The following is a 57,671-nucleotide window of genomic DNA, read 5'->3' as shown; positions in this document are numbered from 1 at the left end:
CCTTGTTTCAGTCAGCATTCTTGTGCAATCCTCAGAACTTTCCATTGAACAAGGATTCTACATTCTCCTAATTAACTTGTATGATTTACTGCTTTATTTCATTCCGATCCTTTGCCTGTTTCTCGGGGCCTTCTCGATATTTCAGGAAAAGGAACAGAAAACCTTTGTCATGCTGATATCAAAACAGGACAGCACAGGCAGCTTTTTATTGAAAAAAAGCATCGCCATCCAAAGCGTTTTACTTGGTGTTGTGCTCATCTGGTTCATGCTGTACTTAGCGCCGATAAAGTTCATGTTTTCGCTTGATTTCGGGAAATACCTCGTCTTTCTTACGGTTATTCTCAGCATGACGTTTATTTTTACGCAAATCGGTATTGCCATTGGCTCGTTCAGCCGCTCACGGATGCAAATTGTCGGCATTGCCATTTTCGTGTGGTTTTACTTTTTCTTTATGCATGATTTCATGCTCTTATCCTTTCTGCCTGATGTTACGTATGACAATGTTAAGCTCTTTTCCTTTGTCTTTTTTCTTAACCCGATTCAAACAGGGCGAATCTTTCTCGAAACTGGCTTAGAAGTGAATTCATTCGACCATATGTCAAAGCTCCTGCAGTCCTTTATGTGGACGAAGCCCGGAGTATTCATGCTCGCCAACTGGCTTCTATTATCATTGGTTTCATTCTTCACGGCACTTGGCTTAAACCGAAAGGAGGCAGCGGAATGATTGGCATTCAACAGCTGACACAAATGTATGGAACGAAGCTCGTCCTCGACCACGTTGATTTATTTATTGCGAAAAATGAAGTATGTGCCCTTATCGGCAGAAATGGTGCCGGGAAATCAACCTTAATCAACTGTCTTCTCGGGCTCCTTCCTGTTAAAAAGGGGAAAATCACGATCAATGACAAACTGGCGTCAGGTAAAAAAAGACCTCTCGGGGATATCGCTTATTTACCGGAGAAATTTGCTCTTTATCCCACGCTGACAGGAATGGAAAACATGATCTTTTTCGCCCAGGTTTCAGGAAAAAAGGCGGATGAGGAGAGAATTGCTCAGATCCTACAATCCGTAAGGCTGTGGGATGACCGCAACGCCCCTGTCAAAAGCTATTCAAAAGGAATGCTGCAGCGCCTTGGTCTGGCGATTACCCTTTATCAGGATGCACCGATTCTGATTTTGGATGAGCCGACCAGCGGTCTCGATCCAATGGGGAGAAGAGAAGTATTGGAAGTGCTGAGATCACTGCATGACAAAACGATTTTGCTATCTTCCCATCACATGGACGAAATTAAACAGATATGCTCCCATGTGGCTTTTTTAAATGAACATAAATTGGAGAAATATACGGTGGAAGACTTTATGAAACAGCAGAATTTAATGGAGGGAATACCGTCATGAAGAAATTATTCAGCATCAGCCTGATGGCACTGCTTATCCTCCTTGCCGGATGCGGCGGGAAGCCTGATTACGATGTAGAAATCAATCAGCCATTTGTTTATAAACAAGACCAGCCATCGACATTGGAAGTAGCCATTAAAGAAAATGGAAAAACAGCAACCGGTCTTAAGGTTCATGCCAAAATGGATATGCTTAATATGGACCACGGTACACAGGAAGTCGATTTAGAGGAAACAACAGACGGCTTTTACAGCGGCGACGTCGAGCTAAGTATGGCCGGAAAGTGGGAAATCGTCTTTACGATTGACAAAGACGGGAAGAAAGCAGAAGAAGTACTGGAATACGAAGTGAAGGAATCAAAAGGTGTCGCCACCGTTAATGGAGAGCTAATCACCCATGAGGATATTAAATTTTACCGCTTTATTAATAAACTTCATATCGCCATCGGCAAAGAGGAGAATAAGCAGAAATTACAAGGAAAGGAACTGGAGCAAGCAAATGCCTACCTCGATTCACAGGAAAAGCAGATTGAAAACCAGAATACCCTTCTGACCCAAATTATTCGTCTGCGGGCGATAGCCCTCCTCGGTGAAGAAAAAGGCTATAAAGCAGAGGAAGCTGAAGTGAAAGCAGAGATTGATAAGGTGCATGCCGATTATGAAAAATACGATGTTGCGAAGCAAATGATTTTAGAATACGGTGTCGAAGATTTCTGGACGAAACAGGAGCAGCAATACAAACTAATCGTCTTATCACAAAAAGTCCAGAACGATGTCATCAGCAAGGTAAAGAAGGAAAACCCTAACGTCAACGAACAGGAAATTCAATTCCTCGCCCAGAAACAATATGAGGAACTGCTTGTATCGCAGGTGAATTCGCTTGATATTAAAATATTATAGGTTGCAGAGCAGACCGAGCTTTTGTGGTGGAGACAAAACGACGGTCTGTTTTTTGTCTCTATTTATCAAGCCTTGGCATCACAGGCACTATCAACCCCTTTTAGTGACCGTCAGCTCCTTTTCCCTTACCTCACGGGCACTATCAACCCCTTTTAGTGAACGTCAGCTCTTTTTCCTTGCCTCACGGGCACTATCGACCCCTTTTAGTGACCGTCAACTCCTTTTCCCTTGCCTCACGGGCACTATCAACCCCTTTTAGTGACCGTCAACTCCTTTTCCCTTGCCTCACGGGCACTATCAACCCCTTTTAGTGACCGTCAGCTCCTTTTCCCTTGCCTCACGGGCACTATCAACCCCTTTAGTGACGGTCAGCCCCTTTTCCCCTGCCTCACGGGCACGAATTCGGTCCTTTCTTTCCCGTCAAACTCTTGGTTCTTCTCCAAAAATGAGTAAGTACTCACTTTTATCATTCCATTTTCTCCAACTACAGAGTATACTAAAGTGAGTAATCACTCACTATCAGCCAACATCCATTAGCACCCTCACTAACCAAAGGAGGTTTTTCACGATGACCACAGCGATTGAAGTCCAGCAGGTAAACATGACGTTAGGCAAAAAACAAGTGCTGTCAAACATCAATTTATCTGTTGAGCAAGGACAGATTTTCGGACTTATAGGTCCGTCTGGTTCCGGTAAAACTACCCTAATCAAATTGATTGTCGGCATGCACCGGCCGTCCCAAGGAGACATTACTGTCCTAAACACAAAGGTCCCAAACTTAAACATCCTTCAGCGCCTTGGGTATATGGCCCAATCCGATGCACTTTATCCTGAGTTGACAGGGAAAGAGAACCTTGCTTTCTTTGCTTCTCTCTTTGGTCTCAATAGGGAAAGCCAAAAGGAGCGGATCCATTACGCGGCAAGCCTCGTGGCATTAAACGACGATTTAGGAAAAAAAGTATCGGCTTATTCCGGCGGGATGAAACGACGCCTGTCACTCGCCATTGCTCTCTTGCAGGATCCCGAGATTCTCATCCTCGACGAGCCAACCGTCGGCATTGACCCGGAACTGCGGGTGTCGATTTGGGATGAACTTTACCGCTTAAAAAATAGCGGGAAAACGATTTTAGTCACCACCCATGTCATGGATGAAGCGGAAAAATGTGACGGTCTCGCGATGGTGCGTGACGGAAAGATCCTGACAACCGGATCACCGGCACAATTGAAAGAACAGTACGGTATGAACAGTCTTGAAGAAGTATTTTTATTAGCAGGGAGGGCAAAATCATGAGAATCCTATCCTTAGTCAAACGGATTGCTCAGCAAATGGTGCGTGACAAACGGACACTTGCGTTAATGATGGTCGCACCGCTGCTCATCCTAACATTAATGCATTTTCTTTTCACATTAGATTCCCCCGAACCGCGCATTGGTGTAATCGGAGCGGATGATGCGTTAACGCGGCAGCTCGAAGATGATATGAAGGTAAAGGAATACAGCGATGGAGCTGATATTAAGCAAACGATGATCGATGAGAAATTAGACGCGATGCTGCAAATCAACGGTAACGACATCGAATTCACCGTCTTAAACGATGACCCTTCCGCTGCCAAGGGGCTGCAGATTAAGGTAAAACAAGTAATTGCTGCACAAGCCTCTGCGAAACAGGCGGAAGTAATGAAAAACCTTCCAGTACCCGGAATAGAAACGCCGCAAGCGCCTGAAATCAAAACAGCTTATATATACGGTAACGAGGATACCACCTTTTTTGATATTCTCAGTCCAATACTAGTCGGATTCTTTGTCTTTTTCTTCGTTTTCCTGATTTCCGGTATTTCCCTGCTGCGGGAACGGACAACCGGCACCTTGGAACGGTTGCTGGCAACGCCGATTAAACGTCATGAGATTGTCTTCGGCTATCTCATAGGCTATGGCTTCTTTGCCGTCATTCAAACGTTCATTGTTGTCTTTTACGCGGTCAAAGTTCTAGACATTGTTCTCGTTGGTTCCGTTTGGAATGTGGTGCTGATTAATCTGCTGTTAGCCCTTGTGGCGCTGTCTCTCGGGATACTATTATCAGCCTTTGCCCATTCAGAGTTCCAGATGATGCAATTTATTCCTATTGCCATTATCCCGCAGGTGTTTTTCGCTGGAATCCTGCCGGTCGATAACATGGATCAATGGCTGCAAGTAATTGCGAAACTGATGCCGATGTACTATGGCGGCGATGCCCTTGCTGAGGTGATGTACAAAGGATCCGGTCTCGGGGATATTGCCTCACAGCTCTTTACCCTATTCGGATTTGCGCTGCTGTTTATTGTCTTAAATATTTTTGCTTTAAAAAAATACCGGAAAATATAACCTGGCATCAAGTCCAATCGCTACAACCTTTTTACAATAAACAGAGAAAGGAGTCCCTATGTCCCACAATCAAGAAACATCGCTGGAGCAGCTGTTTATGAATGATGATTCCTTAACTGAAAAACAGAAAAAAATTCTTGCGGCGGCTATTGAGTCCTTTTCCGAAAAGGGCTACGCTGCTACCTCGACCAACGCAATCGCGAAAAAGGCTGGTGTAGCCGAGGGAACGATTTTCCGCCATTACAAAACCAAGAAGGAATTATTATTATCGATTACAGCCCCAATGATGGCAAAAATGATCGCCCCGTTTGTCATTATGGACATCAATAAAGTTTTGGAACATGATTATGATCATTTAGAGGATTTCCTGCGTGCCATGGTGAAAAACCGCATGGAATTTATCAAGAAGAATGCGGCAATGGTCAAAATCCTGCTTCAGGAAATTCCGTTCCATCCAGATTTACGGGAGCAGTTCATTGAAAATATCGGAAAAAAAGTATTCGGGCGCTTTGTGGAATTGGTAAAGTATTACCAAGATAAGGGGGACATTATTGATATGGAGCCCTCCAGTGTCGTCAGGCTTATCGCCGCATCTTTAATCGGATATGTTGGCGCCCATCAGCTCATGTCGGGCAGCCCTGGATGGAATTCGGAAAAAGAACTCGAGAATAGCATTCACTACATTATGCACGGATTGAAAAAGGGCTGATGCATCTGCATCAGCCCTTTTTCATTCTTTTACCACTTATGCAAAACGTCCCTGACAGGACCGCTTTCTTTTTACCTTCATCACATCTATAATACCCTTTACGCGGGAGATAGCTAAATACTTAAATGCTGCTTCAATTGTTTCAAATCCTGTTTGATAGGTGCCAGGGTAATGGATGACAAAAAGTTAATCCACTTTTCCATCGCAAATCGATCCTGCTGTTTTCCGATTTCACCCTCAAGATGATCCAAGACTTCAAAGCTTTTCATGATTTTGCTGTTGCGAACAGGCATTGTCTCTAGCTTCACTCTGATTGAATTTAATAATTTTCCCACTGTCTCTTTTTCGTACATGTTCTTATTCATCATGGAATCTTCCCCCTTCTCAAAAACACAAATCACAACATCGCTGAACCTGCCCTAAAAACAGGTTCTTAGGATTTATTATACCTAAGTGTGATAAACATGTTCTAATCAAAAGACTCCATTTTTTGAAAAAAATTAAAGCGTTTTCTTCTCTTGTCACGATTCTATCACAATTAGCGTACTAGTATAAGGAATACCACTCCCCAGATGCACTGGCACCGATTACGGCTGATCATGGAAAGCGGGCACACATTCAGTTCTTTCACAGCTCCCGCAGATCCCTCTATTTTTCGCCGCGGCGCAGGATTTCTCCGCGAATTTGGTCCTTATATTTTTCTACGATCGAAAAATCTGTCGCAGCTGTATAAATGGATTCAAGCTCATCGTGAAGCGCCTTTGCTTCTGCTAAATAGCCAATTGCCTCAGCCATTTTTTCTTTATATTGTATCCTCACTGTCTCAATTTCCTCAGCAAATAATTCATCCGTTCCAGCCTCAATCAGAATTTCGTACATATCAAGGACTTCATCGTTATCACGGCTTGGAAAATATTCATGCGGAGCGGTGCTGTCGAAAATCGCCAAACCTAATTCCCGGATAATGACCATATCAAGGCTGTTTGGGTCAAAACCGCAATGATAAATCTCGAGGTCAAAGCCCCGTCTCTCTCCTTCGGCCGCAATCTTTTTCAGCATTGTTGATTTGCCGGAACCGGGACGTCCTTTAATGAAATAGCGCTTATGAACCCCTGTCAGATTTTGCACAAAGTCAACCGCCCCTTTGGAGGTAGCAGCACCAAGAAAGCGATGGCGGACATCTGACTGTTTGGTCAATTCCATTTTCTTAAAAAAGGTATCAATTACACTGTCTGTCAGCAGATTGGCCTTAACAAAGTCCATTTTTTCTATATAGATTTTTTCCCAATCATCATGCACTCTTAATGCCTCAGCAAATGTATCGTAGGCATGCCGGATCCCATTCGTGATTTCATCGGTTAAGCCGCTGATTTCATCCTTCCGCCGTGCCAGTTCCTCTGTATCCCAGGCCTCGCCAAGGTTGACATATTCCTCAACCGCTCCAGGCATTTTCGGTTCAATCACATGCGGGGCCGTGCCATCGACGATGCCCACATTTAAATTCGGGATAATGACGCCGTCTAAAGATTCCGGATCCAATGAACAATGAATAAATTGCACTCCATATCCTTGCGTCAGCCATTCTTCCCCAATTTCCTTCATCAATGTAGATTTTCCGCTTCCAGGTCCTCCTTTTAAAATAAAGATCCGCTCCAGCCCGGCAAGACTGGAATCAAATAAACTATAGAACCCGCGCGCAGTATTTCCGCCAGCAAAGTAGTGGATTCCTTCATCTGCCAAAAGTGACACTTCCCTTCCTGCTGTCTCTTTGTCAATTCTCTTTACAATATGCAGGAACCCGCAGTTAGGTGAATGCCTACACGGAGTCGGGGGAACGAAATCATCGAGTAATGGAAGATTTACATTTGCTATGGGGTTTGTTTTTGCTTTATCGGCGGGTTCTGCCCATATATCGACCACTTTGACCCATTTATCGGCGACTTTGGTCATTATATCGGCGACTTCCAGCCAGTTATCGATTTTTCGGCAAAACCCGGCATTTTTACATCCTTATTTGCGCAAAAAAAAGCCACAGGTCCACGCCTGCGGCAATTATTCCCCTTCTTTTATTACATCCGTTATCACTGCATTCGTTACCTCCTGCAGGTCTCCTGGGCTGACTTCCATTTGCATTCCGATTTTCCCGCCGCTGACAATCATTTTATCGAGCTCTTCGGCACTGTTATGTATGAAGGTTGGATACAGCTTCTTCATCCCGACAGGTGAACAGCCGCCGCGGATATAGCCGGTATGCTTTTGAATATCCTTTACAGCAATCATTTCTACCTTCTTTTCACCGGCAGCCTTCGCAGCCTTTTTCAAATCAAGCTCTTCCTGAACCGGAATAACAAAAACATAAATTTGCTTACTCGCTCCTTGTGCAACCAGCGTTTTGTATACGGCACGCGGATCCCGGCCAATTTTCTCCGCCACCGACACACCATCAATTTTCCCATCCTTGTTTTCATAGGTGAACATTTCATACGGTATTCTTTTTGCATCTAATATGCGCATGGCATTCGTTTTTCCTATCGCCATAAACCTTCTCCTCCCCGAAAAAAAAAACCCCCAACTCTAATTCCCCTGTAAACTCGTACCTCCGCAAGTGAAGCCAAGCTTCACGATCCTTATCAGCACCTGAAATCCCAAACTCTCTCTATCTCTTACTGAGGATATCTTTGTGAATCCAAATCGCCGCCTGCGAGCCTTCACCCATGGCAATCGTCACCTGTTCTGAATGAACTCCGATGTCGCCCGCAGCCCAGACCCCATGGACATTGGTCAACTTCGTCCGCGGATCAGCCAGAATATGTTTGTTTTCAAGCATTTCAACACCCAGCTGATGGGCCAGCTCAGACTTGACCTCATTGCCGCCAAAGGCGATAAAAGCCTGTGTACCTTTAATGGTCTCCCCGTTTTCCAAGACAAATCCCTGAAGCTGTGAGCCGGAAGCCAGGACCTCTTTAATTGGCACCGCATGGTATTCGACGTTCAGCTCCCGCAGCTTATCCATGTCCGATTCCTTAAGCGGCTCCTGTCCATGGTTAATATAGACAAGATCGCTTGTCCAATAGGAGAGGGTCTTTGCCATTCCTGAACCGGTCCGCCCTGAGCCGATAACAATCACTTTATTCCCCTTTACTTCATACCCATCACAGTCCGGGCAGACATAAACACTAATGCCAAGGCATGGATACAGATTGGGGAATGGAGGGATTCGATCCATAACCCCGGTAGCCAGCACCACCCGAGCGGCGGTATACGATTTTCCATCCGACGCCTCAATTTGAAATTCACCCTTTATTTTACGGGCTGATTCAGCCTTTTCCTGCAAAAAGTGCACCCCGACCTTCTCGGCCTGGTGTCTTCCAACTTCACGCAGATGAATCCCACTTACACCGTCAGGATAGCCTAAAATATTATGATAGCTCTGGCAAATAGCAGATCTTCCGTCGGCGGCATCAATCACCAGCACCTGATGCATATAGCGGCCCAATTGAATCGCACACTGCAATCCAGCAATGCCCCCGCCAATAATGATACAATCATAATTCACTTGCCTGTCCTCCTTTAAGGGCCTATTTCCTATAGCTTGCCCAAAAGGTGAGGGTGGGACGATATTATTTTAACGATTTTATTTTTTTCAAAAGCTGATTCAGCACCTCAGAGAATACAAGACCGATCGCTATTGCCCCGGAAATCAGCAGCACCTTTGCGGCCAGCTGTAAGGCCGAAATATAGTCATTGCTGACAAAATGACGCATCGCATCATAAGCAAGACCCCCGGGCACTAATGGAATAATCCCGGCGACGTTGAAGATAATAATCGGCGCTTTATACCATCTGGCAAAGAGACCGCTGATAATCGCGACCACAAAAGCCGCCATAAGTGAGGCGATAACTGAATCTACGCCCCGGTATTCAACGAGAAAGAAATAAAGCAGCCAGCCGACCATGCCATTAATCCCGCATTGAAACAAGGCCTTTTTTGGGGCATTAAAAAGCAGGCCAAAGCCCGCTGCTGCAATAAAGCTTGTGATAAGCTGGGCAATCATCAAAGCATCCCTCTCTTTATTTACAATTCGATCTTAATGAAAGGCTGTATTAAAGGTCAATGTTGATTTTTTGTCCCTTGTTGATTGGAGTGGAAGGCACGAAGACTCCCGCGGGAGAGAAGAGACAGACGAGACCCCGCAGACACGAAGTGTCGAGGAGGCTCGTCGGTCGCCCGCAGAACCGTGCGTGCCTGGAACGGAAATCAACAATCAAGTTAAACAGAGCCTAATGAAAAAAAATAAAAACAATGGCAATTCCCGTTCCAATGGAAAGCGAAGTTAATGTTGCTTCCGCCCCTTTCGACAATCCGGATATTAAATGACCGGAAATTAAATCACGGACGGCATTGGTAATCAAGAGACCGGGTACGAGCGGCATAACCGAGCCAATAATAATCTTATCCATCCCGCTTCCAATGCCGAAGCGGACAGCTAACATGGCGATGATCCCAATGACAAACGAAGCAGTAAACTCAGAAAAAAACCGGACCTTCACCAGATTATGGACATAGTTGTATACGGCTAACCCTGCACCCCCGGCAATCATAGCCGGAATAAAATCTCCGAAACTTCCTTTAAACATAATCAAAAAACAGCCGCTGACTAAGGCTGCAGCAATAATTTGAATCCATACCGGATACATCCAGCTTGACTTCTCCACTTCCCTTAACGCATCAAGTGCTTCCTCCACCGTCAATTCTCCGGCACTCATTTTCCGGGAAATACTGTTAACCGTTGTGATTTTCAGCAAATCTGTCGTCCGCTCTTCGACACGGACAAGCTTAGTCGGGATTTCGCCGTCGATGGAAAAGATGATACCGGTGGGCATGACAAAGCTATGCGCATCAAGAATACCGTAGGAAGCGGCAATCCTTTTCATCGTATCCTCAACACGGCTCGTTCCTGCCCCGCTTTTCAGCATCATTTCTCCGGCTAGAAGACAAACTTGAACCACCTTATATGTATAATTATTTTTTGGATTCACTATATTCACCAACTTTGCTAAGTGCTCATTTTCCGGACAGGGCTTACGTTTCAGAACGAAGAAGACAGGCACCTGTCCTACAGTCCTACTTTAACATCGAAAGAGGAAATTATAAATAGGAACAGCCTATTATAGAACAAATACTCCCGTTGTGAACACCTTCCGAAGCCGCGGCAGAAAGCGGCCTCATTATTCATCACCATTCATTTATTACAAGTCTCGTCTGCTCGATGATGGCGGCACGCTTAGCAGCAGGAAAAGATTGGCTCAGACATCAGGCGGCAAAATTAGCCGGCTGATTAAAAAAGCCGGCAGGAATAAGAAATATAATGGTAAATCGAGACATACTATTTGCAGGGGCGGACATGTAAGTCCGTCCCTATTTTATAAAGCGGCAGTTTTTTATCTTTAGGATAAAAATGGTAAGATGGAGATAGGATCTTTAAAGGAGTTGAAACAGATGAAGGATGAAATCATGAAGCGCTTTACTACATATGTAAAAATTGACACACAGTCGAATGAAGAAAGTAAAGACTGCCCTTCGACACCAGGGCAATGGACACTCCTGCATTTGCTCGTGGATGAACTGAAACAAATCGGTCTCGAGGAGGTAACGATTGATGAAAACGGCTATGTGATGGCCACCCTTCCGGCCAACACAGAAAAGGACGTACCAACCATCGGCTTTCTCGCCCATGTCGATACAGCGACCGATTTTACCGGGAAAAATGTTAATCCACAAATAGTCGAGAACTATGACGGAGGAGCAATTGTCTTAAATGAGGGGTTAAAGATTGTCCTTGCGCCTGAAAGCTTTCCTGAATTAGTCCATTATAAGGGGCATACCCTTGTGACAACAGACGGCACCACCTTACTGGGGGCCGATGATAAAGCGGGCGTAACAGAAATTATGACCGCGATGAACTACTTAGTACAACATCCTGAAATCAAGCACGGCAAAATCCGTGTCGGTTTTACCCCTGATGAGGAAATCGGGCGCGGACCGCATAAGTTTAATGTGGAAGCCTTCCATGCCTCCTATGCCTATACAGTTGACGGCGGGCCGCTTGGGGAGCTGGAATACGAAAGCTTCAATGCAGCTGCAGCGAAAATCACGATAAAAGGCACGAATGTCCATCCGGGTACGGCAAAGGATAAGATGGTCAATTCCATGAAAATCGCCATGGAATTCCATAACATGCTGCCGGAAAAAGAAGCACCCGAATATACGGAAGGCTATGAAGGCTTCTATCATCTGCTGGCGCTGAACGGGAATGTCGAAGAAACGGTTCTCAGCTACATCATCCGTGACTTTGAGCGGCAAAAGTTTGAAGACAGAAAAGGTAACGTACAGGCACTCATCTATGACCTGCAGCAAAAATACGGTGAGGAACGAGTCCTATTGGAAATGAAGGACCAGTATTACAATATGGGTGAAAAAATTAAGCCGGTAAAGCATATCGTCGACATTGCCTATGAGGCGATGAAAAACCTAAAGATTGAACCCATCATCAGGCCAATCCGCGGCGGTACAGACGGCTCGCAGCTCTCCTACATGGGTCTGCCGACGCCAAACATATTCACCGGCGGCGAAAACTACCACGGCCGCTTCGAATACGTCTCTGTCGACAACATGGTCAAAGCAGCAAACGTCATTATCGAAATCGCTAAACTCTTTGAACAAAAAGCCTAATTCGGTGCCTGGCACCAAAAATGGACAAATGTACCCCCCCAGTGGACACCAGCCAATTAAGAGACTGACCCTTCATCGGGCAGTCTCTTTTCTATTCACTATTGATAACAACATTACTATTTAAAAATAATATATCGTCTTCATGATGTTATCCGTTCAACTATAAAAGGCTATATATTATTTGAAAAAGGGGAAGTTTAACAAAAGTGAACGCTATTATCTTGAAATAAAAGTAATCCAATTTTGTCTAAAATGTGACGATATTCATCAAATTTTTTGAAAGGGTTTGCATTCCATGCGGCCTTTTAAAGAAAATAGATCTAATATGCTGGACAGCATATACAAATTAAGCCTTTCCCCAGCCCGCAAAAATCCACTTATTGGGGTTTTTGCGGAACTTATTTGGAAAATCGATCATATCTTGTGAAAAACTCCATTAAAAATAGATAGAACAGCTTTTGTGTTGGCAGCAGCTGCCGCTCTCTCGGAATAATCACGCCTACAGTACGGGTTACCTCCGGTTCTGTGAGCGGGATAATGACCGTTCCCCGCGGCAGGGTTTCATTGATTGTAATCTCAGGGATGATTGTGACACCAAGGCCGGCTGAAACCAATCCCTTTATCGCATCAATATCTTCGCCTTCAAAATCTACATGCGGCTCGAAATTCAGCTGTTTACAAGCCGTCATCGTTATCTCCCGGAGAATATAGCCTTCCGGGAAAAGGATAAACGAATCATCCTTTAATTGATTAAGGGAAATCTCCTTTTCCCCGGCAAGCGGATGGTTCACAGGCAGCATGGCCACGTGGTTTTCTGTAAAAAAGATACTGCCCTTGACCCTCTTATCCTTCATTGGTACAGGACCTAAGAGGGCCATATCGATTTCTCCCCTGGCAACTGCATCAATTAAATAGTAGTAAGCACCTTGCTTTAAATGAAATTTAACATTTGGATAGCGCTCGCGGAAGGCTGAAATGGCAGCAGGCATTGTCCGGGTTGCTAAACTGCTCGGGAATCCAACGCGAATCGTCCCCTTCTCCGGGTCCATATGCTCTTCAATTTCCCGCTGAGCATTATCAAATATCGTCATTGCATGTTCCATATGGGCGAGGAACATTCTCCCAATCGGCGTTAATTTAACATTCCGGCCCTCACGGATAAATAGATTGACCCCGAGTTCCTGTTCCAAATTATATATTTGGCGGCTGACGGCAGACTGCGCAACGTGCAAATGAAGGGCAGCCTCTGTCATATGCTCCCGTTTTGCTACTTCAATAAAATATTGTATTTGTCTAAGTTCCAATTTTTGCACCCTCTTATAATTCATCGCAAATTGATATAGTTCTCATCTATATTATATATTGTTTCGAATAGTAATAAATAATAAAATTGGTTCGAGAAGAAGATAAGTGGCAATATTTTTTTACAATAATCTTTTTACTTTTTCAGTAAACTATAAAAAACACCAATATATGAATGAAGGGATTGATTTTAATGTCAGTATTAGAGACAAAATCAGCAGGCGAACAATACGTAAAAAGTGTATATGAAACAGTAAAAAAACGTAATCCAAACGAACCAGAATTTCACCAAGCGGTTAAGGAAATTTTAGAATCTTTAACTCCTGTGTTTGACAAACACCCTCAATATATGGAAGAAGGCATTTTAGAGCGAATTGTAGAGCCTGAAAGACAACTTATGTTCCGTGTTCCATGGACAGATGATGCAGGTAGAGTGCATGTTAACCGTGGATTCCGTTTTGAATTCAACAGTGCCATCGGACCTTACAAAGGCGGCTTACGTTTCCACCCATCTGTAAATGCTAGTATCATCAAATTCTTAGGTTTTGAACAAATCTTCAAAAACTCTTTAACTGGACAGCCAATCGGCGGCGGTAAAGGCGGATCTGATTTTGATCCAAAAGGAAAATCTGACCGTGAAGTTATGCGTTTCTGCCAAAGCTTTATGACTGAGCTTGCTAAACATATCGGACCTGATACTGACGTTCCAGCAGGGGATATCGGTGTTGGCGGAAGAGAAATCGGCTATATGTTCGGACAATATAAAAGACTTCAAAACGCTTTCCACGCTGGCGTATTAACTGGTAAAGCAGTAGGCTACGGCGGAAGCTTAGCACGTACTGAGGCAACTGGTTATGGTACTGTTTACTTCGTACAAGAAATGCTGCAAGACAATGGCGATTCTTTCGAAGGCAAAACAGTGGTTGTTTCCGGTTCTGGTAACGTTGCGATTTATGCGATTCAAAAAGCAACTGAACTAGGCGCAAAAGTAGTAGCCTGCAGTGATTCTAACGGTTATATCTATGATAAGAACGGTATTGACCTTGATACTGTAAAACGCCTTAAAGAAGTAGAAAGAAAACGTATCAGCGATTATGTAAATGAACACCCAGAAGCAGATTACTTCGAAGGCTGTGAAAACATTTGGTTAATTCCTTGTGATATCGCATTACCATGTGCTACACAAAATGAAATCAACGAATCTTCAGCTAAAATCTTAGTAACAAACGGCGTTAAAGCGGTTGGTGAAGGTGCTAACATGCCTTCTACATTAGAAGCCATCAATGTATTCCTAGAAAACGGCGTTCTTTTCGGACCTGCTAAAGCAGCTAATGCTGGCGGTGTTGCTGTTTCTGCATTAGAAATGGCGCAAAACAGCGCAAGAATCTCTTGGTCATTCGAAGAAGTAGATGCTAAATTACATCAAATCATGGTTAACATCTACAAAAACAGCAAGCAAGCTTCTGAAGAATACGGCTGCCCTGGAAACCTTGTTGTAGGTTCTAACATTGCCGGATTCCTAAAAGTAGCTGACGCTATGATCGCTCAAGGTTTAGTTTAATCAAAATTTAAGGGTATGGGGTTTGATCCCATACCCTTATTGCATATTTTACCCTTAAAAAGGAGCAGCCGCCACATGTTTTATTTGTCGGACTGCTCCTTCTTGTTTTTAGCGGGCGCTAATAGTTTTTATTCATCGCGGCAAGAAAATCCCCAAGAATGTCATCCGGGTCTATTTCCCCGGCAATATCATCCTCATCTTTAGCCATGGACGCTTCTATTTTCGTATTCTCCAGACTTAATGCATTTAGATCATCATCGATATCATCCATATCACTTAAATCGTAGACAAGCGGTTCATCGCTCACCTCAACTTCTTCATGATAAACGGCTGCTTCGACCGCTCCATTGCCAAAGGAAGATGGCTCCCCTTGATACAACGCTTCGTCAAGATTTAACGAGGGGCTGTTAAGAGAGGTCAGAAACGAAGCAGCACGGACAGGATCCGAAATTAAATGGTATAGAATACTGCCAATCAATGCCTCTGAATGCTCAAATTTAAGCCAGTCCCGTTGTGCCTTCGTTAATTTATGCGGCAGGGGAATACGAATCATTTCCCGTTCCTGAGCGATTGTCTGACTGACACCTTCTAGTACGAATTCCGCTATTTTACTTGAAAAATTTCTCCGTTCCGTTTCCTTCAGCCTTTGCAGCCGTTTTACCAAATGTTCCGGTGTATCTGAAGGGATGCGGAAGGAAATCGTCTGACCTCTCGTCACTTGCACCTTTGTCATAAAATCACCTTATTATTTCGCTGCATTCGCAGGCTTTTTCACCTCATCTTGTTTCCGCTGTTTTTCCTCTTTCCGGACATAATCCTTGATTAGTTTATAGTAAGCATTAGCCATCATCCAAATGCTTTCCTTTTCATCCTCGAAAAAGTCAATATTGTAGCCGTCGAGATTATTATTAATCGTCTTTAAATAATCCTTCAGAACATTGGCACCGCCGCCGACAAAATAGCAGATTTCCGTTTGGGAATTCCTTTGCCATGTATTGCGCAGCAGCCGGTACTGCTTCTTAGCAAGCTCGAGCAGGATCCGATCTGTGATATCATGAACACTCGTGCGGCTGCCCTTAACCATAATATGATTACGGTCATGCTTTTTCGTTAAAATCTCGACTACATCTCTGCGGCTGTCGAGCTCAACGCCGTGCTTCTTGCGGATTTCCTCGCGGATCATTTCCAGCGATTCCGAAACGCCAAGATGAAAGCCTTGTGCTTTATCATCATCAACATTACGATTTTTAATAACGGCAATATCCGTAGATAATCCGCCAATGTCCTGAATAATAATTTTCTTATCGATCAAATCCTTATTAATGATATTCAAATGATTGTCCATCACTAAATTGATATATGCCGCAAAGCCCTCAGGGTAGACCTTGACCTCATCAAATTTAAGGTTTACTTTTATTCCCTGATATTTTGGTGTCACTAAAAACTCAACCTGATGGACGCCGCCTAGGAGTCTTGCGCGATATTCTGCATCCTTGCCCTCCTTCACTTCACGGAGAGGAAGCCCTGTGCCAAGCGTATAGCTGGCATCAATGATATTTCCCGATCTCTTAAAGTATTTCTTATTCTCATCACGTACGGCATCTAAAGCGAGCGTCGTAAAGAGCATCACCAATGTTTGATCTTCCTCTGATTTACTGCTGCCTGGGTCAAGTTCGGTTGCATTTGTATTTTTCGTAGCCAAATGGCCGACACGGTATATAGCGTTATTATCCATTAGGGAAGGGGAGTGTACCCGCACATGAATCCCATCCAGCGGGTTCTTGTCATCAAGTTCTTCTATTCCAATAACAGGACGGTCTTCTGTATCTCTAGCCATAATATTAGGGATATTTAATTCATACTCTAATTCGCCAAAAATAGCCTTAATCGAGTCATTTCCAACATCAACTGCAGCAATACGTGTAATATTCATACTAAATACACCCTTTCCTTTTCATTTATACCAAAGACAAAATTTGATGGAATCCTCCATTCATCTTAGGACAAGTATGTACTTAATAGATTACAGAATATTTAAACTTTTTTCAATAATTAAAATATAAAGTCAACAAAACTGTAAAAAAGTATACAAACTGCAAACATATTGGTAAAGTCTATAATCTTGTATACATAAAAGACAAATTCGTATACATGGCGTCATACCGCGATGCATACAGCTTTGCATACATGCAGACAAATTTGTATATGTTTTGTGTGCTAAGATGCAGACATGTTTACAAATAGATAAACTTGTAAACGAATTACATTTATTCATGTTTTTTTGTCCCAAGGAAATAGCTTACCCCCTCAGTAAAAAGTGAAATATTGGTTGAAGTTTACATGTATACATTTCGTATACATGTAAACAGTCTGCATACATATATACAATTTTATAAACAAGCACACTTCCAGTATACAAGCAGACATGTTTGTATACGGAGCAGCCCCTCTTCTTCCCACTATTCTGATTTCCCCCTTGCGCTTTTCTCTGGAACTCTTTAACCTTGAACTAAACGTATGCATAGGGGTTGAAAGAATGAAAGCAGCATGTGTACAAATGAATATTCTTTATGGGGATCCGGAACAAAACTTCGCCAGAGCCGAGCAATACATCATCGAAGCGGCAGAAGCGAAGGCTGACATGATCATTTTGCCGGAAATGTGGAATACTGGCTATGCCTTGGATAGTCTCGAAACGCTGGCCGATCGGGATGGTACACAAACAACAGAAATGCTTTCGCGGCTGGCAAAAAAATACAGGATTAACATCATCGGCGGCTCCACTGCCGTAAAAAGGGACGGCAAATTCTATAATACGATGTATGTTGCCGACAGAAGCGGAACCATTACAGCCCAATACGACAAAGCTCATCTTTTCCAGCTCATGGATGAACATCTTTATATTAATCCCGGACAAACCGGCAATATTTTTTCCTTAGACGGCATTATTTGCGGCGGTATCATTTGCTATGATCTGCGTTTTCCTGAGTGGGTCCGAACCCATGTATTAAATGGAGCCAAAATTCTGTTCATCCCTGCGCAGTGGCCCGCGAATCGAGTCGACCATTGGCAGATCCTCCTGCAGGCGAGAGCCATTGAAAACCAATGCTTCATCGTTGCGGTAAACCGTACCGGCTCCGATCGAAACAATCGATTTAACGGCCACTCCATGGTTATTGCCCCCTGGGGTGAAAAATTGTTATGCGGAGAAAGTAAGGAAGGTATTTTTTATGCGGATCTCGACTTGGAGGAAGTAGATAAGGTTAGGAGTACAATCCCTATTTTTCAAGATCGGCGCACAGATTTATATTGAAAGGAAAAGGCCTGCCAATTCGCTGGTAAGCCTTTTCCGCCGAACAGAATATTCTCCTTATTGCAAGGGAGAAAATATGAACATTCCGTGTACTCTTTTTTACTGTGATTGCGGTTTCAAATTAAATATGCTAGTATACTAGTATAAAAAGAAAGAGAATTTATTAATCATTCGCTCTTCAAACTTTTGTTTTAACATAAGCGCGGTTCAGCAAATGATTGAGAACAAGATTAAACTTGGGAGGGAAAAACAATGGGTATCGTGCAAACGAATCCACAAGAAAAACTGCAAATGTCACAAAGCAATGGGCAACCGCCGCGGCCGTTTGGTATCCGCGACAAATTCGGTTACTTATTTGGCGATTTTGGAAACGATTTCTTCTTTATGCTTGTGATGGCATTCTTGATGGTTTTCTATACAGACATTTTTCATATTAACGCGGCAACTGTAGGGGTGCTCTTTATGGTGGCACGTCTTTGGGATGCTTTTGCCGATGTGGCATGGGGCCGTTTTATTGATACAAGAAAGGCTACAGCGCAAGGTAAATTTAGACCGTGGGTTCTCAGAATGTCCTTCCCGCTCGTTATTGTAGGGGTCTTAATGTTTGCGCAAATTCCAGGGATGTCAAATGGATTCTATCTCGCCTGGGCATTTGTAACCTATATTGTTTGGGGATCTTTATACAGTACCGTTAATATTCCATATGGCTCCATGGCGTCTGTTATTACAGATGATCCGGTGGAACGTACGACTTTATCATCATGGCGGACAATGGGTTCCATGTGTGCCTCGCTCGTCATCAACTTTATTGGACCGTTAGTGGTATTTGTCGATAATGAAATCCAGGCTGACCGCATGTTTATGGCCGCTGCTATCTTTGGCGTACTGGCGCTGGCATGTTACATTGCCTGTTATAAACTGACCACAGAACGAATCGTGGCACCGGAAAACAGCGCTGAGAAGGTTAGCATCGGTAAAACAATGAAGGGGCTTGCGAAGAATAAACCATTAATGTGGATTCTTGCAGCATCCTTAATCTTCATGATCAATACGATGCTCACCCAAGCAGTAAATATGTACTTATATAAAGATTATTTCAGCAACACAGCTGCATTAAGCTTATCAGGTTTATTACAAACCGCCGTAGTATTTATTGCGATTCCTTTTGTTAAACCGCTTGTTACAAAATACGGAAAAAAAGAAGTCGCTTCAGCAGGTATTGGTTTAGCTGCCATTGTCTATCTGGCACTGTTCTTCTTAAAAGGGCTGCCAGCTCTTCCATTCGTTTTCATCTCAGCTGTTGGTATGTTTGGCTTTGGTTTCTTTAACCTTGTCATCTGGGCATTCGTTACGGACGTTATTGATTATCACGAGTTCTTAACCGGACTTCGCGAAGATGCCACTGTCTATTCCATTTATTCAATGGCGCGAAAAATAGGACAAGCGATTGCCGGTGGGATCGGCGGTTTTGCGATTGCAGCCATTGGGTATAAAGCAGCCGCTGCCCATCAATCTAATGAAGCATTATCAGGAATCTATGGACTCGCTACATTAGTTCCGGCTATCATTTACATCGCCATTTTCCTAATCCTAGTCTTCTTATATCCATTAAACAAAAAGCGCACAAACCAGCTTGCTTTGGATTTGGCGCAAAGAAGACAGGAAAAAGAAGCTAAATAAGCAAAGAGGGCTGATAATCCAATCAGCCCTCTTTTTATGTATCAGTAACTCTTTGTAAAAAGCCAGGCATGGGCGCCTGGCTTTTCTTCATTCTCTTAGATATTTCCAGCTGCCGTTGAAGCGGCGCCTTTTTCCTTTTTGAACAGAACTTGATCCAAAGCAAACAGTTTGCTGCCGTTAATCGCAATTACAACAGCTATTGCCATTAGAGCCAAATCTAATTCATATCCTGCTCCTTGACCAGCTCCTAAAAAGCCGCCGGCTAACTTCACTTTTAGCGTAGCACCAAGCATCAATAAAGCCAAAAGAATGGACACTGCTCTGCTGCCTAAACCAACGATTAACGCAATTCCGCCGGCTATTTCCAAAATCGCCACGGCATAAGCCAATCCTCCTGGAAGACCGATGCTGGCAAACCAGCCAACGATATTCTCAATTCCCCCCTGAAACTTCACAAGACCATGAACAAAGAATGTTATCCCTAATACTACACGTAAAATCAATGTACTTACTTCAAATTTATTTACCACTTTTTCTCCTCATTTCCCTAAATTTATATAATTTGATTTCTATTCCTCTAAAAAATATTACCCAAACTGCCATACACTGTGACTAAGATTCCCATAGCGGTAGCTGCGGTGCAGAAGCATGGCCTGCTTCGTGTCTCCTGCTGCGCCCATTGCATAGAAAAGCGGAATAAAATGTTCCTTTCCATAGCGGGGAACAGCAAATTCAGCATTGGGAGCGATAGTATAATAATCAAACAGCTTCTCTGTATCCCAGCTTACTAGATGTTTTCCAACCCACTCATCAAAGTCAACGGCCCACTGATCATTCACCTTGCCATCCCGTTCCCAGCCGACAGCACGAAGATTATGCACGGTTCCTCCGCTGGCGATAATCATAACATCCTGTTCCCGCAAAGAGGATAATGAACGGCCAATTTTGTATTGCTCCGCTGGCGTCAGATGCTGATTCACAGACATGGAAACAACGGGGATATCCGCATTGGGGTAAAGCATACGCAGAACAACCCATGCACCGTGATCTAAACCGCGGCTCGTATTCACTTCAAATGGAATTCCCTCACTTGCAAATAATCCCTTTATTTCCTCGGTAATAACCTTTGCACCCTTGGCCGGATATTGAATTTCATATAATTCCCGTGGAAAGCCGCCAAAATCATAAATCGTTCCAAATTCGTCTACATCACTTACCTGTTGTACTGACGACTCCCAGTGCGCCGAAAACATGACAACTGCCTTTGGCTTTGGCAGTTCAGCTGCTAACTTTTTCAAAAACCTGGTATATTCATTATCCTCTATTGCCAGCAACGGAGCTCCATGGGCAATAAATAATGAAGGCATCATGATTCTTTCCCTCCTTTATCACTTTTTAGCTGCGTGAAGAGCCACTCCGTATAATCCTTTTGGTTTTGCGTAGAAACGGTATGAAGATTCGAATAGGTTTGAAACGTTACGGATGCACCTTTTTCCTTTAAGAACTCTTGTGCTTCAAGCCCCCAATCATAAGGGAGGACTTGATCAAACTTCCCATGCGAGACAAATGCTGCAAGTCCGGATACATCCGTATCTTCTTTTTCCCGTACAAATTTCGGGATATAGCCGCTTAAAGCAACGATTCCTTTAATTCTGCTTCCTAACACAAGACTAAGTGACATAGAAAGAATGGCACCTTGGCTGAAACCAAGCAGATACAATTGTTCCTGATCAATCGGATACTGCATAGCGGCATAGTCAATAAATTCAGTCACCCTGCCAATTGCTTCATCAAAGACCTCGCGGTGCGGCTTGCCGTAACCTTCAATAGTGAAAAATGCAAACCCTGGAGGCTGCGGGATAGGACCGCGAATACTGAAGATAAAGAACTTCTCTTCTAATCCTTCGGTTAGTGGCAGCATATTTTGTTCATTGCTGCCCATGCCATGCATTAAAAATAGAGCTGGATATATTTGATTAGGATCGATCTGTCTTGGCTTCCGAAGTTCATAAACTAACGGAGCTTCCATTTTCATCATCCCTTCATTTGTTTCCAAATATGAATATTTGTTGTTTAAAAGATAACAATAATTGATATGGATGTCAACTATTTTTTATGCTAATATAGAACTAAGTTTTTTATTAGGAAACATCAGGAGTGATAACATTGGATATTGGCGCAAAAATCCGTTCCATTCGTAAACGTAAACAAATCACCATTGCGCAAATGTGTGAAGCAACCGGATTGTCAAAAGGATTTATCAGCAATGTTGAAAATAATAATACTTCCCCTTCTATTCAAACACTGCAGACGATTGCCGGCTTTCTCGAAGTGCCATTACCATATTTACTGCTTGAAAAACAGCAGCATATGAAGGTTGTAAAAAAAAGTGAACGTACTTATTCTGCCCATAATGATCTAAAAATTGAGCATATTGCAGCAAAAGATGGACTGCGGATGATGCTGGTCGAGTTCCGGTCCGGTGCCTCAATGGGTGAGCCGCATGCACATACCGGGATTGAAACTCATTTAGTTTTGAAGGGAAAAATATTGGCCGAACAGGGAGAGGATTCTTTTATTCTTGAAGAGGGCGATACCTTCAGTTGGAATGCCTGTGTACCGCATTTTATAAAAAATGCCGGTGAGGAAACGGCACAAATTTTAATTGCCGTTTATTCTGATGAACATGAGAAAGATATGATTTTCGATTAATTGCATTAATTAAAAAAGACCGCCTTCTGTCGTTTCCTAAAGACGGCCTTTTTTCACTTGATTTATTTTTGTAAATCATCCAGCAGCCATGTTTTAAAATCCCGCTGATTTTGTGCTGTTACGGTATGGCCGCAGCTGCAGCTGTGAAACGAAACAGCAGCACCTTAATTCATACACCATTGTTGCGTTCACTTTGATCAACCCCCTTTAAAAAATTACCCATCACCTTTAGCAGAACCTTTCCTTTTTATTTTCCTTGCAAATGTCGGAATGCAGAAATTTTTTAAGAGGGAGGATACAGAATCTGGTAGTTGTTGCAGGCACTTCATTGTATAATTTATATATGAAATTGATAATCTTGTCATCTTTTATTCTATCAATCTAGTAGTGCAGCAAAATATGGAGGAGTCATATGAAAAAACTGAATATACTGTTTATTAGTTTTTTAGCTGCCAGTATTGCAGGCTGCTCAGCAGAAGAGGCGGTATCAAAGAGCAAATTAGAAACCACTAAGATAGCGGCTGTAAAAAAGGCAGCACTGACGAATGCAGCAGTGGAGGAGCAATCTGCACAAACCGCAAAGATTCTCCAGAAAACGGCTGCTACAGGCGCAAACCTTGCGTCACAACAGGATTTGACCGGCTTATTAGAGGACTTGACACATTATGAATTAAATAATGACAAAAAGGGGCAATACATAGAGAACCTGATCAAAAGCCTGCGGGCACTAGAATCTTACAGTAAAGGAAATGCCGATGAAAAGGCATTAGGTGCGGTCTATCCCGATTATGTTTCCGCAGCCCAAAATTTAAAAGCAGAAACACCGGAACTGGAATTAAATCTGCCGTCACAATATGAATGGTTTTATGCAGCAGCCGCTCTTTATGAACAAGGAAGGAAAAGGAATGGCGAAATCACGCTGACCTTTGTCGGCGATAACTCCTTTGGTACGTATCCGGAAACACCGGAGCACTTAAAATTCGACAACGTCTTCACAGCAAATAATGGCGATCATCAATACGTCTTCAAAAACAGCCTGCCGTGGTTTAACTCTGATGACTACACGATCATCAATGCCGAGAGTGCCTTTACCCATGAGGAAAAAGCCGTGAATAAAATGTGGCGCATTAAGAGCAAACCGGAACATGTGGCATTTTTACCGGCAAGCGGAGTGGAAGCGGCGAATTTGGCCAATAATCATACAATGGATTATTTTGAAATCGGCTATAAAGATACATTGAAGGCTTTCTCTGAGCACAAGGTAGATGTCTTCAATGACGGCATGCCGCTGGTTAAAACAATAGGCGGCATTGAAACCGTCTTCCTCGGCTATGACTGCCGTATGAGCCAATACAGTGCAGACTATCTCGCCCGGATTACAGAGGAGGTAACGCGGCATAAACGCCCGGATAACCTTGTCATCGTCAATATGCATTGGGGTGTTGAATACCGTGAAACACCGGTTGATTATCAAACCAATTTCGCTCATGCAATCTTAGATGCGGGAGCAGACATTCTGATGGGGTCGCATCCGCACCGGCTCGAAAGCATCGAGAACTATAACGGGAAATATATTATTTACAGCATGGGCGACTATGCCTTCGGTGCCGATCCTACTCTTTTATCGCGGCAAACAGCGATGTTTCGCATAAAATTTGCGCAAGAAAACGGAACTGTTGTCATGAGAGGTTTAACGATTGTGCCAACATTAGAAAATTCCGATGGCAGCACGACTGAAAATGACTATCAGCCACTGCCGGTTTTCGGTCAGGAAGCAGCTGATATTATGAACGAACTTATCCGGATCAGCACTCCAATCGCAAATGGTGTGACGGAGTATGATTATTTTGATCCTTTCCTGGATGTGAAATAGCCTTGAAATAGCATTTCAGCAAACAAAAGGGACGGTCAATCGACCGCCCCTTACATTTTTTTATTCACCTAAATCAACGTTGTGGTACACTTGCTGTACATCATCTAAATCTTCCAGAACATCGATTAACTTCTCAAATTTCACGAGTGCATCACCTTCAAGCGTCACTTCATTTTGCGGCAGCATGGTTAACTCAGCAACAGTAAACTCTGTCACACCGGCATTTTTGAATGCTTCCTGCACTTCATGGAATTTATCCGGATCTGCGTAAACAATGACGGATTCATCTTCTTCAATAATGTCACGAACATCTACATCGGCTTCCATTAATAATTCGAGAACTTCTTCTTCATTTTTTCCTTCAACACCGATTACAGCAGTAGAATCAAACATATAAGCAACGGAACCGCTGACACCCATGTTTCCACCGTTCTTGCCAAATGCAGACCGAACTTCCGGTGCCGTGCGGTTTACGTTATTTGTCAATGCATCAACAATGACCATCGAACCGTTTGGTCCAAAGCCTTCATAGCGAAGTTCATTGAAGGTTTCATCAGAATTTCCTTTTGCTTTATCAATAGCACGGTCAATAATATGTTTCGGTACATTATACGTCTTAGCACGTTCAAGTACGAATTTTAAAGCCTGATTTGCTTCCGGGTCAGGTTCGCCTTTTTTTGCCGCCACATAAATTTCGACACCAAACTTGGCATAAATTCGACTCGTATTTGCATCCTTAGATGCCTTTTTGTCTTTAATATTATTCCACTTACGACCCATACTAACACTCTCTTTCCATTATAAATCTTATAAAACAGTTGACTTTTCGCTAGTTTATATTATACCTCAAATGAAACATTTGTAACGCGGTAATTTTGAAAAATCCAATAGAATGGATGATTTTTTGTCCCGAAAACAGGATGATAACGGCAAAAAGAGCGACGCACTTCATGCGGCACTCTTTAAAAATATGAACCTATGCTCAGTTTGAACGCTCAGCAAGCCAGTCACCAATTGTTGGGTAGGTGATTTTGTTCGCTTTACTTCCGTAAACAATGGAAGTATGTCCCACTGGAAGGTCAATATATGTTTTATCTTTACTGGAGACTGCATCCATTAATGCTTCAACCATATGCGGCTGTGCAATAATATCAGATTGTCCAGAAAGGTTTAATATATTGGCTGTGATATTACTCAAATCGACTTTCTGCCCGCGGACAACAAGTTCACCATTGATCAACTTATTCTGCTGATAGAAGTCGCGGATCCACTGGCGGTATGCTTCACCTGGGAAAGGGATTCCATCATTCAGCCATTTTTGCAGCAGTTTCCAGCTCTTCATGAATTTTTCATTGTCAGAACGATCTACCAGGCTGACGTAAGGACCGTAGAAGTTGGCCATTGGCTTCACTAATTTGTTTCCAAAATCAATCATTTCCGGTGGAATAAGGCCAAGAACATCGACTACTTTATCAACATCAAAGTATTTTTCGTTCAGCATTTCGCCATAGAGACCTGTATCAGCAAAATCAAACGGAGTCGTCATAAAGACAAGGTTCTTAATCGGCAGTTCTTTGTATAATGAGGCAAAAATGGAAGTAATCGTTCCTCCCATACAATAGCCAAGGATAGAAAGTTCCTTTGCCCCTGATTTAGCCAGTACTTTGCTGACTGCACGAGGAAGATAATCGACAATGTAATCATCAAGCTTCATATGTTTGTCTTCATAGCCGGGTGTGCCCCAGTCAACAAGATAAACATCAAAGCCGCGGCCAACCAAGTATTCCACTAAGCTTGCGCCTTTCGTTAAATCCATGATATATGGCTTGTTAATTAAAGCATATACCAATAGTAATGGAGTCTTATGTTGTTTTGGTTGATCAGAGATATAGCGATACAATTTTGTTTTATTCTTTGTCCAAATAACTTCCTTCGGTGTCGGTCCAACCTCTGGTTGTGCATCTGAGGTTAGCGCTTGTGTCGCCTTAACAAAACGTTTGTACACTTGCTGATACTCTTCTGGCAAAAGTTCAGAAAACTTTTCAAGCTCTTCTTTTGTATCTAAAATATTAATGACTGCTCATCTCCTTAAAACCATTTATGAAAAACAGCCTTTGATGCACGAGTCGATTCAATTGTCCGTCCGCATACACCAAAGGCTTAAAGGGGGCTTAAGCTACGTTATGGCTTCCAATGGAAGTCCCTATATTACATGTAGATTCCGCCGTTAATATTTAGCTCTTGGCCTGTAATATAAGCGCCATCTTTACATAAGAAAACAACGCCTTTTGCAATTTCTTCAGGTGTACCTAAACGTCTTTGCGGAACTTTCGCAACGATTTTTTCTAAAACATTTTCAGGAATCGCTTGTACCATTTCTGTTCCGATATATCCCGGGCAAATAGCATTAACTGTTACGTTTGTTTTAGCTGCTAATTCAAGAGCAAGTGATTTTGTGAAACCAAGTAATCCAGCTTTAGCTGCAGAATAGTTTGTTTGTCCAAAACCGCCGAATTGTCCGATGATTGAAGAGATATTGATCACGCGGCCAGCTTCAGATGCAATTAGATGATCAAGAGCAGGAGATGTAGTGTTGTACACACTGTTTAAGTTAACATCGATAACTTTTCTCCAATCTTCTTCAGTCATTTTCTTGAATGTTGTATCACGAGTGATACCAGCATTGTTTACAAGGATATCCAATTGACCGAACTTTTCAACAGCTGCTTGTACTAATTTAGCTGCATCTTCGCTTTTTGATACATCGGCTTGTACTGCATATGCTTCTCCGCCGATTTCTTCGATTTCAGCGACCATTTTATCTGCTGCTGAGCTGTTGCTGTTATAGTTGATAACAACCTTTACGCCTTCTTTTGCTAATTCTAATGCGATTGATGATCCAATTCCTCTGCTTCCGCCTGTTACGATTGCTACTTTATTTTTCAATTCTGCCATGTCATGTCCTCTCCATTCTTTATCATTTATCTATTTTTATAAGTATTAAAATCTAAATCTAGTAAAAATCACTTAGATTGTGAAACCTTTTCAGACTTTTGATTCGTAGTTGGTGCCTTTTGCGTGTTATTTTGCGCCTTTTCGGTAACTTGCTTTGCGCTTTGTTCAGCTTGTGCCGTTAAAAGAGCAATGACTTGATCTAACTTGTGATCAAGACCTTTAATGTCCTTCTTCACATCGCTTAGTTCACGCTGGAACTCATCCTGTGAAACGCGGCTTCCTTTTTGTTCCTCAAATAATGCTTCAAGATCATCTACTTTTGCGTCGACATTGACGATTAAAGATGAGATGCTAGCCAAATCACCGCGAGTCGGCATATTGACCTGCTCTAAATAACGTTCAGTCACTTCATTCAGCATCTTCTTAAATAGAAGATTCATCTCCAGGACTTGTCCTACTCCTTGAGCCGGGAACTCCTCTTTAACCTTTTCGTCAAATAGGTTACTTGACTGATTATAGAAATCTTTCCACATGTCATACAAATTATTGTTAGCAGCCATTATTTCTCCTCCATGATCTTTTTAGCAGTCTCTATCATACTAGTTTTCTGATAAAATTAATAGGTTAATAATTTAAAATTTTCGTAAAACTTTTCTTCATTTTTTGACAAATTTTTTGATAAATGTCACATGCAAACGGGCTTCTTAATTCCAGAAGCCCCATTTGTTAGGTTCAATAATGACTATTCACAAATCAAATGCGCTTTGGCCTATTTGTGCCTTATATCCGAGCGCTTGCTCGAAAAATTCCCATTGAAAATGCAAGGCCCGCCGGAGGCTAGCTTTATTCAGCCGAATAAAATTAAGCTTTTTCGACGATTGTTGCTACACCCATACCGCCGCCAACGCAAAGAGTTGCAAGACCGTACTTCGCATCCTCACGTTTTTGCATTTCGTGAATTAATGAAACTAGGATTCTAGTACCGCTCATTCCGATAGGGTGACCTAGTGCGATTGCGCCGCCGTTAACGTTTAAGATATCTTTATTGAAGTGTAATTCACGATCAACTGCGATTGATTGAGCAGCAAATGCTTCGTTTGCTTCAATTAAGTTGATATCTTCTAAAGATAAAGAAGCTTTTTCTAATGCCTTTTTAACAGCAGGGACTGGTCCGATACCCATGATGCTTGGATCAACACCCGCAGTTGCGTTTGCTTTGATTACTGCTAATGGTTTAATGCCAAGTTCTTCTGCCTTTTTCGCGCTCATTACAACAACTGCAGCAGCACCGTCATTTACGCCAGATGCGTTACCAGCAGTTACAGTTCCGTCCTTTTTGAATGCAGGACGTAATTTAGCTAAATCAGCAGCAACTGTATTGAAACGTGGGAATTCGTCTTGGCTGAATACTGTTACTTGTCCTTTTCTTCCTGGAATTTCAACAGGAACGATTTCATCGGCAAAGCGGTTAGCTTCGATTGCCGCTTGAGCCTTTTGTTGGCTCCATGCTGAGAATTCGTCTTGCTCTTCGCGTGAAATTTCATATTTTTCTGCCAAATTTTCCGCTGTGATACCCATGTGGTAATCATTTGTCGCACAAGTTAAACCATCTTGAATTAATGTATCTTCAATCTTTTGATTACCCATTTTAAATCCGTCACGTGCATTTTTTAATACATATGGAGCACCGCTCATGCTTTCCATACCGCCGGCAACAACGATTTCAGATTCACCAGCCAGAATAGACTGAGCTGCTAAATGTACTGCTCTTAAACCTGATCCGCATAGGATATTAATTGATGTAGCAGTAACTTCTTGTGGAAGTCCTGCAGCTAAAGCCGCTTGTCTTGCAGGGTTTTGTCCAAGACCTGCTTGTAATACATTACCCATTACTACTTGATCAACTTGGTCCGCTTGAACGCCGGCTCTATTTAACGCTTCTTTAATAACAAGCGCTCCTAAATCTGTTGCTTTAACTTTTTTCAGACTTCCTAAGAATGCTCCTAGTGGTGTTCTTACTGCACTTGCGATTACGATTTGATTTTGTGTCACTGTCCCTACCTCCGAATGTCGTTTTTTTCTAAATTTTCTCTCAACATTCACATCATACAACAAAAAGGTTCAGAAAACTTCAAAAACTTATCGACAAAACCCGACTGATTTAGGTGTACTTTTTATTTTTTGTTGAAAATTGAGGGTGCATAACCAAGGGGCGGTTTCAAGAAGAAATTTACCTCAAAATGAAGTTGATTTGGACTTTTAGATTCATATTGCATAAGGTTATATGACATGTGTGTTAAATACACCACATTTTGTAATAATTTTGTTAATATTATAAAAATACCATTAAGTGCAGATAATGGAGAAAACCCTTACATTTCGTCCATTCCAAACTTCAGTCTACAAAATAATCTGTCATTCCCCGTCGCAAGATGCGCCATTTGTCGAATTTTTTTCGAATCAGCGGCATTTTTCGACAACATTAACTAAAAAAAATCAAACATTCTAAGTAAAATGTTTGATTTTCATTTGCTCCGGTCAATGATAGGGATAATAAAAGGCGATCGTATCCCCGCTAAGCTTAGCAGGGATACAATCGCCTGAATTGAAAATAAAATGATTAGATTACGCGGACACTCACGACGCCTTCAATTTTATTAATATTTTCCTCTAAAGAAGGAGTGATGTCGCCGTTAATTTTGTTATCGATATCGATCATCGTATAAGCATAATCCCCGCGGCTTCTGTTTACCATGTCAGCAATGTTCAGATCATAGTTAGATAACGCTTGAGTGATTTGTCCAACCATGTTTGGCACATTTTTGTGGAAAACTGTTACCCGGCGTCTTCCTGTAAATGGAAGGTACGTAGCAGGGAAGTTCACTGAGTTTTTGATATTACCTGTTTCAAGATATGTTTTCACTTGACGGCATGCCATGATCGCACAGTTTTCTTCAGATTCAGTTGTGCTGGCACCAAGGTGTGGAATGGCGATGCAGTTTTCCATTTTCAACACGTTTTCGTTCGGGAAGTCTGTTATATATTTGCCTACCTTACCGCTTTCAAGTGCTGCACCCATATCATCTTCGTTCACTAATTCACCGCGGGAGAAGTTCAAGATGTGGACTCCATCCTTCATAATGGCAAATGTTTCTGTATTGAACATACCTTTTGTATCATTTGTTAAAGGAACGTGTACGGTAATGTAGTCTGCTTTAGCGAATAATTGTTCAATCGTCATCGCACGTTGTACATTGCGCGATAAATTCCATGCTGTATCAATAGAAATGAATGGGTCAAATCCGATAACATCCATTTCAAGATCAAGTGCATCGTTTGCTACAAGGGCACCGATTGCCCCTAACCCGATAACGCCTAAAGTTTTTCCTTTAATTTCTTTACCAACAAATTGTTTTTTACCTGCTTCAACAAGCTTCGGAACTTCTTCGCCTTTGCCTTCCAGACCTTTAGTCCATGAAATGCCGGCAAATAAATTACGGGAAGAAGCCATTAAAGTAGTTAAAACTAATTCTTTTACAGCATTCGCATTTGCACCAGGAGTATTGAATACAACCACTCCTTGTTCTGTAAATTTGCTTACAGGGATATTATTAACACCTGCTCCAGCGCGGGCAATCGCCTTCACGTTTTTATCAAGTTCCATATCGTGCATGTTAAAGCTGCGCAGAATGTATCCATCGGGTTTCTGTGTATCATTATCAATTGTGTAGTCTTCATTATTGAATACTTCTAATCCGCATTGAGCAATATTGTTTAGTGTTTTAATAGTAAACATTTGATTCATCTCTCCTTTGTTATCTTACAAATGTATTTAGTAGAATTAATAAATGGTTTGCAATCTATCATTTTAAGCTATGTGCAATGAAAAAGAGATTGGCATGCCCAATCTCTAAACATTAGAATAACAAATTAACATTCGTTACTCTTCTGTCCTTGTGCCTGAGATTGTGAACCCTTCGGCGATGCTTTATTCTGCATTCTCTCCAGAAGCCGCTCCTGTTATAGTGAATCCATAACATTCAAAGCTTTGCTCTTCATACTTATTTAACTAATATAAAAATCGAAACATTGTATCTTCTTGGATTATTAAAAATTTACTACTATAATATTTTGAATTATATAGCAAAACAAAATACATATCAAGAGGAACATGTATTACTTTAACGCGTCGAAGAATGTTTGGAATCGCTTACAACACGATTATATCAAGCTTTTGAAATCACGAATATTTTTTTATTTTTTTAGTTTTTCATTCGGATCAGACAAAAATAGACTTTTTTCTGGTGAGATCCCACACAAGAAACTTCCTGTCCTTTATTAAAAAGAGGAATTTCAGTAATTGTTAGGTTAATACAATCTCCCTTCCAACATATAGTAGAACATCAGCGGCAAAGCCGGAGGTGAAAGAGATGGTTATCCATGTCGTACAAAAAGGCGAAACACTATGGCAGATTGCCAATCAATATCATGTGAACATAAATGAAATTGTCCAGTTAAATGGGCTGGTCAATCCAAACCAGCTGCCCGTTGGTCTTGCGCTGGTTATTCCCGTTTCTGGTCAGTCCCATATTGTAAGAACCGGTGAAACACTATGGTCCATCTCCCGGAGATACGGCGTTTCGATTCAAGCCATGATTCAGGCGAATCAAATTTCCAACCCAAATCAGCTCTATCCAGGTCTTAAGCTTGCCATTCCCCCTGTTATCCATGAAGTCCAACAGGGCGAATCATTATGGCAAATCGCCAGCCGATATGGCACAACTGTTCAAGCGGTTCTTGATGAAAACGGCATTCAAAACCCAAATTTGATTCATCCCGGGACACGAATCATCATTCCACGGTTAAAACCCACGATTGAAGTTAATGCTTATACGTACCAATCGGAGGCAGCGGGTGCAAAATCCATTCGTGAAGTGGGGGATTTACTGACTTATGCGAGCCCATTTGCCTATTTAATCAGGGAGAACGGATCGCTCGCTCCCTTTGCGGATACAGCCATGATCCAGGCGGCTGTTTCTAAAAAGGTGACTCCGATGATGTCTATTACCAATTTTACATCCACAGCAGCGGGCTCCAATTTAGCCCATGTGATCCTGTCAAACGAAGAAACACGGCGCCGGGTTCTGAACAATACCCTGCAAATAATGGAGCAAAAAGGCTACCGCGGCCTAAATATTGACTTTGAGAATGTGCTGCCTGCCGACCGGGAAAATTATAATCAGTTTCTGCAGCTTGCTGTAAACACCCTGCATCCAAGAGGCCGCTTTGTATCAACTGCTGTTGCCCCCAAGACAAGTGCCGCACATTCGGGGCTTCTCTATACAGCGCATGATTATGAAGCACACGGTCGAATTGCCGATTTTGTTGTTCTCATGACCTATGAATGGGGATATCGCCTTGGTCCTCCTCAAGCCATTTCACCAATTAATCAAATGCGGCGTGTTGTAGAATATGCCCTTTCAGTAATGCCACCGAAAAAAGTCTTTCTTGGCTTTCAAATTTATGCACGGGATTGGCGCCTGCCGCATGTACAAGGGCAGGAGGCTGAAACCTTCAGTCCGCAGGAGGCCGTCCGCCGTGCAACCAGATATGGGGCTGTGATTCAATATGATACAACAGCACAATCGCCTTTCTTCCGCTACACTGATGAACAAGGGCGCGGCCATGAAGTATGGTTTGAGGATGCAAGAAGTGCCCAGGCGAAGTTTGACATGGTGAAGCAGTACAATCTTCGTGGTGTCAGCTATTGGGCCCTTGGTTATCCTTACCCGCAAAACTGGGCTCTGCTGCGGGATAACTTCACTATTAAAAAGTTGACTTTATAGATTTTTATTTTAATCGAGCATTTAAATATTGATAGATAAAAACAGGGCTGGATGATCGGGGATGTCCCTTATCATTCAGCCCTGCATTTTTCCCCTTTACCACTAACCAAGTCTTTGAATAAAGACTACTTTTAAATAGTTCCCCTCTTTAAACGTTTTGCTTGTCCTGAAATCGGAGGGAAGAGAGAATTCCTCCTTCAGACTGTATTTTACGCCCGATTCTTTAAAGGCCTGATCAATAAAACCTTTAAATTTTTTCATATCAAAGGAGGCGCAATTGGTTGAGGCCAAAATCACACCATGATCCTCCGTGATATCGATTGCCTCTTTCAGCAGGTTTTTATAGTCCTTCGCAGCACTGAAGGTGTATTTCTTTGACCTGGCAAAGCTAGGTGGATCTAAAATGACGATATCAAATTTTTTCTTTTTCTTCGCCGCATATTTAAAATAATGAAAGACATCCTCAACAATGATTTCATGGGCTTCATAATCGATGCCATTGACACTAAACTGCTCTATAGTTTTAGCTAAACTGCGGTTAGCCAAATCGACGCTGGTTGTCTTTGCCGCCCCTCCTAGTGCAGCAAAAACAGAAAAGACGCCCGTATAGGAAAAGGTATTTAACACCGTTTTATCCTTTGCATACTTATCACGAAGGGTTATTCTTACATTCCGCTGATCGAGGAACACGCCCGTCATCGCGCCTTCATTTAAATAAACGGCCAGATTAACGCCATTTTCTTTGACCATGATCGGGAACTGAGCTCTTTTCCCCTCAATAAATCCATCCTCTTCGATATAATGCCCGCCTGTATCAAAACGTTTTTTCTGATAAATCCCTTCGTAATTAACCAATTTTTTAAGTGCAGCAATGATACGGGGATAAAAGGAATAGATCCCTTCACTATACCAATTAATTAAATAATATCCATTGAAGTAATCAATGGTTAAACCGCCAACTCCATCGCCTTCTGCATTGAAAATACGAAAGGCATTCGTATCCTTACTGCGGAACAATTGCTTCCGCTTCGAAAAGGCTGCCCCTAATTTTCTCTCAAAAAACTCTTCGTTAATCTCTTCATCCTCGTTATTGGAAAGGATCCAGCCAATGCCTTTATTCTGCTTTCCATAGTAGCCCCTGCCGATAAATTGCTGATGCTCATCTACCAACTTAATAAGGGTGCCTTCCTCTACTAAAGCATCTATCTTTCGAACAGCTTCTTTTACAATAAGCGGATATCCCGATTTGTATTTTGCCGTATCCCTTCGTTCCACCTCTAATATCACTTCTGTTTCCATCTTAACCTTCCTCCGCTGAATCCTGTCACTTTTAGTATCAGTATATCCAAGCTTTATAAATTTCAATGTGGCGCAAGAAACCTTTATGCTGCCTTTCTTATTGTAAAGTGAAAAACAAAAAAACAACAGGAATATATTGATTCTTTGTCAGCGGATCAAATTCTTTTCAATGAACCTTTTCAAGGCTATTTAGTACAATAATTAAAGGAATAACTTCCTTTAAGAAAGGACTTTATAGCTGCTTTGAAATGAGGAAGGATATTATGAAAGAAACAAATGATCAGCATTGTATAAAGGCTCTACAAATACATGACTGGGTAACCCGCCCCATTAAGATAAAGCGAAGAACAGGCATTTTTGCCACTAATAAAACAGCTGCAGATTCTATTTGCGGTAAATTTAGAATTGCCTATCACCCCTTTTCTTCACAGATTATCTGGATTGGCAAAGGAGTAGCAGCCATAACTGGATCTTTCACAATTAAGTTTAACAAAGGCTCTGCCCTTTTATTAGATATTATGGTCAACCATCAAAAGGCAGCTACTCTAAGATCCGGTCAATCATTTAGTGCAACAGTTTCTGGTATGCAAGTTGTAGAACTTGCGTGCCGAGGAGTCGAGGATACTCCAGGCTTTTGCGAAGGAGATTTCCACTTCCATTTGCACTACCGTGTTAGCGATCCTGAAGGTGAAATTGATCATGACAGAACCGAAATCTTTTATTCTGATTCCTCCGGGAATAGGCTTAATCCTGCGCACGGGATTGAATGTATCGTTCTTTTCGAAAAACACCAAGAGAGGAACGACCAACTCTATCAGGAAATACCTATCTTACTGCACGGATATATCACGATTCGACTCTATAATAAAAAGGGAGATTTTCTCTGCAGCTTTATTGAACCTTTCTCTGAAATAGAGACTTTCTGCCTTTGTTATCCCCCAGGTTCATTTGCAGCCTGTGAAATTATAAACACCTCACTGAAGTCGTTGCCCATTCCGAAAGCAAAGGATTCTTCCGCTAAAAGGGATGAAATCCTTCTCCACATAATATTGCACCTTAATGTAGAGGTACTCTGTGAGGTGATCATCAGTCTGAAGGGAAATCAAGATATAATAGAACAAAAAAATAGGCCTTCTTGCTAATAAGAAGGTCCACTTTCATTGTCTAGATAAGATAACGAGGTGTAATGCAGAACTCTCCAATAAAAGTCCCCGCTCCTGATGGTACAATTTGAATTTCATCGAATTTGCCTACTGTAAAGGCTGCAGCACTACTCACACCGATAGCAGGCAGTGTGGCAACGGTTGCTGCACCTAAAAGAAAGTTAACCGCAATCGTATCGGCAGCGGCTGGTGCGCTATTTAGCTTTACATAGCCTGATGATACAAGCGCACTGACATTATCAATATAAATGATTTCCGTTCCAGCTATCGTCCAGTCACTGCATATTTTATCCTGCACTAATTCTTTTTCATCACAGCAAGATATGTTATTACCCATTTTAAAGCCCCCCTTTTAAAGCTTAAATTTTATACCTTGGTGTTAAACAAAATTCTCCTATATAAACACCAGTACTGGAAGCAAGCGGAACCGTGATTTGAACACTATCAAAATTTTGCACAGTAAAACTTTTCACTTCCCCGGCGGTTATAGCTGTTATTTCCTCCACCGTTGCAGCACCGTTTAAAAAAGTCAATGTAACCGTATCAGCTGCAAGCGGTGCCGAAATAAATTTAAAATAGCCTGAAGCGATTATGTTCCCCACATTTGTATCGTAAATTACCCGAATTGTATCAGTCCCTGTTGTATGACTAATAGTCCAATCAATACAGACCTTGTCCTGTACTGCCTTTTTTGGGGAGCAACAGGCCAATGAAGTTGAGCAGCCGCAATATCCCATATTCCTTCCTCCAATCATCATAGGGATGACCTTCCCTGTACTTATATACATATGCCTGAACAGGCTAACTGTTATAGGCAATCATGGATTTATCCCTTTATCTCGCATTATAGAAGGAGATTTTCCTCTTAAATCGTTAAAGCATTTATCGCCCTTGATTGTGCTGTAATCGTTACTCCGGCACCTGAGCGGGCGAAGAACTCCACTGTAACGGTATACGTATTGGTCCCCAAAAGTGAATTATTGTCAACCAATGAAATGGGAATACTTGAAACCTGTGTAAAAGATAATGTGAGTGTAATCGAGTTCCCTTGGCGCAGTGTCTCGGTCAGCAGCAGATTTCCATTGCGCCTAATTCTTAAATTAACTCCATATTCATAGGAAAGCAGCCCAAGAGGGATCACAGCCTGGATCTGGACAAAGCCATCCAGCTTGACTGGCTGAAGATTCTGCGTTGTTACAACAGGAAGAGTCAAAACCGTCGTTTCTGTTCCGACCCCAAAAGGAATAGCCAAGCTGCTCTCCGTTTGGGTAAAAAAGAGATTTGCATTCGCTGAACATTGATTACTATTAAAACTGCAGCAGCTAAAATCCCCGCAATGTCCCAATCATACCACCCTGCTTTCAAGGTTCACTTTCTATATTCATATGATGTTCCAAAACATTTGTATGGACAATCATCATATTAGTCTAAATTTTGTGGATACATGAAACTGCAAACCTTTATTAAAAGTTACTTATTCAAGAGACAATCTGCATTGTTTCATGTGGAACATTTCTTTAAAAGAAATGTTCTCAAATTGGATGGGATCAATAAAATAGGCCATAGCACTAATCCTGCTATGACCCATCTTTTGATTCTTCTTATTATGATTTAAAGCAGAGCCTGTCCTGTATCTGCTTAACTTTCAACAGGCACTTGCTCAAGCATCGTACCGTTTTGGGCAAAGTTAGTGTGCCAAGAGAAAGCTTTTTCTAATACATGCGGGGTTTGTCCGCCGCGTGTTTTTGCTTCCTCGTAATAGGCACGAAGCTGCGGACGATACATTGGATGAACACAGTTTTCAATAATTAATTCTACTCTTTCTCTTGGAGCAAGTCCTCGTAAATCAGCATAGCCCTGCTCTGTAACGATAACATCTACATCATGTTCCGTATGATCTACGTGAGAGACGAAAGGAACGACGCTGGAAATTTTTCCGCCTTTAGCAACGGATTTTGTCACAAAGATGGCAAGACGTGCATTTCTGGCAAAGTCCCCGGAACCACCGATACCGTTCATCATTTTGGTTCCTAAAACATGAGTAGAATTCACATTACCATAAATGTCCAATTCTAACGCTGTATTAATGGAAATCAAACCGAGTCGGCGGATAACCTCCGGATGATTGGATATCTCCTGTGGACGCATAATGATTTTATCCCGATATTTTCCAAAGTTTGAAAATACTTGTTTCATTTTTTCTTCAGAAAGTGTAAGCGAGCAGCAAGATGCAAAATCTACTTTGCCAGCATCGATTAAATCAAATACGGCATCCTGAAGCACTTCAGAGTATACTTCAAGATTTTTAAACTCAGAATCAATCATTCCATGCAATACAGCATTTGCTACTGAGCCAACTCCTGATTGTAACGGTGCAAGTTTTTCCGTTAAACGGCCGGACTCAATTTCCTTGCTCAGGAAAGTCAATAAATGCTGTGCCATGATCTCCGTTTCTTCATCAGGAGGTACAATCGTTGATGGTGAATCCAGCTGATTCGTGAATACTATTCCCTTTACCTTTTCCACATCAAGCGGAATTCCGGCAGTTCCAATTCTATCAGCACATTTCACCAGTGGAATTGGATCCCGTTCCCCTTGTTTTCCAGGATCGTATAGATCGTGCATTCCTTCCAATTGCGGTGATTGAGCCAAATTCAATTCAATGATGATCGACTTGGCATTTAGAGCAAATGTTAAAGAGTTTCCAACTGAAGTAGTCGGTATCAGCATTCCGTCTTCTGTAATCGCAATCGCTTCCAAAATAGCCACATCAACATCCATTACGTTAGCGCGGATCAGCTCGGCAGTATGTGATAAATGCTGGTCAACAAATAGAAATTCCCCATTGTTAATTCCTTTACGCATTGCTGCATCCGCTTGGAAAGGCAGTCTCTTTCCAATGATTCCTGCTTCGGCAAACAATTTATCTACATCGGAACCTAAAGAAGCTCCTGTATATACATCAACTTTAAAGTTTTCTTCATCTTTAACGCGGTTGATAAGTGCAATTGGCACCGCTTTCACATCACCTGAACGAGTAAAACCGCTTAAACCTAACGACATTCCGTTTTCAATCCATGAAGCCGCTTCTTCTGCTGTGACGACCCGATCCTTTAGACGGCTATCCCTGATTCGATCCAAATTATTCCCCATAAAGTCATCCCTCTCTTAAAATTAGTCTTATATATTATTTTACTGATTTATATAATGAAGATTAGGATTTTGGCGTGTAATGCGGAATATTCGGAATAGGACAGCAAATCCAAGAACTAAAACAGAAAATTCTAAAATCCCAGAAGCTTCCTAAAATAGCTGGAGTAGGATTGACTAACCGGCACTTTCTCATCATTATCCATACAAAGGACAAATGTCGAGTGGGTATCGGGATATATGGCTTTAATATGATTTACATTGACAACAAACGAGCGGTGGCATCTAATAAATGAATCCTTGGGAAGGAAGTACTCAAATTCATGCAGGCAGTTTTTATGAATTCCTGATAATTCCCCTGAATAAACCTTTGTTTTCTTATCCTTCGCCTCTAAATAAACAACTTGCGAAAATGGAACTGGAATCCAGCCATCAGCTGTTTTCACCGTTACAACCGATTTGGCATCTGTTAAGGCAGGGTAAATTGCTGTTACGACACCTTCAATCTCCTTATCATGGGAAAATGGTACGGCCATACCATGATAAGGTACTCCGTAAATGTCCCGATTAATAAATTCAGAGACCTTTTGTTTCGATGTTAAAGCTTTATGAGCGATCGTACCTTCCTTTATCAAATCACCGGTACGGATTTTTAAATCAATTCGTTTACTTGGCCGGTAATAGACATACTCTTTTGTATTCGTTATACCAATTGATACTTCATCGGAAAACAATTCCCCTATTGTCTCAAGCAATGAACTTAATGTTATTTCCTCCATGAAAATGAACACCCCGTGTACTATTATACTATGATTTTGAATAATAGGCTGTATTAGTTGATGGCAGGGATATAAAAATCTTAATATTTAATTTACATTTTTTAAACTTGCCATCTTTCCTCATTTGGTATAGTTTCATTAACCTTATTCAGCCCTTTGAATAATTGTTTGATAAATATCTTCGAGCTGTGAGACAATTCCCTTTTCATCCTTATAAACGATATGTCCTCTGTGAAAATGCACCGGTGAATCAAGACCTGCAGCAGCGGCTAAACGGAACAAGCCTTTCCGCATCGAAATCAAATAATTGGCGGTGCGGTATTTTTTCTCTTCGATCACCAATGCCTTCTGCAAATCCGGATCGGTTGTCGCCACCCCGACCGGGCAAGCGTTGGAATGGCATTTTAATGCTTGGATACAGCCAACCGTGATCATAAAGCCGCGGGCGATATTGACTAAATCCGCGCCCATGGCCAGGGCCACCGCTACCCTATCGGGTGAAAACAGTTTGCCTGAAGCAATGATTTTTAGCTGATCCCGTACACCGTATTTCCTTAAAGCATGATCAAGAAGCGGCAAAGCAGACTTAATTGGCAGTCCGACACTGTCTGCCAATTCCTGATAAGTGGCGCCAGTACCGCCCTCACCGCCGTCTACCGTAATGAAATCGGGGCCTTTTCCAGTATCCCGAATGGCTTTCGCTAATTCATCCGCCTCCTGGATACTGCCAATGACAACTTTCATTCCCACCGGCTTACCCGTCTGCTCGCGAATCTGCTCAATAAAGTCAAATAAAGAAGGAAGGTCCTGAAACTCGCGAAAGCGGTTTGGGCTGTCAATTGACTTAAATGGCTCAACCATCCGTATCCGGGCGATTTCCTCTGTCACCTTTTCCCCATCAATATGCCCGCCGCGTGTTTTGGCCCCCTGTGCCAGCTTCAGTTCAAAAGCCTTTATCTGAGGAATTGCGCTTTTTTTCTTCAAGGCATCCCAGCTGAAATCCCCAGCCCTATCTCTGACACCAAAATAACCCGGACCAATTTGCATGATAATATCAACTCCGCCCCGCAGATGGTAATCAGAAAGACCGCCTTCTCCGGTATTCATCCAAGTCCCTCCGGCAATTCCCAATCCCTCCGAGAGTGCCGTAATAGCCCGGTTTCCAAGGGAACCATAGCTCATCGCCGACATGCCAATCTGTCCTTTGACAATAAAGGGATTTCTCGCCTTCTCCCCAATCACAATTGCATCGCTGTCATCAAGCAAATAGGCCAATGATGTATCGGGCTCTAAATGTTCCTTTTTTTGCGTGAATAAAGGCTCTTTCACCAATAAATAACGCTGTGTCGTTACCTTTGTCTCCTGGTCCATCTTCAGTTCTTCTGTCAGCCTCGGAAACATAGAATTGCGAATATAATAGCCCGCTTCTTCAAAATTCCTCTTCGAGCCAAAACCAATAACATCCCGTTTATATTTCGCCTTTTTGACAATATGCTGATATTCAACTCTGGAAAAAGGTTTCCCTTCGAGGTCATTGTCAAATAAATACTGGCGCAGCTCCGGACCAATTGTTTCTAAAAAGTACCGTGCCCTTCCAATCAGCGGATAATTCCGCAGTACCGGGTGCTGCCTCTGTGTCCGATCAATGTAAAATAAATAGAAACCAATAACAATTAAAAGCAACAGAACTAAAGCACAAAAAATGAAGGCAATAATCGTTAAAATATCTGCTAAATTCAACATAAAATCCCCCCGCGGCAATGAATCATCGTACCTTCCTATAGCATTTCCAAATATATGGCTAGTATCCATTTCTATAAGCCCTCCTTTCCTGAATCCAATGACATGAGTCCCAGGATGAGCTGTATGCAAATGGTGAAAAAGCAGAAGAAAATAGGAAGCTCAACAGTTGAAACATTAATGACCAGCAGTTCGCGTTCATCAATCTATACTACGCAAATTAAATACCCGCGGCTGTGAAGGGGATAGCCTGCTAAATAACTGAAGGATACCTCGGTGTTCGCAGGAATCTCCATCTTCAAATTTCGGCAGAAATTAAGGTGGAGTAGTTCAAGAAATTACAATATGTTTCAAAAAACAGATTGCATGGATAGTTGTCCAATACAAGGTGCAGATAATTTACTCCCATATGGAAAAGGAATAGGATATCTTATTGATATCCTATTCCTGGATTTTTTGATATTGGTATGAAGCATCACTTATGGTTATGATGACTTTTAGGCATATAAATCATCGCTTTAAATAAATCGCCATCAACTTGAATCTGGAATTTCCCCTTCTGCAGCTCAATCAGGCTTTTTGCAATGGACAGCCCTAAGCCGCTTCCCTGACTTGTTCTCGATTCATCGCCTCGTTTAAAGCGTTCCATCAATTCATCAGCCGAAATATTCAGCTCATAAGCAGAAATATTTTTAAACGTTAGCAAAACGTCATTACCCGTATCTTCAATATCGATATAGACCCTCGAACCTTTGAGTGCATATTTAAAAATATTCGATAATAGGTTCTCGATTGCCCGCCACATCAATCTGCCGTCTGCAGAAATATACACCTTTTCCTCAGGATGATTAAATTTAAAAGCCAATTCCATTGCTTCAATTTTTTCACTTACCTCGCCGAGCCCCTGGTTGATTAATGAGGCGATATCAATCCGCTCTAAAGAAACCGGAATATTCCCGCTAGAGGCCTTTGCAGCAGCAAATAAATCATCCGTCAACACTTTGAGCCGCTGCGATTTTTGCTCCAATACCGCGACATATTCCTCGACTTTTACCGGATCCTCTTCTCTCTTCAAGAGATCGACATAGGTAATAATCGAAGTGAGAGGAGTTCTAATATCATGGGAAACATTGGTGATCAGCTCTGTTTTTAACCGCTCACTCTTCAGCTCATTGTCTACAGCATTTTTTAAACCATCTGAAATGCTGTTAATATTAGCAGCAAGCTGCGAAAACTCTCCTTTTCCTTCAATCTCAATGCTGTGCTGGAGATCCCCGCCCTTGATTCGCTCTACCCCTTCCTGAATCGTCTTAAATGCCTTAATCTTCTTCAGGGCGAACCAAGCGGCAAATCCGATCGTGACTGGGAACATGAAAAATGTCAGCGCAATTAATACAGGATATCCGACTACGATTAAGACAGTTTTTATAGCCATGCTTCCATTGTTGTATACATCTCTGAAAAAGGAAAAGAACCCATGCAACATACGATAAATCAAGGTGTGTTTTAACAGTGTTCTGTTCTTGATATGACGTACTAATGATAGAACAAGGATAAGTCCGGCTGCTGCAATCGGAATGGTAATCGGGATGAGGATTTTCTCGGCATACTCGCTTCCGAAAGCACTAAGCGAGCCAAGCCAGAGCGCTATCAAGCCAATGCATCCGATAAAATTCACATCATTGAATAATTTATCGAAGGCATTTAAGTGTACCTTTTCATCATGAAATGATTTTCTCCCAATGACAATAATCAGATAGAGGAGGGAGAGAACTAATCCAGCTAAAAACCCTATTAATCTATATAAGCTCGTTGTTATAGCTGTCTTGTCGTCCTGCCACTCTTTCATTTGCTGCTTTAAAAAGTCCTCGGTATAAGCTAAATAGACAACAGGTTTTTCCACATCAAGAGAAGCCGTTGTCTCTTTAATCCAGTACATATATTCACTGTCATTCAATTGTTTCGGGTAAAACTCACTTTTATAATTCTCAAATATCATATAAGCGGGATAGGATGTAAACTGGCTTTTTTCCTTTTTAGTCGTGTTTGACCACACATTGACGCCGTCACTTGCATAATACAAAGGTTGATTGATTCTCTGCAAATTTTGCGTGATGGAATGATATTCTCTTAAGTCATGCTTAATCAGCTGCTCTCTTGCTTGCGACAGCTTGGAAGCATATTCTTCTTTAAACTTTTCATAGTTTTGCGCTTCACTTAATTCGGGATTAAAGCTGCGCGAATTCATCTGGAATTCAGTATAAAGATGATCTTCTTCTGCCCTTATTTCATCTTCACTGATTGTCCCGCCATTTAAAATATGCTTTTCATTCTTGTATTCGTTGATTAGCCTCGCCAGACTGCCAATAATCTTTTCACTTTTTCTTATATAGGAACTGCTTTGAAAGTAATCCTCCTCAAAAACAATCGCAAAATCACCTTCATTTAAGACAGCCGCGTTTAAAAATTCCCTGACTGCACCCGTAAAACATAAAATCACTACGACGAAAACAATGATTTTCGTCCAGATTGAGTGACTAAAGCTTTTCGACCTTGTACCCAACTCCCCACACCACCTTCAAATATTTTGGTTCCTTCGGATTGATTTCAATTTTTTCTCTAATTTTTCGAATATGAACTGCTACCGTATTTTCCGGACTAAAGGCTGTTTCATTCCAGACTTTTTCATAAATATCTTCTATCGAAAAAACTCTTCCAGCGTTTGCCGTCAACAGCAGCAAAATCTTATACTGCACCGGCGTCAAATGAACCCCCTCGCCATCGACAGTGATAATTTTCCGTTCATCATCGATTTCGAGCCCGCCAGTCCTATATACATCATTCCTTTTTTCCAGACCGCCGAATGTGGTATATCTGCGCAGCTGCGATTTCACCCTGGCAATCAGCTCCAGGGGATTAAACGGCTTCGTGATATAATCATCCGCGCCAATATTTAAGCCGAAAATTTTATCATAATCCTCTGACTTGGCTGAAAGCATGATTAACGGGATACTTTTATCCTCGCGAATCTTCATCGTTGCTTTGATTCCATCCATCTGCGGCATCATAATATCCATAATAATCAGATGGATCTCCTGCTCATCAATGATCTCTATGGCCTCGATGCCGTTATAGGCCTTGAAAATTTGATACCCTTCATTCTCTAAATAAATTCCAATCGCATCGACAATTTCCTTATCATCATCACAAACCAATATGTTCATGAAAGACCACCGCCTTTCCCCTTATTTTCCATCTAAACAAATGATAGCAATCAAATCTTAACAAACCCTCTATGTAAATCTTAAGATTTTCTTAGCATTAAGCCAAATAGGCTGTCTGAAGGACCTTTCCCCACCGATTGATCCCATTCTGTCCCCCGGAGGCCGGATGAAGCACACTTTCCCGCTGTTTTATCCGCCTTACTCTCCCATGGTTCCATAACAGTTTCTTGTTAAGAAAACTAAATACTATAAAAAAGATATTTATATAAATAAATAGTATTGTAACAAAGTATCATTTTAGAGATAATGATTAGAATAGTAATGGTCCAAAGCTGCGGCATGTACCGAAATGGGGTGTTCATGAATGGCTAAAAGAACAACTTCGATTAGAGCAATGATCAGCATTACATTTATCCTCCTGATGGTAAGTACTCTCGTGACAATCGACTATATCATCTTTTCAAGCTGGAAGGCATCCTCAGAGAGTACGATCGTTAAAATGGAAAATGCCTCAAGTAAAGATATCCTAAATGAAATTGAAGAATTAATTGCTCTCCCATACAGCATGAATGCCATCAATCACAATATCCTCGAAAATGGGATTGTCGATATGAATAATACAACCGAACGCGATGCTTTTTTTGCGAGCGTGATCAAATCCAGCAATGAAAATATCTACAGCATTAGTTACGGATTAGAGAATGGCGATTATTATGGGGCCCGCAGAAACCAAAACAATCAAATCGAAATCTATCGCAGCAATAGAGAAACGGATGGTCACTCTTATTATTACTCCGTAACGGAGAATATGACAGAGAAAGGGTTTGTCGAGGACTACGGCGAATTTGACCCCCGTACAAGAGAATGGTACACCTTAACCAAAAAAGCTGGTAAACCGATTTTCCCCCCTCTTTATAAGCATTTTATCAAAGATGACTTAGTCCTAGCTTCCACCTATCCCATTTATAATCAAGCGGGGCAGCTTCAAGGGGTTTTAGGTACGCGGATTACACTTTCAAGCCTCAACGACTATTTGAAGGAAATCGTGGCAGACCGCGTCGCAACGGCGTTTGTCGTTGAAAGAAATACGGGTGAATTAGTGGCTAATTCAGTTGATATTCCAGCCTTCCAGCCCCTTTCCGACGGCAGCTTTAAAAGAGTAGCAATTGATACCACTGAAAATAAAGCCATCGTTAAAGCCTACGAGCATTACAAACAAACGGGAGAAAATAAAGTCATCAAAAAAACAGAAGATGGCAATCTTCATATTAAACTTACTGAATATAGTCAGAACGGATTGGACTGGCTGATCATTACCGCAATTCCCGATTATCAACTGACAGCGGAAATCAATAAAAATATTGAAGCAGCTATTTTCTTATCGATTCTGGCCTTGTTTCTATCCATGATTATCTATAAAAAGATAACGGATGTTATTTTAAAACCTATCAATGATTTAATAAGTACGGCAGAAAAATTCACAAGGGGTGAATTGCTGCAGAGAGCAAAAATCTATAAAAATGATGAAATTGGGAAGCTATCCCGTGTTTTTAATAAAATGGCGGATGAGTTATATAAACACATTCATCATCTTGAGGAAAAAGTAAAACAGAGAACCGCGGCAATCGAAAAAGCCAATGTGGAGCTAGAATATGCAAAGGCGGCGGCAGAAAAAGCCAACCAAGCAAAAAGTGAATTTCTCGCGAATATGAGTCATGAAATTCGTACACCCTTAAATGCGGTGATCGGACTCAGCGAGCTTCTGCAAAATAACATTAAAGAGGAAAAACAGCAAAATTATATTAAAACCATTCACACGGCCGGAAATAGTCTGCTGCTTATTATCAACGATATTCTCGACCTTTCTAAGATTGAAGCCGGTAAAATTGAACTGCATTATAAACCAATTAAACTGTATGAGATTTTCAAAGAAATTGAAACGATCTTTATCCAAACCGTTCACCATAAAAAGATTGAGTTTTTCATCGATATTCCAAATGATCTTCCTGAACTCATTCTGTTTGATGAAATAAGAATTCGGCAAATCTTATTGAATCTAGTCGGAAATGCCGTCAAGTTTACTGAAAAGGGCTATGTAAAACTAACGTTAACCGCTTCACCTTCGGATGCGTCTGACACCAATCTGATCGATCTTCACCTTTCAGTTAAAGATACAGGTATTGGCATCCCTGAAAATGAACAAGCGAAAATATTTGAGGCCTTTACACAAATATCAGGACAAAGCAGCAAAAAATACGGAGGCACTGGTCTGGGACTTTCAATCACAAAAAAATTAGTAGAAATGATGAACGGCAAAATCTCTTTTGAAAGCGAAGCGGGCAACGGCAGCATTTTCTATGTTGAATATACAAATGTTCAGGTGGCAGAAAAAGAATCACTGCCAGAAGAGACGGACAGCTGCTATATTCGAGAAAAGGGTTCTGCAAATGAGGAAATCATTGATCTGGATCTCTCCACGATGGATGCCGGTATGGTCAAGTTTCAGGACAGCATAGATTCTAAAATTCTGGCTGCTATAAGGGACCAAGTGAATCCGTTATTAAAACAATTAGAAACCTCAATCATCATTAGTCATGTAAAAATATTAGCGCAAACGTTGATTTCATTTGGACATCAGCACCAAGCGGAGCCGATTACAATTGAAGGGGAAGAACTCATGCGTTATGCTGAATGCTACGATATCGTGAACATCAAGTCAAAATTAAGACATATTGAAAAAATACTATTAGAGGGTAATTCAAATGGATAGAAAAAATAGCAATCTAGTATTAATAGTTGATGATAATCCTAATAATATTCAAGTATTGGCTACCATCATGGCGGAATGCGGCTATGAGCTCGGCATTGCCCAGAATGCCCTTGAGGTATATCAATTCCTGGAAGAAAACATTCCGGAGCTTATTTTATTAGATGTTGAAATGCCTGATATTGATGGGTATGAAGTCTGTAAAACAATAAAAGCAGACCCCAGATATGAAAGGATCCCAGTCATCTTTTTAACAGTAAAAAGTGAAACCGAGGATATTGTCAGAGGGTTCGATTTGGGGGCTGTTGATTATATCACCAAGCCCTTTAAGAGAAAAGAACTCATTTCCAGGGTAAGAACACACATTTCCCTCAAGCGGTCCAGGGATGAATTGGCGCGAAAAAATGAGGAACTTGAACATGTTTTGCAGATCAGAGAAAAACTTGAGGATGAAAAAGACCTGCTGACAGAAAAGTTGATTCAACACCAAAATCTCCTTGAAAAAAAGGTCATAGAGCGAACGAAAGAACTGGCAGCAGCTAAAGAGAGGATCAAAAAAATAGTTGGCAGTATTACAGATGGTTTTGCTGCTTTGGATAAGAATTGGAATTATATTTATGTTAATGATCACCATTATTTTCCCCATAACCTTAAAGCAAAAGATGTAATCGGCAAATCCATATGGGACATCTTCCCAGGTACTATTCACACAAATGTATATGATGAGTTTCATCGTGCCATGGAAGAAAGGGTTGCGATCCATTTCGAAGCACCATCATCCTATGATGATTCATGGCTGGAAATATCCGTATACCCGTTTGATGATGGGATTTGCTGTTATTTTAAAAACATAACAGAAAAGAAGAAATATGAGAAAGAAATGAAACGTTTATCAGGGCTGGACTTAATCGGACAAATGGCAGCAGGCATCAGCCATGAAATCCGGAATCCAATGACCACAGTCCGCGGATTTTTGCAGCTGTTAAGTACCAAGGATGAGTGTTCAAATTTCCATGAATACTTTACCTTAATGATAGATGAATTGGATCGGGCGAATTCGATTATTACAGAATTCCTCTCCATGGGGAATACAAGAACAACAGATTTGCAGGAGTTAGATTTAAATACAATCATCCTAGATATAAGCCCCTTGCTCCATGCTGATGCATCCAACCAAAATAAACAAATACGATTGGAAACCTCTTCTGCTATTCCTTGTTTGCCATTAAACCGCAATGAAATTCGCCAATTAATCCTGAACCTGTACCGCAATGGCTTAGAAGCCATGAGCGAAGGAAAGATTCTAACGATCAGAACTTACATGGAAAATGGACAGGTTGTACTTGCGGTGAAGGATCAAGGAGAGGGAATTAAGCTAGAGGTTTTAGAAAAATTAGGGACGCCGTTCTTCACGACCAAGGATAACGGAACTGGCCTGGGGCTGGGCGTATGTTATGCGATTGCGGCACGCCATCATGCAAAGATTGAAATTGATACAGGATCCGAAGGAACGACATTTTTTGTTAAATTTGAAAAAAAACATCAAACTTAAATCCTTTTAGGGACGGCCTATACCGTCCCTTTCATTTTTATCTAAAAACGATTAATCAGAGCTAGATGCTTTTTCGCTACTAGTGTTCATTCTTAGACAAAATGAATTCTTTTTAGAAAAATTTAATGCAGATTCTTATCAATCGTTGCAGGAATTTGATTAACGGTTTTTATAATAAAGTTGTTGCCACCGTGTTACAATGGAGGAAATTAATGGACAACCTATCAAAAAGGAGCTGTTGAATGTGGTTAATTATTTAAACAGAAGTATGAGGAAAGAATTCTTTGTCATGCTTTATATCCTTACGAGTCTTATGGCCCCATTTACCCTCTTTAATTATTTGAATATTCACTTCTGGAATATCAGCTTTAATCCAGTTGATTTTATTTTAAAACCATTCATGATTATCCCGGTTGTAAGCTTACTGTTGGCAGTATTCACAGAATTAGCTATTTATGCCTGTACATTCGCTAAAAAGCTAAGCATCCGGATCAAAAAAGGATATGACGGAAAAATATCACTTAAAATAGTAGAAAAAAGTCTGCCTATCTACATCATCGACCAAAATTATTTTAACGGGGAATTTCAAATGGACGGTCATACTGTAGTAGATATGCGGATCAAGGATCGTACCCATTTATCCTTTGGTGAACAGACAAATGTAGTCAAACTATTTAGTTATGATCAGCAAATCAATATTCCCGTTTTACTGGAGAAAGCGAATCTCCTGATAAAGGACACGGCATTAAAAAAGAAACCGATCACCTTTATTGTGGACAGTAAACAAGAACGGAATCGTACCATTTCAAAAATCTGGCTCAGATTGATCCTAAACCCTGCCTCAAGATCGGCTAAGACTGATATTGATACAATCTTGCAGCTAGTCTATTAATGACTTTTTCCAATGCTTAAATTTCCTTAAGCACGGGTTATTCTTCGAGATTTCTTCTTACCAGCAGATAGATGAAATATGAGATCTGCCCTTCAACGCTTTTATGAAGGCCTTTTTCCCAACCGTTCTATGAACCTGCCCTTAAAGACTGTTATAAAGGCCTTTTCCAATTCCGTTTGCCGTTTTTTGACCCTCAGGACTGACCGCAAAACATGCTGCTATGCTCTCAGCATCCTCCATTCCTGCCGTTGCAGCTTCCTCATTTGAGCCGATCCTCATCCCGCGCCAAAGCTCTCCCCCATCTTTCATTATCTTTGACAGATGATGATCAATTTCTAAATTCCGCACTCTTCTCCGGAAACCTCCCGCAACTATATTTTTTCATAAAAAATTAGAAATTGGAAATAATGTAGTAGTAAATGCCTTTTATCGTGCAGTGGGCTAATATGAGGCTGACTCGTACACCCTTAAGTTTGTCATAAAGGCGAAAAGCATGGTAAATTATGGGGAGTGGTGCAATCAAATCAGTTTTCCATGTTCATTTTAGTAATTTCAACTACCTACTTTTCAATGAGAATGATGTTTCTAATCAAATAAAACATATAAATCCTATTAAAGGCAATATAAATTCAGTAATAACAGGAAATATTTACTTAAATTGAGTATTAACTTCTTGACAAACATCAGAAAATATTCAATAATAATTATTGAATTAGAATTATTATTAAATATCTTAATTATAATTCTCAAACATACACTTAGGGAGGAATTTATTATGTCATTAGTTGGAAAAGAAGTATTACCATTTAAAGCACAAGCATTCAAAAACGGAGAATTTGTCGAAGTTACAGAAGCAGATCTCAAAGGTAAATGGAGTGTCGTTGTATTCTATCCAGCAGACTTCACTTTCGTTTGCCCAACAGAGCTTGAAGATTTACAAAACAACTACGAAGCATTCAAAGCTTTAGGAGCTGAAGTATATTCTGTTTCTACAGATACTCACTTTACACATAAAGCATGGCACGATTCTTCTGAAACAATCAAGAAAATCCAATACACAATGATCGGTGACCCTACACATACTATCAGCCGCAACTTTGATGTATTAATCGAAGAAGCTGGTTTAGCTGACCGCGGAACTTTCATCATCGATCCAGACGGTGTTGTCCAAGCTGTTGAAATCAATGCAGGCGGAATCGGCCGTGATGCAAACACTTATATTAGAAAAATTAAAGCAGCACAATATGTTCGCAACAATCCAGGTGAAGTTTGCCCGGCTAAATGGGAAGAAGGCGCTCAAACTCTTAAACCAAGCCTTGACCTTGTAGGTAAAATCTAATTACACAATCAACTTTTAGATAAAGTAAAATGAACCATCAGCTTGGGGTCGACGGATTGCCCGTCATCCCCGACTGATGGTTTATTATTATATCTAACCTCATTTTTAAAACCCTATCGAATGAAACGGAACACATGAACTTAACTTATGGAGCGTGATCAGGTTGCTTGATGCAGATATAAAAGCACAATTAGCGCAATACCTTGAACTTTTAGAAGGCGATGTACTGCTAAAGGTGAGCGCAGGCTCAGATCAAGTGTCCCAGGAGACACTTGAATTAGTGAATGAATTAGAAAGTATGTCACCTAGAATTAAGATAGAGAAAGCCAATCTTTCAAGAACACCAAGCTTTAGTGTCAATCGTGCAGGAGAAGACACTGGTGTTGTTTTTGCTGGAATCCCTTTAGGACACGAATTTACTTCATTAGTGTTAGCTTTGCTTCAGGTGAGCGGAAGAGCGCCAAAGGTAGAGCAAAGTGTCATCGATCAAATTAAAAACATCCGCGGCAACTATCAATTCGAAACCTACGTTTCCTTGACCTGCCATAATTGCCCTGATATCGTACAGGCGCTGAATTTGATGAGCGTTCTAAACCCTGGTATTTCCCATACCATGATTGAAGGCAGTGCTTATAAAGAAGAAGTCGAAGGGAAAAACATTTTGGCAGTGCCAACTATTTACCTGAATGGAGAACCTTTTGGCAGCGGCCGTATGACACTCCAAGAAATCCTCGCCAAAATGGGAAATGCTCCAGATGCTTCAGAGCTTAATGGTAAGGAACCATTTGATGTCCTTGTTGTCGGCGGCGGCCCTGCGGGTGCCAGTGCAGCCATCTATGCCGCTCGTAAAGGGATCCGCACAGGGATTGTTGCGGAACGCTTCGGCGGGCAAATCCTAGATACTTTAGGCATCGAGAACTTTATCGGTACGAAGTATACAGAAGGTCCGAAGCTGGCTGCAAGTCTTGAAGCACATGTAAGCGAGTATGATATCGATGTAATGAATGTACAGCGTGCCAAACGGTTAGAGAAGAAGGACCTGATTGAGGTTGAACTAGAAAACGGTGCGGTGCTGAAGAGTAAGACCGTTATTCTTTCAACAGGTGCCCGTTGGCGTAACGTTAACGTACCAGGCGAAGCAGAATTTAAGAACAAAGGGGTAGCCTACTGCCCGCACTGCGATGGACCATTGTTTGCCGGTAAAGATGTAGCCGTTATTGGCGGCGGTAATTCCGGCATTGAGGCGGCAATTGACTTGGCAGGTATTGTGAAACACGTTACCGTTCTTGAATTCCTGCCGGAGTTAAAAGCGGATTCCGTGCTGCAGGAGCGTCTGCACAGTCTGCCTAATGTTACAGTGGTAACAAATGCACAAACGAAAGAAATTACCGGTACGGATAAAGTAAACGGGATTACCTATGTGAATCGTGAAACCGGAGAAGAGCATCATGTTGAATTAGCAGGTGTATTTGTCCAAATCGGTCTTGTACCAAATACTGATTGGTTAGAAGGCACATTAGAATTAACACGCGGTGAGATCGTTGTCGACAGTCGCGGGACTACTAGCATTCCTGGCGTTTTTGCAGCAGGTGACTGCACCAACAGTCCGTATAAGCAGATCATTATTTCAATGGGATCCGGTGCAACAGCGGCACTAGGCGCATTTGATTATCTCATCCGAAATTAACTTCTATGGACTCTCCATCCATTTACTGAAAGAAAAGAAGCATAAAATTGCCAAATGGCAATTTTATGCTTCTTTTTTGAATACTGGATCTTTATCTCCTAAGCCAAGCGTCCGCTCAGTTGAAATGTGAACTTCTTTCAGAAGCTCCGGATTGTTCATTAGTGATATACCATATGATGGAATCATTTCTTTTATTTTTGTTTCCCATGCTTTCATATGCTGCGGGAAACATTTTTTCATAACCTCAAGCATAACCGAAACGGCTGTGGAAGCACCTGGAGAAGCGCCAAGCAGGGCAGCTACTGAACCATCGTCTGCACTTACAACCTCCGTACCAAACTGCAGCGTTCCTTTACCGCCAGCTTCAGTATCCTTAATAACTTGTACACGCTGACCCGCTACGACAATATCCCAATCTTCGCTTTTAGCGTTCGGGATAAATTCTCTTAACTCTTCAATACGCTGCTCTTTTGATAGCATTAGCTGCTGGATCAGATATTTTGTCAATGGAACGTTTTTTGCTCCTGCCGCTAACATCGTTAAGACATTATTTGGTTTGACAGAATTTAATAAGTCCATATTTGAACCCATTTTTAGGAACTTTGGTGTAAAGCCGGCAAACGGTCCAAAAAGCAGCGATTTTTTATTATCAATAAATCTTGTATCAAGGTGCGGAACCGACATTGGAGGAGCTCCAACTTTTGCTTTGCCGTATACTTTTGCATGATGCCGCGCGACAACATCCGGATTATTACAGACCAAGAATAGTCCGCTTACTGGGAATCCCCCAATATGCTTTCCTTCAGGAATACCGGATTTTTGCAGCAAATGCAGGCTTCCGCCTCCGCCGCCAATAAAGACAAATTTCGCCGTATGGCGTTCCACCGTACCGCTGTCGAGATTCTTTACTTTAACTTCCCATAGACCATCACTGGTACGTTTCATATCAATAACACTATGATTATAGTTGATTGCAACATTTTTACTCTCTAAGTGGTCAATCAACATGCGCGTTAAAGCACCAAAGTTAACATCTGTACCGGAGTCGATTTTTGTGGCCGCAATCGGTTCATCCGAGTCCCTGTCTTGCATAATAAGCGGGATCCATTCCTTTAGTTTTCCTGAATCATCCGAAAATTCCATCCCCTGGAATAACGGGTTTTTTGAAAGCGCTTCAAAACGTTTTCTCAAGAACTCTACATTCTCTTCCCCTTGTACCATACTCATATGGGGCAATGGCATGATGAATTCATGCGGATTATGGATTAAGCTGCTGTTTACCAAGTAAGACCAAAACTGCTTTGTAACCTGAAACTGTTCATTAATTTTAATAGCTTTGCTAATATCAATTGATCCGTCTGGTTTTTCGACGGTGTAGTTAAGTTCGCACAATGCTGCATGTCCCGTCCCCGCATTATTCCATTCGTTCGAACTCTCTTCCCCTGCGTTTGCGAGCTTTTCAAACACTGTAATTTCCCAATCAGGTACTAATTCCTTCAAAAATGTCCCCAATGTTGCACTCATGATTCCGGCGCCAATTAAGATAACATCTGTACTAGTTTGTTGGTTGCTCATTTTTACCTTCCTTATCCCCTAGATTTGTGAAAGGATGCAGGCTTTCCTGCTTAGCGTCACAACAAGCGCCAAAGCAAGACCTAGTCACACATCTTTTCTCGACCAAATTACCCCTTTGCTCTTATCACTATTATTTCGAGATTAGAATATTTATCTACTATTATATATCAATTACGGTCTATTTAAAAGTATAATTCCCTCGATCTTTCCGATATATTGTCGGATTTTGCCACTTCTACTCCTCAAAGATGGCATAATCAGCGTTATTTGCAATAAATCCCACCACAATTTGACAATTAGAAATTTTATTTATATTTGTCAAAACTATTAGAAAATCCGCCGATTGGCGGGCGCAAAAAAACCATATCACATACTAAATCCAAGGGGGGAATGTGATATGGTTCTTTTTAAAATAAATTAGTCTAATTCATAATAACTGCATACCACTTGACCAACAGCTTTCGCGGCTACAAGGAGGGCATCTTCATCAATATCAAATTTTGGATGATGATTAAAGTAAGGCTTTTCTACTCCTTTTGGTGTACATGTAATGTAAAAGAAGCAGGCAGGGAATTTTTCTGCATAAAAAGCAAAGTCTTCAGATGGAGACATCGCCGGAAATTCCTTTACTTCTTTAATATCTTTGTCATCCATGCTGCGTAAAGATTCTGCAACCTTTGCCGTTAGCTCCGGATTGTTGTATAAAGGCGGGTAATCTGGAGTAAACTCAAGCTCACAAGTTACGCCAAATTCTGCTTCAATTCCTCTTGCAATCCGTTTAATTTCCCGCTCAATCGTTTCTTTTGTTTCCACTGTCATATAGCGGATATCGCCTTCAAGCTCTACGCTGTCCTTGATCACGTTGAATGTACCTTTTCCGTCAAAAGAGCCGATGGTAATGACACCAATTTCAAAAGGGCTTAATCTGCGGCTGACAATGGTTTGCACAGCTGTCACAAAATGAGCAGCAGCCACAATGGCATCGTTGGCTAGATGCGGAGAAGAACCATGTCCGCCTCTTCCTTGAACCTTCAATTTCATATAGGCCCGTCCATTAAAAGAGTAGCCTGCATGATAGCCAACGGTTCCTACTGGCCCCATCGGCAGCAAATGAATGCCATAAATTGCATCTAAGTCGTCAATCAAGCCAGATTCGACAATACTTTTGGCCCCGCCTGGAGGAACTTCTTCTGCATGCTGGTGAATGATTTTGATTGTACCTGGAATGGAGTCTTTTAATTGAATTAAGCAATCAGCTAAAACTAACAAATAAGCCGTATGCCCATCATGCGCACATGCATGCATGATGCCCTCATTCTTTGATTTAAACGGTACATCCGTTTCTTCTGTAATCGGAAGAGCATCATAATCAGCGCGAAGGCCAATGGTTTTTCCCGGTTTTCCGCCTTTAATCGTGACGATAATGCCGTAACCGTTTCCAACATTGGTCTGGATCTCAACATCTTTTCCTTTATAAAAATCAACAATGTACTGAGCCGTTTTTTCCTCTTGAAATGAAATTTCCGGATTTTCATGCAGATGGCGTCTGATCGCAATTATTTCATCTTTCCGTGATTCTAGCATGCTCATTAATTCACTTTTCATCGTTTCCGTTCCCCTTTGCCGACAGAGGATGGAATAACCCCCACCCTCTGTCAAATTAGTAAATGTATTGAATTCGTTCGTTTATTAATTAACGGCCTTTTTGGGTGCTGCCGTGCGAATGGTTTCAGCTGCGGAAGCTTCTGTTGCTTTACCGGCATTTTTTGGAACCATTATGATAATAGAAAGAAGGGAAAGGATCCCAAATATTACGTTGACGATAATTCCTACTGATGCTGCCATTTCAACACTTCCAGCCGCTGCAACGGAACTATAAACCGTCGCGGAAATGGCAACCCCAATTGCACCGCCGAGTGAGCTGGCCATTTTATAAACCCCGGCAGCTTCTCCCACTTTATCGGATGGGGCATTCGATACAGATGTATCTGTTGATGGTGTTGCATAGATTCCAAGGCCAAGACCAAATAAAGCAAAGCCAATGAAGACGACAACTGTATAAGCAAAATCAGGCAAGAAGGTTAATCCCATCATTGCTACACCAAAGGTTGTGATAATAGCACCCCAAATCATTGGTGATTTCGCTCCCACTTTTTGCAGGATTTTCTCCCCAACACGAATCATGGCAAGAACAGCTATCAAATAGCCAATCGATAGCATTCCTGACTGAAATGCAGTAAATCCCCGGCCTACTTGAACATACGTATTGGCAACAACAAGTGTTCCGGCAATGGCATTTAATAAAAAGTTTGAATAAGTGGCACCTGCATAAGGTTTATTTTTAAATAATGAGAAATCAATAAGAGCAATGTCCTTGCTTTTTTCAACCTTAAAGAAGACAATCGCTCCAACAATGGTAAGGATAGCGGTGATGATAGAAATTGGACTTGTCCAGCCTAAGTCCGCACCGAATGTAATAAAAACGTTTAAGGAAATCATGGTAACGATAAAGATCGCTAAACCGCCGAAATCGAATTTAAATGCACCTGTTCCTTCGGCTTTGCTTTCAGGTGTATCTTTAATTAGCAGCATCGCAAGAAGGGCAAAAACAATAGAGAAGATAAAAATCCATTTCCAGCCCATGTACGTTGCAATGGCACCGCCGGCAAACGAACAAACCCCTGAACCGCCCCATGATCCAATGGACCAGAAACTAAGAGCACGTTGTCTGTCTTTTCCCTCAAAGTAAGCTTTCACTAAAGCAATCGTTGATGGCATAATACATGCTGCGGAAAGTCCTTGAATGACACGGCCAATGATTAATAAAACTGCTCCTTGTGCCAATACAAGACAAAGGGAACCGATAATGCTTAAAATTAACCCGATATAGGTTATTTTTTTACGTCCCACTTTATCTGCTATTCCTCCAGCCGCGACGATAAACATACCTGAGAATAAAGCGGTTAAACTGATGGCAATATTTAACGTTCCGGGGGAAATCCCTAAATCTGCTTGAACGTCTGGGACTACATTGACCATTGCCTGTGCAAAAAGCCAAAATGTGATAACCCCAAACACAATTCCTGTGATCATCTTATTTGTCCCTTTATACTGGGTCTCCATGATAATTCCTCCTATTTTTTGATAGTAAAATCGAATAAG

At 41.6% G+C, this 57,671-nt stretch carries 49 protein-coding genes, 2 pseudogenes and 1 riboswitch (1 of these 52 only partly in view); of the genes and pseudogenes, 20 read left to right on the top strand and 31 right to left on the bottom strand.

What is annotated here, in order from left to right:
- The 6 genes from HNR53_RS10360 to HNR53_RS10335 all read left to right on the top strand — a co-directional run.
- A protein-coding gene (locus tag HNR53_RS10360; protein WP_184525606.1) for an ABC transporter permease crosses the window boundary here: on the top strand, positions 1 to 724 show its 3' portion. 74 nt of this gene lie to the left of the window's left edge; the window shows 724 of its 798 coding nt (coding positions 75-798); its start codon lies beyond the left edge, outside the window; its stop codon occupies positions 722 to 724.
- On the top strand, positions 721 to 1,398 hold the full coding sequence (locus HNR53_RS10355) for an ABC transporter ATP-binding protein (protein WP_184525604.1): 678 nt from the start codon (positions 721 to 723) through the stop codon (positions 1,396 to 1,398). Before HNR53_RS10360 ends, HNR53_RS10355 begins: the two co-directional genes overlap by 4 nt.
- Complete coding sequence (locus tag HNR53_RS10350) at positions 1,395 to 2,297, top strand: FixH family protein (protein ID WP_184525602.1); 903 nt, start codon at positions 1,395 to 1,397, stop codon at positions 2,295 to 2,297. Before HNR53_RS10355 ends, HNR53_RS10350 begins: the two co-directional genes overlap by 4 nt.
- Positions 2,298 to 2,865: 568 nt before the next feature.
- Entirely contained in the window at positions 2,866 to 3,588 is a 723-nt protein-coding gene (locus tag HNR53_RS10345; RefSeq protein WP_184525600.1) for an ABC transporter ATP-binding protein, read from the top strand.
- A complete protein-coding gene (locus HNR53_RS10340) occupies positions 3,585 to 4,658 on the top strand; it encodes an ABC transporter permease (protein WP_184525597.1) in 1,074 nt (357 codons plus the stop codon). Before HNR53_RS10345 ends, HNR53_RS10340 begins: the two co-directional genes overlap by 4 nt.
- A 58-nt stretch (positions 4,659 to 4,716) precedes the next feature.
- The gene (locus HNR53_RS10335; RefSeq protein WP_184525595.1) at positions 4,717 to 5,367 is read left to right on the top strand and encodes a TetR/AcrR family transcriptional regulator; all 651 of its coding nucleotides are present in this window, start codon (positions 4,717 to 4,719) and stop codon (positions 5,365 to 5,367) included.
- A 113-nt stretch (positions 5,368 to 5,480) separates the two neighbouring features.
- Here the strand turns inward: HNR53_RS10335 and HNR53_RS10330 are convergent, their stop codons facing one another.
- The 6 genes from HNR53_RS10330 to HNR53_RS10305 all read right to left on the bottom strand — a co-directional run bounded on the left by HNR53_RS10330 (position 5,481) and on the right by HNR53_RS10305 (position 10,410).
- On the bottom strand, positions 5,481 to 5,735 hold the full coding sequence (locus HNR53_RS10330) for a hypothetical protein (protein ID WP_184525593.1): 255 nt from the start codon (positions 5,733 to 5,735) through the stop codon (positions 5,481 to 5,483).
- A gap of 280 nt (positions 5,736 to 6,015) precedes the next feature.
- Entirely contained in the window at positions 6,016 to 7,107 is a 1,092-nt protein-coding gene (locus HNR53_RS10325; RefSeq protein WP_184525822.1) for a PRK06851 family protein, read from the bottom strand.
- Between the two features lie 312 nt (positions 7,108 to 7,419).
- Entirely contained in the window at positions 7,420 to 7,905 is a 486-nt protein-coding gene (gene ybaK, locus HNR53_RS10320; RefSeq protein WP_184525591.1) for a Cys-tRNA(Pro) deacylase, read from the bottom strand.
- Positions 7,906 to 8,023: 118 nt separating this feature from the next.
- A complete protein-coding gene (locus tag HNR53_RS10315; protein ID WP_184525589.1) occupies positions 8,024 to 8,923 on the bottom strand; it encodes an FAD-dependent oxidoreductase in 900 nt (299 codons plus the stop codon).
- A gap of 64 nt (positions 8,924 to 8,987) precedes the next feature.
- Complete coding sequence (locus HNR53_RS10310) at positions 8,988 to 9,449, bottom strand: threonine/serine exporter family protein (RefSeq protein WP_343065316.1); 462 nt, start codon at positions 9,447 to 9,449, stop codon at positions 8,988 to 8,990.
- Positions 9,450 to 9,648: 199 nt separating this feature from the next.
- On the bottom strand, positions 9,649 to 10,410 hold the full coding sequence (locus tag HNR53_RS10305; RefSeq protein ID WP_184525820.1) for a threonine/serine exporter family protein: 762 nt from the start codon (positions 10,408 to 10,410) through the stop codon (positions 9,649 to 9,651).
- A gap of 457 nt (positions 10,411 to 10,867) precedes the next feature.
- On the opposite strand from HNR53_RS10305, the gene pepT reads away from it, so the two are divergent.
- On the top strand, positions 10,868 to 12,100 hold the full coding sequence (gene pepT, locus HNR53_RS10300; RefSeq protein WP_184525585.1) for a peptidase T: 1,233 nt from the start codon (positions 10,868 to 10,870) through the stop codon (positions 12,098 to 12,100).
- A gap of 398 nt (positions 12,101 to 12,498) precedes the next feature.
- Here pepT and gltC read toward each other — a convergent pair whose 3' ends face one another.
- Positions 12,499 to 13,404, bottom strand: a complete 906-nt coding sequence (gene gltC / locus HNR53_RS10295) for a glutamate biosynthesis transcriptional regulator GltC (protein WP_184525583.1) — start codon at positions 13,402 to 13,404, stop codon at positions 12,499 to 12,501.
- 191 nt (positions 13,405 to 13,595) lie between these two features.
- Here gltC and gdhA point away from each other — a divergent pair, with 191 nt between their 5' ends.
- Positions 13,596 to 14,963 (top strand): NADP-specific glutamate dehydrogenase, encoded by a 1,368-nt coding sequence (gdhA, locus tag HNR53_RS10290; RefSeq protein WP_246439501.1) that lies wholly within the window; start codon positions 13,596 to 13,598, stop codon positions 14,961 to 14,963.
- Positions 14,964 to 15,081: 118 nt separating this feature from the next.
- Here the strand turns inward: gdhA and HNR53_RS10285 are convergent, their stop codons facing one another.
- Both HNR53_RS10285 and HNR53_RS10280 read right to left on the bottom strand, forming a co-directional pair.
- The gene (locus HNR53_RS10285; protein ID WP_184525578.1) at positions 15,082 to 15,696 is read right to left on the bottom strand and encodes a hypothetical protein; all 615 of its coding nucleotides are present in this window, start codon (positions 15,694 to 15,696) and stop codon (positions 15,082 to 15,084) included.
- A gap of 12 nt (positions 15,697 to 15,708) precedes the next feature.
- Positions 15,709 to 16,896 (bottom strand): ParM/StbA family protein, encoded by a 1,188-nt coding sequence (locus HNR53_RS10280; RefSeq protein ID WP_184525576.1) that lies wholly within the window; start codon positions 16,894 to 16,896, stop codon positions 15,709 to 15,711.
- Between the two features lie 603 nt (positions 16,897 to 17,499).
- Between HNR53_RS10280 and HNR53_RS10275 the strand changes: the two genes are divergently transcribed.
- Together HNR53_RS10275 and HNR53_RS10270 are read left to right on the top strand one after the other, a co-directional pair.
- Positions 17,500 to 18,276: a carbon-nitrogen family hydrolase gene (locus HNR53_RS10275; RefSeq protein ID WP_184525574.1), complete on the top strand. Its 777-nt coding sequence runs from the start codon at positions 17,500 to 17,502 to the stop codon at positions 18,274 to 18,276.
- A gap of 252 nt (positions 18,277 to 18,528) precedes the next feature.
- Positions 18,529 to 19,956 (top strand): MFS transporter, encoded by a 1,428-nt coding sequence (locus HNR53_RS10270; RefSeq protein WP_184525571.1) that lies wholly within the window; start codon positions 18,529 to 18,531, stop codon positions 19,954 to 19,956.
- A 95-nt stretch (positions 19,957 to 20,051) separates the two neighbouring features.
- On the opposite strand, the gene HNR53_RS10265 is transcribed toward HNR53_RS10270, so the two are convergent.
- The 3 genes from HNR53_RS10265 to HNR53_RS10255 are packed head-to-tail and all read right to left on the bottom strand — an operon-like array spanning position 20,052 to position 21,985.
- Positions 20,052 to 20,486, bottom strand: a complete 435-nt coding sequence (locus tag HNR53_RS10265; RefSeq protein WP_184525569.1) for a DoxX family membrane protein — start codon at positions 20,484 to 20,486, stop codon at positions 20,052 to 20,054.
- Positions 20,487 to 20,543: 57 nt separating this feature from the next.
- Complete coding sequence (locus HNR53_RS10260; protein ID WP_184525567.1) at positions 20,544 to 21,326, bottom strand: dioxygenase family protein; 783 nt, start codon at positions 21,324 to 21,326, stop codon at positions 20,544 to 20,546.
- Positions 21,323 to 21,985: an alpha/beta hydrolase gene (locus HNR53_RS10255; protein WP_184525564.1), complete on the bottom strand. Its 663-nt coding sequence runs from the start codon at positions 21,983 to 21,985 to the stop codon at positions 21,323 to 21,325. Before HNR53_RS10255 ends, HNR53_RS10260 begins: the two co-directional genes overlap by 4 nt.
- 137 nt (positions 21,986 to 22,122) lie before the next feature.
- Here HNR53_RS10255 and HNR53_RS10250 point away from each other — a divergent pair, with 137 nt between their 5' ends.
- Both HNR53_RS10250 and HNR53_RS10245 read left to right on the top strand, forming a co-directional pair.
- Positions 22,123 to 22,668, top strand: a complete 546-nt coding sequence (locus tag HNR53_RS10250) for a helix-turn-helix domain-containing protein (protein ID WP_184525562.1) — start codon at positions 22,123 to 22,125, stop codon at positions 22,666 to 22,668.
- Positions 22,669 to 23,080: 412 nt separating this feature from the next.
- On the top strand, positions 23,081 to 24,541 hold the full coding sequence (locus HNR53_RS10245) for a CapA family protein (protein ID WP_184525560.1): 1,461 nt from the start codon (positions 23,081 to 23,083) through the stop codon (positions 24,539 to 24,541).
- 60 nt (positions 24,542 to 24,601) lie between these two features.
- Here the strand turns inward: HNR53_RS10245 and HNR53_RS10240 are convergent, their stop codons facing one another.
- The 6 genes from HNR53_RS10240 to HNR53_RS10215 form a co-directional block, all read right to left on the bottom strand.
- Positions 24,602 to 25,321: a YebC/PmpR family DNA-binding transcriptional regulator gene (locus HNR53_RS10240; RefSeq protein WP_184525558.1), complete on the bottom strand. Its 720-nt coding sequence runs from the start codon at positions 25,319 to 25,321 to the stop codon at positions 24,602 to 24,604.
- Between the two features lie 202 nt (positions 25,322 to 25,523).
- Positions 25,524 to 26,609, bottom strand: coding sequence for a class III poly(R)-hydroxyalkanoic acid synthase subunit PhaC (phaC, locus tag HNR53_RS10235; RefSeq protein ID WP_184525818.1), 1,086 nt, complete (start codon positions 26,607 to 26,609; stop codon positions 25,524 to 25,526).
- 140 nt (positions 26,610 to 26,749) lie between these two features.
- Positions 26,750 to 27,496 (bottom strand): acetoacetyl-CoA reductase, encoded by a 747-nt coding sequence (phbB, locus tag HNR53_RS10230; RefSeq protein ID WP_184525555.1) that lies wholly within the window; start codon positions 27,494 to 27,496, stop codon positions 26,750 to 26,752.
- 68 nt (positions 27,497 to 27,564) lie between these two features.
- Positions 27,565 to 28,056: a hypothetical protein gene (locus HNR53_RS10225; RefSeq protein ID WP_184525554.1), complete on the bottom strand. Its 492-nt coding sequence runs from the start codon at positions 28,054 to 28,056 to the stop codon at positions 27,565 to 27,567.
- A gap of 301 nt (positions 28,057 to 28,357) precedes the next feature.
- Complete coding sequence (locus tag HNR53_RS10220) at positions 28,358 to 29,548, bottom strand: acetyl-CoA C-acyltransferase (RefSeq protein WP_184525552.1); 1,191 nt, start codon at positions 29,546 to 29,548, stop codon at positions 28,358 to 28,360.
- 568 nt (positions 29,549 to 30,116) lie between these two features.
- Positions 30,117 to 31,292 (bottom strand): phosphoglycerate dehydrogenase, encoded by a 1,176-nt coding sequence (locus HNR53_RS10215; RefSeq protein ID WP_377802190.1) that lies wholly within the window; start codon positions 31,290 to 31,292, stop codon positions 30,117 to 30,119.
- A 142-nt stretch (positions 31,293 to 31,434) separates the two neighbouring features.
- Positions 31,435 to 31,514, bottom strand: a riboswitch (glycine riboswitch).
- A 412-nt stretch (positions 31,515 to 31,926) separates the two neighbouring features.
- Here HNR53_RS10215 and HNR53_RS10210 point away from each other — a divergent pair.
- Positions 31,927 to 33,342, top strand: coding sequence for a glycoside hydrolase family 18 protein (locus HNR53_RS10210; RefSeq protein ID WP_184525548.1), 1,416 nt, complete (start codon positions 31,927 to 31,929; stop codon positions 33,340 to 33,342).
- A 102-nt stretch (positions 33,343 to 33,444) separates the two neighbouring features.
- On the opposite strand, the gene HNR53_RS10205 is transcribed toward HNR53_RS10210, so the two are convergent.
- The gene (locus HNR53_RS10205) at positions 33,445 to 34,641 is read right to left on the bottom strand and encodes a class I SAM-dependent rRNA methyltransferase (protein WP_184525546.1); all 1,197 of its coding nucleotides are present in this window, start codon (positions 34,639 to 34,641) and stop codon (positions 33,445 to 33,447) included.
- A 263-nt stretch (positions 34,642 to 34,904) separates the two neighbouring features.
- Between HNR53_RS10205 and HNR53_RS10200 the strand changes: the two genes are divergently transcribed.
- Positions 34,905 to 35,783 (top strand): S-Ena type endospore appendage, encoded by an 879-nt coding sequence (locus HNR53_RS10200; RefSeq protein ID WP_184525544.1) that lies wholly within the window; start codon positions 34,905 to 34,907, stop codon positions 35,781 to 35,783.
- A 22-nt stretch (positions 35,784 to 35,805) separates the two neighbouring features.
- Here HNR53_RS10200 and HNR53_RS10195 read toward each other — a convergent pair whose 3' ends face one another.
- The 8 genes from HNR53_RS10195 to HNR53_RS10160 form a co-directional block, all read right to left on the bottom strand.
- Positions 35,806 to 36,141, bottom strand: a complete 336-nt coding sequence (locus HNR53_RS10195) for a DUF3992 domain-containing protein (RefSeq protein WP_184525542.1) — start codon at positions 36,139 to 36,141, stop codon at positions 35,806 to 35,808.
- A 22-nt stretch (positions 36,142 to 36,163) separates the two neighbouring features.
- Positions 36,164 to 36,562 carry a DUF3992 domain-containing protein gene (locus HNR53_RS10190; RefSeq protein WP_246439499.1) on the bottom strand — a complete coding sequence of 133 codons (399 nt, stop codon included), beginning with the start codon at positions 36,560 to 36,562 and terminating at the stop codon, positions 36,164 to 36,166.
- 107 nt (positions 36,563 to 36,669) lie between these two features.
- Entirely contained in the window at positions 36,670 to 37,056 is a 387-nt protein-coding gene (locus HNR53_RS10185) for a hypothetical protein (RefSeq protein WP_184525540.1), read from the bottom strand.
- Positions 37,057 to 37,442: 386 nt separating this feature from the next.
- Positions 37,443 to 38,957, bottom strand: coding sequence for a succinyl-CoA:acetate CoA-transferase ScpC (gene scpC / locus HNR53_RS10180; RefSeq protein WP_184525538.1), 1,515 nt, complete (start codon positions 38,955 to 38,957; stop codon positions 37,443 to 37,445).
- A 131-nt stretch (positions 38,958 to 39,088) separates the two neighbouring features.
- Positions 39,089 to 39,733, bottom strand: a complete 645-nt coding sequence (locus HNR53_RS10175; protein ID WP_184525536.1) for a LytTR family DNA-binding domain-containing protein — start codon at positions 39,731 to 39,733, stop codon at positions 39,089 to 39,091.
- A 144-nt stretch (positions 39,734 to 39,877) separates the two neighbouring features.
- Entirely contained in the window at positions 39,878 to 41,473 is a 1,596-nt protein-coding gene (locus tag HNR53_RS10170) for an FMN-binding glutamate synthase family protein (RefSeq protein ID WP_184525814.1), read from the bottom strand.
- A gap of 475 nt (positions 41,474 to 41,948) precedes the next feature.
- On the bottom strand, positions 41,949 to 44,036 hold the full coding sequence (locus HNR53_RS10165; protein ID WP_184525534.1) for a HAMP domain-containing sensor histidine kinase: 2,088 nt from the start codon (positions 44,034 to 44,036) through the stop codon (positions 41,949 to 41,951).
- A complete protein-coding gene (locus tag HNR53_RS10160; protein ID WP_184525532.1) occupies positions 44,011 to 44,697 on the bottom strand; it encodes a response regulator transcription factor in 687 nt (228 codons plus the stop codon). Before HNR53_RS10160 ends, HNR53_RS10165 begins: the two co-directional genes overlap by 26 nt.
- 364 nt (positions 44,698 to 45,061) lie before the next feature.
- On the opposite strand from HNR53_RS10160, the gene HNR53_RS10155 reads away from it, so the two are divergent.
- From HNR53_RS10155 to HNR53_RS10145, 4 genes and pseudogenes are all read left to right on the top strand, one after another.
- Positions 45,062 to 47,467, top strand: coding sequence for a hybrid sensor histidine kinase/response regulator (locus HNR53_RS10155; RefSeq protein ID WP_184525530.1), 2,406 nt, complete (start codon positions 45,062 to 45,064; stop codon positions 47,465 to 47,467).
- Positions 47,460 to 47,810, top strand: a pseudogene (locus tag HNR53_RS23410) (response regulator); the annotation flags it as partial. The gene HNR53_RS10155 and the pseudogene HNR53_RS23410, both read left to right, overlap by 8 nt.
- 138 nt (positions 47,811 to 47,948) lie before the next feature.
- A pseudogene (locus HNR53_RS10150) lies at positions 47,949 to 49,016 on the top strand (two-component system sensor histidine kinase NtrB); the annotation flags it as partial.
- A 244-nt stretch (positions 49,017 to 49,260) separates the two neighbouring features.
- A complete protein-coding gene (locus tag HNR53_RS10145; protein ID WP_184525528.1) occupies positions 49,261 to 49,908 on the top strand; it encodes a hypothetical protein in 648 nt (215 codons plus the stop codon).
- Positions 49,909 to 50,049: 141 nt separating this feature from the next.
- Here HNR53_RS10145 and HNR53_RS10140 read toward each other — a convergent pair whose 3' ends face one another.
- Positions 50,050 to 50,256, bottom strand: a complete 207-nt coding sequence (locus tag HNR53_RS10140) for a hypothetical protein (RefSeq protein WP_184525526.1) — start codon at positions 50,254 to 50,256, stop codon at positions 50,050 to 50,052.
- A 427-nt stretch (positions 50,257 to 50,683) separates the two neighbouring features.
- Here HNR53_RS10140 and ahpC point away from each other — a divergent pair, with 427 nt between their 5' ends.
- Entirely contained in the window at positions 50,684 to 51,247 is a 564-nt protein-coding gene (gene ahpC / locus HNR53_RS10135; RefSeq protein WP_184525524.1) for an alkyl hydroperoxide reductase subunit C, read from the top strand.
- Positions 51,248 to 51,410: 163 nt separating this feature from the next.
- A complete protein-coding gene (gene ahpF, locus HNR53_RS10130) occupies positions 51,411 to 52,934 on the top strand; it encodes an alkyl hydroperoxide reductase subunit F (RefSeq protein WP_184525522.1) in 1,524 nt (507 codons plus the stop codon).
- A 63-nt stretch (positions 52,935 to 52,997) separates the two neighbouring features.
- Here the strand turns inward: ahpF and HNR53_RS10125 are convergent, their stop codons facing one another.
- The 3 genes from HNR53_RS10125 to HNR53_RS10115 all read right to left on the bottom strand — a co-directional run bounded on the left by HNR53_RS10125 (position 52,998) and on the right by HNR53_RS10115 (position 57,632).
- Positions 52,998 to 54,509 (bottom strand): malate:quinone oxidoreductase, encoded by a 1,512-nt coding sequence (locus HNR53_RS10125; RefSeq protein ID WP_184525520.1) that lies wholly within the window; start codon positions 54,507 to 54,509, stop codon positions 52,998 to 53,000.
- A gap of 417 nt (positions 54,510 to 54,926) precedes the next feature.
- Positions 54,927 to 56,114: an amidohydrolase gene (locus HNR53_RS10120; protein ID WP_184525517.1), complete on the bottom strand. Its 1,188-nt coding sequence runs from the start codon at positions 56,112 to 56,114 to the stop codon at positions 54,927 to 54,929.
- An 84-nt stretch (positions 56,115 to 56,198) separates the two neighbouring features.
- Complete coding sequence (locus HNR53_RS10115) at positions 56,199 to 57,632, bottom strand: MFS transporter (protein WP_184525514.1); 1,434 nt, start codon at positions 57,630 to 57,632, stop codon at positions 56,199 to 56,201.
- Between the last annotated feature and the right edge of the window lie 39 nt (positions 57,633 to 57,671).

Origin of the sequence: Bacillus benzoevorans, assembly GCF_014207535.1 — a bacterium.
Taxonomy (GTDB): Bacteria; Bacillota; Bacilli; order Bacillales; family Cytobacillaceae; genus Bacillus_BD; species Bacillus_BD benzoevorans.
The sequence above is the reverse complement of the archived record's forward strand: the minus strand, read 5'-3'. Positions and strand labels throughout refer to the sequence as shown.

Coding starts and splice junctions, on each gene's coding strand:
- HNR53_RS10210 (WP_184525548.1), top strand. CDS start 31,927: ATGGTTATCCATGTCGTACAAAAAGGCGAAACACTATGGCAGATTGCC.
- phbB (WP_184525555.1), bottom strand. CDS start 27,496: ATGGCAGAATTGAAAAATAAAGTAGCAATCGTAACAGGCGGAAGCAGA.
- HNR53_RS10200 (WP_184525544.1), top strand. CDS start 34,905: ATGAAAGAAACAAATGATCAGCATTGTATAAAGGCTCTACAAATACAT.
- HNR53_RS10285 (WP_184525578.1), bottom strand. CDS start 15,696: ATGACAAAGGTGCAAGTGACGAGAGGTCAGACGATTTCCTTCCGCATC.
- HNR53_RS10345 (WP_184525600.1), top strand. CDS start 2,866: ATGACCACAGCGATTGAAGTCCAGCAGGTAAACATGACGTTAGGCAAA.
- HNR53_RS10280 (WP_184525576.1), bottom strand. CDS start 16,896: ATGAATATTACACGTATTGCTGCAGTTGATGTTGGAAATGACTCGATT.
- HNR53_RS10215 (WP_377802190.1), bottom strand. CDS start 31,292: ATGTTTACTATTAAAACACTAAACAATATTGCTCAATGCGGATTAGAA.
- scpC (WP_184525538.1), bottom strand. CDS start 38,957: ATGGGGAATAATTTGGATCGAATCAGGGATAGCCGTCTAAAGGATCGG.
- HNR53_RS10160 (WP_184525532.1), bottom strand. CDS start 44,697: ATGAACATATTGGTTTGTGATGATGATAAGGAAATTGTCGATGCGATT.
- HNR53_RS10205 (WP_184525546.1), bottom strand. CDS start 34,641: ATGGAAACAGAAGTGATATTAGAGGTGGAACGAAGGGATACGGCAAAA.
- HNR53_RS10350 (WP_184525602.1), top strand. CDS start 1,395: ATGAAGAAATTATTCAGCATCAGCCTGATGGCACTGCTTATCCTCCTT.
- HNR53_RS10340 (WP_184525597.1), top strand. CDS start 3,585: ATGAGAATCCTATCCTTAGTCAAACGGATTGCTCAGCAAATGGTGCGT.
- HNR53_RS10335 (WP_184525595.1), top strand. CDS start 4,717: ATGTCCCACAATCAAGAAACATCGCTGGAGCAGCTGTTTATGAATGAT.
- ybaK (WP_184525591.1), bottom strand. CDS start 7,905: ATGGCGATAGGAAAAACGAATGCCATGCGCATATTAGATGCAAAAAGA.
- HNR53_RS10275 (WP_184525574.1), top strand. CDS start 17,500: ATGAAAGCAGCATGTGTACAAATGAATATTCTTTATGGGGATCCGGAA.
- HNR53_RS10240 (WP_184525558.1), bottom strand. CDS start 25,321: ATGGGTCGTAAGTGGAATAATATTAAAGACAAAAAGGCATCTAAGGAT.
- ahpC (WP_184525524.1), top strand. CDS start 50,684: ATGTCATTAGTTGGAAAAGAAGTATTACCATTTAAAGCACAAGCATTC.
- HNR53_RS10355 (WP_184525604.1), top strand. CDS start 721: ATGATTGGCATTCAACAGCTGACACAAATGTATGGAACGAAGCTCGTC.
- HNR53_RS10175 (WP_184525536.1), bottom strand. CDS start 39,733: ATGGAGGAAATAACATTAAGTTCATTGCTTGAGACAATAGGGGAATTG.
- HNR53_RS10115 (WP_184525514.1), bottom strand. CDS start 57,632: ATGGAGACCCAGTATAAAGGGACAAATAAGATGATCACAGGAATTGTG.
- HNR53_RS10255 (WP_184525564.1), bottom strand. CDS start 21,985: ATGGAAGCTCCGTTAGTTTATGAACTTCGGAAGCCAAGACAGATCGAT.
- HNR53_RS10225 (WP_184525554.1), bottom strand. CDS start 28,056: ATGGCTGCTAACAATAATTTGTATGACATGTGGAAAGATTTCTATAAT.
- HNR53_RS10330 (WP_184525593.1), bottom strand. CDS start 5,735: ATGATGAATAAGAACATGTACGAAAAAGAGACAGTGGGAAAATTATTA.
- pepT (WP_184525585.1), top strand. CDS start 10,868: ATGAAGGATGAAATCATGAAGCGCTTTACTACATATGTAAAAATTGAC.
- gdhA (WP_246439501.1), top strand. CDS start 13,596: ATGTCAGTATTAGAGACAAAATCAGCAGGCGAACAATACGTAAAAAGT.
- HNR53_RS10155 (WP_184525530.1), top strand. CDS start 45,062: ATGGCTAAAAGAACAACTTCGATTAGAGCAATGATCAGCATTACATTT.
- HNR53_RS10190 (WP_246439499.1), bottom strand. CDS start 36,562: ATGATGATTGGAGGAAGGAATATGGGATATTGCGGCTGCTCAACTTCA.
- HNR53_RS10195 (WP_184525542.1), bottom strand. CDS start 36,141: ATGGGTAATAACATATCTTGCTGTGATGAAAAAGAATTAGTGCAGGAT.
- HNR53_RS10125 (WP_184525520.1), bottom strand. CDS start 54,509: ATGAGCAACCAACAAACTAGTACAGATGTTATCTTAATTGGCGCCGGA.
- HNR53_RS10260 (WP_184525567.1), bottom strand. CDS start 21,326: ATGATGCCTTCATTATTTATTGCCCATGGAGCTCCGTTGCTGGCAATA.
- HNR53_RS10245 (WP_184525560.1), top strand. CDS start 23,081: ATGAAAAAACTGAATATACTGTTTATTAGTTTTTTAGCTGCCAGTATT.
- HNR53_RS10120 (WP_184525517.1), bottom strand. CDS start 56,114: ATGAAAAGTGAATTAATGAGCATGCTAGAATCACGGAAAGATGAAATA.
- HNR53_RS10270 (WP_184525571.1), top strand. CDS start 18,529: ATGGGTATCGTGCAAACGAATCCACAAGAAAAACTGCAAATGTCACAA.